Genomic DNA, 54,509 nt, shown 5'->3' on the forward strand with positions numbered 1-54,509 from the left:
CGGATACGCGGACTCGTACGCCTCGACGACTCGACGACGATTCGACGGCACGTCTCTCATTCGTCCAGCGGTGTTCGGCGGTAGCAGCGAAAACCCTCCGGTCCGGGGCTCGAAACCGGAGACCGCGGCGGCGAGTGCGACGGGGCCGACCGGACGGTCGCGGGCTACGGTCGACCGTCGGGGCGACGGTCTGTCGAGCAGTCGGCTACCGTGGGTGCCCGCTCTGCCCCCCTCGACGTGACCGGATACAGAACCGTTTTCTCTCTGGCGGCGATACGCCATGCCATGCTGCAGGCCGTCCGGGCGCGTGTCGGCCGCTGGATGGCTCGTCTCAGGCGCGCCGAGCGCCGCGAGCTACGGGACTTCCGACGGTGGGTCGAACACACGAGCAATCTGGTGCACCTCTCGGTCCTCGTGTTCGTCCCCTTGCTCATCGCACTGGTGACGTACATCTCGAACGTGAGCCCCGTCATCTCCTTCCTGCTGTTCCCACCGCTGGCGTCCGGGACGTTCACGCTGTTCGCAGACCCCGAGGGTCGATACTCGTCACCGACGAAGTTCGTCGGTGGCCTGACCGCGGGTGCGCTCTGTGGCTTTCTCGCCATCGAAGCGTCGACCTTCCTCGGGTTGGGAGCAGTCGACATCACGGCGGGGACGGTCAGCGCCGCCGGCGCCGCACTGAGCATCTTCCTGACCGGTGCGGTGACGTGGGCGCTCGACCTCGAGGAACCGACGGCGTTCTCGACGGCGCTGTTGACCCTGCTCACCGGCGGGAGCAGCGGCGAGTTCGTTCTGAGCGTCGCGGTGTCGGCGACCATCGTCGCCTCGGCGTTCTACGCCTGGCGCGAACTGTTCTACGACCGGCGGGCGAAGTACCTCTACCAGACGACGCAGGGCGACGACCACGTGCTCGTCCCCATCCGGGGCGACCGGAGCGACGAGACGGCGATGTTCGCGGCGCGACTCGCGGCGGCGCACGACGCCGGGAAGGTCGTCCTGCTCGACCTGGTGACGGAGGAGGAGATCGCCGACGCCGAGGACGCCATCGAACGAACCGAGCACGTGGTGGAAGTCGCCGGCGGGGACACGGAGGCCGAGTCGGAGACCGACGCGACGGCCGAGGCCGAACAGCAGGTGGCGGGGCAGGCCGCCATGCGACTCGAGCGACTCGCCGGCCGCATCGAGACGACGGTCGGCGTCCCCTGCGAGGTGGTCGTCGCCGCCCCGTCGGGCGACGAGGCGAGCACCGTCATCCGGACCGCCAGGGAGACGAACTGCGACCTCGTCGTGACGCCCTACGAGGAGCGATACGGGAGTCTCTCGCCGTTCGTCAAGCACCTGTTCGACGGACCACTCGACGTCGTGGCGTTCCGGTCCCAGTCGGGACAGACGCGCTGGCGCCGCGTCCTGGTCGCGGTCGCACGCGCGGGCGAGACCGCACACGCGATGCTCGACTTCGCAGAGCGCGTCTCGGGGCCCGCCGGGAAGGTGAGCCTCTGTACGTGTATCGACTCCGAGAGCCAGCGCCGGCGGGCGGAGTCGATGCTGGTGACCCTCGTCGAACCGTTCGAGGCCACCTTCGAGACGCGAGTCTCGCGGGACTCCATCCGTCGGTTCCTCACCGCGAACGCGTCGTCGCACGACCTCGTCGTCGTCGGGGCGAGCACCGACCGCACCGCCGCCTCGCGCTTCATCGCGCCGCCGACGTTCGAGCGCATCCGCGACGTCGACTGCGACGTGGCCATCGTCCACCGCGGCCACTGAGTAACTCGGCCACGACGGGCCGGGACCGGTCGCGGTGGCCCGTCACGAGCACAGACTTCATCCCTGCCTGATGCGTACATGTACCATGGACCTATCCACCACACTCGAAGAGCAACTCGTCTCGGCCTGCCGGACCGGACTCGGCGACACGCTCCGCTCAGTCATCGTGTTCGGGCCCGACGACTGGACCCTCAGCTACATCCGGTCGGACCTCCAGGAGAGCGAATCGGCGCTCCGCGATGTCAAACGGGAGATCGTCGAGAACGAACGGATGGGGTTCACCTCACAGGAGACGTACCGGTCGCTCGCGAGCGACGCTGAGGTCGGGGAGTCGCTCGGGAAGTACCATTTCACGGTTCGCGTGTTCGACCACGGCTACCTCGCCCGGGTCATCGTCGGCGAGACGGGCGTCATCGCCACGACCGACGAGATGAACATCGACGCGTTCGAGGACGTCGCGACGACCCTCCGGAAACTGCTCGGGGACTAGTCCTCCGACTCCCTCGGGTCCGTCTCGAGTATCTCGTCGGCGACGTCCTCGGTGTTGTCCCGGCCGAGCGCCGACTCGACGAGCAGGTGACCGCCGATGGCCGCCGGACTGATGACCGTGTCTGCGCCGGCACGACGGAGTTTGTCGACGTTCTCGCGGTCGGTGGCGGCCGCGACGATGCGGACGTCCGGACGCAACTGGCGGGCGGTCAGGACCGCCAGCGCGTCCTCGGCGTCGTTGTTCGTCGCCGTGACGACGGCGGTGGCGTCGGCCAACTGGGCGCGCAGGAGCGGTTCCTCGTCGCTCGGGTCGGCGGTGATGACGTTGATGCCGCGGTCGGACAGCTGGGCCGCCTTCGCCTGGTCGGGCGTGACGACGACGAAGGGGACGTCGGCCGCCGTGAGTTCGCCGAGTATCGGTTCCGTCAGGTCACCGAACCCGAGGACGATGACGTGGTCTTCTAGCAGGTCGAGTTGTGTTTCAGTCATTCTACCGAGTGCACGCTGGAATCTGGATTCGAGTATCGGACCGAGCAGCGTCCCCAGTCCGATGGTGAAGCTCGCGACACCGAGGACGACGACGGAGACGCCGAACAGTTTCGCCCGGACGGAGGTCGGTCCCGGAGTCACGTCGCCGTACCCGACGGTGCTCGCGGTGACGACGGTGTAGTAGAACGCGTCGAGCAGTCCGGGCGACCCGTCCCGTATCGACGTGAACTCGTCGCGGAGCGCGTACGCACCGACGGTCCCGTACAACTGGACGCCCGCGAGGACGAGGCCAGCAGCGATCTGGGACGGCGACAGCGTCAGCCTCCGGTCGAACTGCCGGCGGTTGAGGAACAGGCCGGGAATCGACACGAGCGACAGCGCCACGAGCGGGTACGAGAACGGACTGGACTGGATGACGCCCTGGACCGCCGTCAGCGGGAGCAACACGAGTGCGGCGTACAGCGCGCTGCGTCGTCGTCTCCGGAGTCCGTAGGCGCTCAACAGCAACAGGAAGCCCGTGACGGTGCCGGTGAAGCCGGCGGTCTGCTGGACCCCGACCGGGATGTACGGACTCAGCACCCCCGGCGAACCGCCGGCGATGGTGACGATGCCGGTCGCCACGGAGAGCAACGCGGAGACGGTGGTCAGTAGCACCGCGAGGCGTGCGCCCGTGGGCCGGTCCAGCGGTCCCATGTCCCGCCCTGCGTCGGCGGAGCGTAAAAGGATTCGCGATGTCGCGACCGGCGTCGCGACCGCGGTTCCGCGGGCGACACTGGTTTATCGCCGGCGAGCGAGTCGATGGACATGCCATCCCTGCCGGTCGAGGTTCTATACGGTATCTACCTCGGATTGCTGACGGGAATCGTCCCCGCGCTGGTGTCCGGGACCCTCGGCTTCGTCTTCAGGTACGTCACGGGGGTCACCGTCCCTGGCCTCGGCGTCGTCGTCCTCGCGGTGGCCATCGCGGGCGTCAACGGCGGCCTGATGGGCCTGCTCGATCCTGCCGTCGCCAACTCGCCGACCCTGCTCGTCGCCGTCGTCGTCATCATGATGCTGTCGCTGTGGGCACACAGCCAGGGCGACGAACTCGGCGCGAGCATGCCGAAGCGCGTCTCGCTCGCGACGCTCCGCCAGCGGACCATCTCGACCGACGTGGTCGACATCGTCGGCGGCGTCGGCAAGGTCACGCTGCGACCGACCGGCCCGGTCCGGGACATGGAGGGCTACCCGGCCCTGCCCGCCGACCTCCGTGCGACCGTCGCCGAGGGGTCGTGGTCGTTCCCGGCCGACCTCCCGCTGGCGGAACTGGAGGCGCGCCTCGTCGAGCGCCTGAAGACGGAGCACGACCTCGCGGACGCGGCCGTCACCGTCGACACGCGGGCCCGGGCCACCATCGCCGCCGCGCCGCCGGTGAGCGGACTCTCCCGGCGCATCCCGACGGGACAGCGCGCCGTCTCGGTCCAGTCGCTCCTGCCCACCGGTGCCTCACGGGGCGACGAGGTCGTCCTCGACGTCGACGCCGGTCGCATCGAGGGGTCGCTCCTGGGCGCGAAGGCGGTCGAGACTCCACCGCTGCCGACCGACGCCGGCGACGACTCGTCGGCCAGTACCGACGGCGGTTCCGACGCCCCCGCAGCGACGCCGACGGCACCGACCACGGCCGGGGGCGAGGGCCGCGCCACGGTCGCCGTCTCGCTCGAGGACGCCCGGACGCTCCTCGGCGTCGACCGCGCCCGACTCACGGTCCGGTCTCGCGGGACGCGACGCGAGTTCGAACTGGTCTCTCTCCTCCGGCGCGCCGGCAAGCGATTCCGGAAGGTGTCGGTCCGTGCCGACGGTGCGATGGACGGCGTGACCCTCGGCGAGGCGAGCGTCCGCGACAGCTACGACGTGGCGGTACTCGCGGTCCGGCACCCGACGGGCGAGACCACGGAGGGCGACCGCCGCTGGGAGTTCGCACCCCGTGGCGACACGGCACTCGCCGCCGGCGACGAACTTTTCGTCGTCGGCCAGTCGCGCGCACTGGCCGCGTTCGAGGGGGTGGTCGCGTGACGGGCGTCGACCCGTCCTCCGTCGGACTCCTCGGTGCGGCCGCCCGCGTCCTCGGACTCGCCGGCCTCGCCGCCGCCGTGGCTGGGGGCGTGGCCATCGCCTACCGGTGGTACACGCGCCAGCGTGTTCCCGAGGGCGTCTCGGTCCTGCTCGGAATCAGCGCCGTCGCGCTCGTCCTCAACACGGAGGAGACGCTCAGACTCGTCATGGACGGGAACAACGCCGTCGACCAGTCCGCTGCCGTCGTCACCGTCGTCACCGTCGTCGCCGCCGGCCTCGCGACGGGCGTCGGGCGCCGACTCGGCGACGGGTTCGCGGCCAGCGCCTTCGCCGTCACCGGGGCCGCCAAACTCGACCGCGAGGTATCCCAGTTCGTCCGTGCCGTCGGCCGCGTCGTCGTCGTCACGCTCCCCGGGGACGTCGAGGACATCGACGGCTACGACCCGGTCGACCCGGAGGTCAAGGCCGACCTCGCGGACACCACGCTGGTCTTCCCCCGACGAATCACCGTCGCCGAACTCCGCGACCGCATCGTCGCCCGTCTCAGGGACGACTACGGCGTCGGCCACGTCGACCTCGAACTCGGCGACGACGGCACAGTGGAGTACCTCGCAGTCGGGTCGCGAGCCGCCGGCCTCGGCCCGACGCTGGCTCCGGGGACCGTCGCGGTCGCCGTGCAAGCCGACCCGGCGACCAGCGCCAGCCCCGGCGACGTGGTGCAGGTCTGGGAACGCACCGACGACGGTGGCCTCACTCGCCTCGCGACCGGCGAACTCAGGGCCGTCGTCGACGACGTGGTCACGCTCGCCGTCGACGAGCGCGACGCCGACGTACTGGACGGCGAGACGCGCTATCGCCTCGTCACGCTCCCGACCGAACCCGCCGCCGACCGCGAGTTCGCCGCCCTGCTCCGTGCGGCCGACGAGACCATGGGTGCCGTCGAACTCGCGCCCGAGAGCGCCCTCGTCGGCACCACCGTCGGCGACCTGGACGTCACCGTCGCCGCACTCAGGAATCCGGACGGGTCTGTCCTCGCCACCCCGCCCCGGCGCACCGACCTCCTCGCCGGGTCGACCCTGTACGTCGTCGCCCGGCCCGACCGACTCCGTCGGTTCGAGGCCGTCGCCCGCGGGGAGGCCGAGGCGAAACCGATTTCCTGACGGCGACGCTGGACTCCTCTATGCAGTGGAAGCTCTTCGCCGACCTCTCCGAACGCGCCGGCGACGACACCGTCGACGTCAGCGTCGACGCGGCCGACCCGACCGTCGGCGACGCCCTCGACGCGCTTCTCGACTCCCGGCCCGCACTCAGAGCGCGCGTGCTGACCGAGGACGGTGCCGTCGTCCCCGACGTGAACGTCCTGCTCGACGGTACCGACGTGTTCGTCGACGGTGCGGGCCTGGAGACGCCGGTCGACGAGGGCGCCGAACTCGCGCTCTTCCCGCCGGTCACGGGTGGGTGACGGTTCTCACGGACGAACTGCGGGGACGAACCGACTAGCCGTAAAGTTCGCGGTAGGCCGCCGTCAGGTCGGCGGCCATCACGAAGTCAGGTTCGTCCGAGATGCCCGACCGCAGGAACGACCCGGCGCTGACGTACTCGACCGTCTCGGGGAGCAGCACGCGGACCCAGTCGGCGTCGAGCGAGGCGGCGTCGCGCTGGATGGCGGCGACGAGTTCGCGCGCCGCGTCGAGGTCGTCCCAGGCGGCGACGCCGTACTCTGCCCAGTGCTGGGACTCGCCGTCCTCGTCCTCGCGCTCGTAGTCGCGAACCCGGTAGGTGACCCCCCGGGTGCCGTCGCGGGCGGTGACGGCGGCGAGCATGGTCTCGTCGGCAGCGCGCTCGAAGAGGGTGGGGGTGAGTTCGGCGACGGCCCAGGACTCGTCCATGGCGAGGCCGAGGCCGCGGAGGTGGTCGCGGGCGTCGCAGTCGGTCCAGTACGTCCAGGCGGCACCCGGGTCGTCGGTGACGTCGAGAGGACCCTCGGCGTCGGGGTCCGGGTCGGGGTGGAGCCATCGGAACTCGGTGGCTGGCCCGAACCCGACGGCCCGGGAGTGGCCGAGGCCCATCGTGTTCCACGAGAAGACCATGTTCCGGGCGACGGTGGCGCCCTGCTCGCGCGCCCAGTCCCACATCTCGTGGGTGAGTTCGAGGCCGATGCCGGCGCCGCGATGCTCGGGGGCGGTGCGCATGCCCTGGCACCAGGCCTCACGCTCGGAGAGGAGGACGACCTGTGCGATGGAGACGGCGGTGCCGTCGACCTCGGCGACGCAGGTGAACTGCTCGTCGTACTCGTCCTCGGTCTCTATCCAGTCGTGGTAGATGTTGGGGATGTAGTCGCCACCGTCGCGGTCTGCCCAGGTGTCGCTGGTGAACGCGACGACGTCGTCGTAGTCGTCGGGCGTCGCTCTGCGGTAGGTCACGTCGGCCTGCATCGTCACGCGCTCCAGGGACGTGACTCCTCTGTTATCTCGCCGGCCAGGGGTTCCCGCATCGTCGCGGCAACGTCGTCGGCGTTGGCCAGCGCCCACATGAGTTTGACCTTCGCGGTGCCGGGGAGCATGTTCTCGCCCTCGACGACGCCGGCGTCGAGCAGGTCGCGGCCGGTGTCGTAGACGCGGTCGCAGACGCGCCCGTCGATGCACTGGCTGGTCATGACGACGGTGGTCCCGTCGTCGACGAGCGACGCCAGCTGGTCGATGCGGTCGGTGTGGACGTGGCCCAGTCCGGTCCCCTCGACGACCAGCCCGGACTTGCCCTCACAGGCGTCGAAGAACGCGGGGTCCATCCCGGGCGTGAACTTCACGAGTTCCACGTCGGGGTCGAGGTCCGGCAGGACGTCGAGTTCGACGGCACCGCGTTCTGCGTACTCGCCGTCGAAGCTGACCGTCTCGGTGTCGTAGTCGACGGTGCCGAGAGGCTGGGCGCCGACCGTCTCGAAGGCGTCCCGGCGGGAGGTGTGGTTCTTCCTGACGCGGGTGCCGCGGTGGAGCGCGCAGACGTCGTCGCTCTCGCTCGCGTGCATGCAGACCATGACCTCGGCGGCGTCGGACGTGGCGGCCTCGACGGCACAGACCGCGTTCATCACGTTGTCCGAGGACGGCCGGTCGGCGGACCGCTGGCTCCCCGTGAAGACGATGGGGACCGGCGTGTCGAGCATGAACGAGAGTGCCGACGCCGAGAACTGCATCGTGTCGGTGCCGTGCATGACGACGACGCCGTCGGCGCCGTCCGCTATCTCCTCGTAGACAGCGTGGGCGAGGTCCTGCCAGATGGGCACCTCCATGTTCTCCGAGAGGATGTTCGCGACGACGCGACCCCGGTAGTTCGCCCGGCCCGCGAGGTCCGGCACCGCCCGGAGCACGTCCTCTGCGTCGAACCGGGCGGTCACAGCGCCGGTCCGGTAGTCGACGGTCGACGCGATGGTGCCGCCGGTCGAGATGAGCGCGACCGTCGGCAGGTCCTCGTCGAACGTCACCGCCGAGGATTCGGTCTCGTCCTGTGCGGACTCTATCTGGTACACGTCGGACTCCAGTACGGTCGTGTCGCTCCCCTCGCGGTCGATGCCGACGTTGTAACCACCGTCCAGCTTAACGACGAGCTGTTCGGCCGTCGACGACGGGAGGAGGACGCCCTCGTACTCGCCGTCCGCGCGTTCGACGCGGATGCGGTCGCCTGGGTTCATGGCCGCAGGTTGGCCTCGCCGCGACGTAAAGCCATCCGTTCGGGTCGACGGACCCGGTCCGGACTGCCCCCGTGCAGTCCGGTCGTCGAACCGACGAAAAGGCTCTTGTCTCGACAAATCGTACACGGGACCATGCCAGACCGCTCCGAGGAGGAGACCGTCGAGAAGTCGACGGACGAACTCCTCGCCGAGACCGACGACCTGCTCTCGGACATCGAGGGGGGCGAGCGCGAGGGAGCGACGCGCACGGACGCCCAGGCCACGTCGTCGGCCGACGACGGCACGGATTTCGACCTCGGGTCCGCCAGCGACGTGACGTCCGGACCGGACCAGGCGGACACCGGCGGCGGGGGCTGGCGGCGCGTCTTCGACCCGCGGTCGTTCCTGCTGGCCGGCGCGCTCCTGCTCGTCGGGTTCGTCGCCGGGAGTTTCGTCCCGCTGGGCGTCGTCGGTCAGTTCGCCGGCGTGGTAGGCGCGGCGTTCCTCTACGGACTCGGGACGAGCGAGCGGCGGTACGTCGAGACGGGCCTGGCCGGCGCCAGCATCGCCGTCGCGTCCGCGTTCCTCGAGAACCTCCGGTTCGCCTTCCTCCCGGGTGGGAACGCGTTCTTCGCCGTCATGGCCGTCGCCGGACTGGTCGCGGGGCTCCTCGGGTTCTACTTCGGCAGCGACCTCCGGAACGGCATCACGTCGGGCCCCGACGACCTCGAAGACGGCCGCTTCCGGTAGCGGTCGGCCCGAATCCCGGCAGTATCAGTCCGCGAGGCTCCAGCCGTCGTTCGTGTAGCGGACGAGACCGTTGTCCTGCAGGTCGGCGAGCACGTCCTCGACCATCCCGGGCGGTGCGTCGACGCTGTTGGCTATCTCGACGGCCGACTTGGGTGCCGACCGGACCGCGAGCAACACGTCGGCGTAGAGGCGACTGTCGGCGCCCGCGCCGACGGACTCCGTGATGCGGTCGAGGACGTCGGTCATCCGACCCTGCACCCAGCGCTGGGCCATCGACAGTTCGTTCTCCAGTTCCTCGAGGCGCGAGAGGTCGGCGACGAGGTCGCCGGGTTCGGTGTCGTCCTCGGAGTACTGCACGTCGAGTTTGAGGTGCCGACACGCGGTCATGTCGAGGCTCTTCGACGCCGGGTACGCGCTCTTGGTGGCGAACCCGTACGGCGAGACGTTGACCTCGAGCCTGAGGTTGCGTGCGATGTGGAAGTACTTGCGACGCTGATCGTCGGTGTGGCTCTCGATGAGTCCGGCGTCTTCGAGTTTGCGGAGGTGCTCGATGACCGCCTTGGGGCTGACCCCGAGGTACTCGCTGATCTCCGTCACGTAGCACGGCTTGCGAGCGAGCAGGCGCAGGATGCGCCGTCGGTTCTCGTTCCCGAGCAGGTCGAGCAACGCCGCTGAGTCCATCTATCACCACCTTGGCGACTGGGGCGTAAAAGAGTCACCCCTCCGGCGCGGGGGCGCGGAATCGCAAGACTGGTCGCCGGGAACGGGTGAAATCGAGAGAAGACGCTCGTCGAACTGGGAGTGCGGGTGGTCTACCGGTCGAGGGTGGCGATACGCTCGCGCACGGTCAACGTCGCGTCGTCGACGGTGGGCAAGACGCCGTCGTCGCTGTCGCCGTCGTCGCCGCCGGTCAAGGGGTCGTCGCCGTCGGTCTCGTTCCCTACGTCGGTCTCGTTCCCCGGCGTCGTCACGGACACGCTCTGGTTACTCTGGTTACCCGGACCGGAACCGTCGCCCTGGGCTCCGTCCGCTCCGAGTCCGGGGACGTCCTCCGGGCCGCCCTCACCGGCGAGTTCGTGTGCCATCTCCGCCACGTCCGGCCCGGACAGTTCGCTGGCGTTCGCCCGGATGGTCTGGAGGGTCGCCGTGTCGGCGCCGACCTCCTCGGCGGCCGTCTCGGTCTGGTCCAGTGCCTCACCGAGCGCGGACAGCTGGCTGGTCAACCGTGCCAACTGCGCCCGGTAGGCGACCGGGTTCATGTCGCTCCGGCGCTCTCGCAACTGGGCCAGTTGCCGTTCGAGCTCTTCGACGCGCTGTTCGAGCACCGTGGTCCGGCTCTGGACGAGTTCGGTCCGGCTCTGGTTGTCGGCCGAACTGCGCCACGCGGCGCCCCACATCCCGTTGTCGACGGACGACTCGGCTTCGGTCGCCGAGGACTGCGCGAACGTCGAGAACGCGGCTCCCATCGACTTGTTCGACTGGTTGGCCGTCTCGTTCGGCGGTGTCGCCGCCGACGCGTCGGCCATCGAACCGGTCGGGGTCCCGGACGTGGACGCGGCCGTCGAGCCGTCGGCCACGGCGACGGGGAGTGTCCCGGCGACCACCAGCAGGCACAGGGTTACGACGAGTGTTCTCCGCATCACTCCTCGCTACGAACGACTACTGTAAAAACCTCCGCCACCGTTCGGACCGTTCGGCGCCACCGTTCAGGACCGTTTTTCGCCGTGCCGTCCGGTGGAATTGCACTCGTATATAAAAACTCCCCGACACTCTTTTGAGCGTGTCAATCCCACACACGCACGTACAGTATGTTCGAGGAGTTCTCCAGCAGCTATTACCTCGGTCGGTTGTACGTCACGCCGTCGGACGGCGACGCGACCGTGATGCAGCGTGAGCAACACGACCGCGTCGCGGAACAACTCTACCACGATGGGACCGGTATCACACAGCTCGAGGAGCCACTCGTCGTGAAACTGGACACGGCACACCTCGCCGTCCACGGAGAGGACGGCATCCCCGCGGACACGCTCGCGGTACCGGAATCGCTCCTGGACAGGATGGCCATCGACAACCCGCCGACGCTGACGGAGGTGCTCCTCGCGAAGGCCGACCGGGCGTCCCAGTTGCTCCAGTTCACCGGCTACGACCCGACCGCGACCGACCGGGACGACCCCTTCGACGTGGGGCCGAACGCCGGTACCTGACCGACGTCGGAACCTAGAAGTAGCCGGCTCTCGCCGGTCGACACGATGCTCGACGAGTTGCTTGGCCGGGCCGAACTCAAAGAGCGCATCGCGGAGCTGGAAGACCGGACCGAGCGACTGGAGGCCCAACTGGCGGCAGAATCCGAGCGACGTGCGGACGCGGTGAGTGCGAGACAGGACGCCGAGGAGGCGGTCAACCGGCTGGAGGACCGCGTCGCCGGGTTGCAGGGCGAACTCGACCGGGTCGAGGCCGGCGACGCCGAGGACCTGGCGTTCTACGGTCGTGAGACCCTCCGTGGTGACCGACTGGACGAGGTACTCTCGCGTCTCGAATCGGTCGCGACCGGGCCGGAGGGCGCGCTCTCAGCAGCGGTCACCGACGACGAGACGGCGTACGGCGGCGTGGCCGTTCCGGCCCCGGTGGCGGACCACCTCGGAGCGCGCGCGAGACTGGTCGAGCGAACGGCCCCCTGCCTCGTCTACGCCGACGACGCCGGCGTGGTGAGCGCCGTCCTCGAACCGCCGGTACAGCCGACCCCGTTCTGCGACTGGGCCGACGGGTTCCGACTCGACCGGTCGTGGTTCCAGCCGACCGGCCGGTTCGCGCTGGCGCTCGTCCGTGCCGACCTGTTCGCCATCGGCGAGTACGACGGCCGGGAACGTCGGTCGGTCAGGTCCTTCCGGAGCGACGTGAAGGGCGACCACTCGAAGGGTGGGTTCTCGCAGGCGCGCTTCGAACGCATCCGCGACGAGCAGATCGCCGCCCACGTCGACGACTGCCGCGAGGCCATCGCCGGGCGCGAGGCGGACCGCCTGTTCGTCGTCGGCGACCGGCGACTCGTCGGCGAGTTCGAGGCCGAGGCGACCGCGACGGCGGCCGTCGACGCGACGGGGGACCCGCGTCCCGCGCTCGACGACGCGCTCTACGAGTTCTTCGGGACGCGACTGTCGGTGTTCTGAGGTGGGGCCACGTCGAACCCGCGGAGACTGCCGGCCTGGGAACGTTTTTCCTCCCACCCGCCGAAGTCGGCGCCATGCGAATCGCCATCCTCGCCCACGAGAAGTTTCCCGACCGCGCCAAGACGGCGCTGGGACTGCTCCGATACAGCGACGACGAGGTCGTCGCCGTCGTCGACCGCGACAACGCTGGTAGACGGGTCAGCGACTTCGTCGCCGGCGTCCAGGACGCTCCCATCGTCGACTCGATGGCCGACGCGCCGGACTGCGACGCGCTCGTCGTCGGCATCTCGCCCATCGGTGGCGGGTTCGAGGAGTCCTGGCGCGACGACGTCCGGACCGCGCTCCGGAACGGCCGCGACGTCGTCTCCGGCCTGCACTACTTCCTCGAGGACGACGACGAGTTCCGGTCGCTCGCCGAGGAGCACGGGGGCGACATCTGGGACGTGCGTCGGCCACCGGACGACCTGACCGTCGCCCAGGGTATAGCCGGCGAGGTCGACGCCGAGGTCGTCCTCACGGTCGGCACCGACTGCTCGGTCGGGAAGATGACCGTGACGATGGAACTCTGTCGGGCCGCCCGCGACGCCGGCCACTCGGCGGCCGTCGTCCCGACGGGCCAGACCGGCATCATGATCGAGAACTGGGGAATCCCCGTCGACCGGGTCGTCAGCGACTTCACGGCCGGGGCGGTCGAGTCGATGCTACTCGACCGGGCCGAGGAGTACGACTACCTGTTCGTCGAGGGTCAGGGGTCCATCGTCCACCCGGCGTACTCGGCGGTCACCTGCGGCATCCTCCACGGGTCACAGGCCGACAGCCTCGTCCTCTGTCACGAGGCCGGGCGAGAGGTAGTCCACGGCTACGAGTCGTACGAACTGCCCGACCTCGACACGTACGTCGACCTGTACGAGTCCCTCGCGGAACCGGTCCACGAGACCAGCGTCGTCGCCGGCGCGCTCAACACCGCCAGCGTGGCCGACGACGCGGCCGCCCGGGAGGCGGTCGACGCCTACGCGGACCGCCTCGGCGTCCCGGCCACGGACCTCGTCCGCTTCGACCCCGACGAGATACTGGAGGTGGTCCTGTGAACTGCACCGTCGAACGCGTCTCGCTCGAACTCGCGGAGACGTTCACCATCTCCCGTGGGTCGACCGACCGCACCGAGAACGTCGTCGTCACACTCGACGACGGGGAGTTCGAGGGGGTCGGCGCGGCCGCCCCCTCGTCGCACTACGGCGAGACGGCCGCGACGGTCGAGGCCGCACTCGACGGGTTGCACGCCCACGTCGAGGCGGTCACGGACCCGTTCCAGGTCGAGCGCATCGAACGCGACCTCGCGGAGGAACTCGGCCGGAACCCGGCGGCCCGCTGTGCCGTCTCCATCGCCCTCCACGACCTCGTCGGGAAGCGCGTCGACCTCCCCCTGTGGCGCTACTGGGGACTGGACCCCGACGCCGCACCCGACACGTCCTACACCGTCGGAATCGGCGACCCGGAGACGATGGCCGAGCGCGCCCGCCGGTCGGCCGAGGCCGGGTACGACACGCTGAAGGTGAAGGTGGGGACGGACGACGACCGGTCGCGCGTCGAGGCCGTCGCCGAGGCCGCCCCGGACGCGACGCTCCGACTCGACGCCAACGAGGCGTGGTCGCCGAAGGAGGCCGTCGAGAACGCCCGATGGCTGGCCGACTTCGACGTCGAGTTCGTCGAACAACCGGTTCCGGCGGCCGACACCGAGGGGTTACGCTACGTCTACGAGCACTCGCCCCTGCCCGTCGCCGTCGACGAGTCCTGCGTGACGCTCCCGGACGTGCCGGCGGTCGCCGACCGGGCCGACGTCGTCGTCCTGAAACTGATGAAGTGTGGCGGCCTCGTCGAGGCCCGGCGGATGATTCACGCCGCACGCGCTCACGGCCTGTCGGTGATGCTCGGGTGTATGGTCGAGACGGACGCCGCCATCTCGGCCGGCGCACACCTCGCGCCCCTGTGCGACTACGTCGACCTCGACGGGTCGCTCCTGCTCGCCGACGGGTCGGACCCGTTCGAGGGACCGGTTCGTCCCGGCGGGACCATCGACCTCGACGACCGGCCCGGCATCGGTCTCAGGTAGCACGCGGTCGCGGTCCCCGGTCAGTCTAGGAGACTCGCCGTCACCGCGGCCACGTCGTCCGGGTCCGCCTCCTCCAGCCCTTTTCGTTCCATGACGAAGCAGTCCTCGGCGAGGATGCCCGCCTTCCCGAGTTCGTCCCGGCGCGAGGCGACCGTCTCGGGACTGGCGACGCCCGTCGACGTCGCCCACGACTCCACCGCCCCCACGTCGACGGCGGTCCGTGCGGCCGCGACGAGCGCCACGGTCACGACGTCCGGGCCGACCGCCCCTTCGCCCTCCATCGCCTCGTGGACCGCAGTGAACTCGTCGGCGGTCCGTTCGCCGACGCGCTCGGCCAGCGCGTCCGCCAGTTCGGCGACCGTGTCCGCGTCGCCGGTCGTGGTTCCGGCCGTGACCGGCAGGCCGAACTGGACGGACGCGCCGCGCCGGAGGAGGTTCGACCCGCCGCGGTCGTCCGTGGTCGTCGCCCGACCACGCCACAGTCGCCAGACGCCGACTCCCAGGAGCCCGAGTGACCCAGCCGCGATGACGTTCACCCACATCACGACCCACTTCTCACGCTACTCCCAGTATAAGATTTTGGCCGTTTCCGCCCCGTAGAAACCCTGTTTCGCTGAAATGAACCGCGCACCGGACGTCGAGGACCCGACCGTCACGCGGGTCCAGCCACCCGCTGACCGCAGTGCTCGCAACTATCTGCGGAACGCGAGATGCGAGCGCCACAGGTCGAGCAATTCGTGTTCGGAGTCCCGGAACTATCCCCGGTCGGAACGCTACTGGCTGGCAGACCTAGACCACCGAGTGCCCACGCTAGCCTCCCGACGATCGCTCCGATCACGAGGGAGACGACGACGAAGAGCAGTGACGTACTCCCTGTCGTGACCAGGAGGACGGTTGCCAGTAACCCGGCGATCAGGCTCAGGAGGAGGACGACGACGTTCAGATAACGCTGGAGTTCGGTATCCATACCAAGTTCCGACAAGGTTCGGTATCATAAAGAACGGTTCGGCAGTCCGCGTCACGCCTCCTCCCAGTCGAACGACCGGTCGGTCTCGCGGAGGATGAACGGACCGATGGACAGCGTGCGCTTTGCCACCGTCGCCACCCGGAGGACGTACGAGAGCAGGATGGCGAACGGGACGACGGCCACCGTCGCCGCGACGGAGAACGCGAGCAGGCCGTTGTCGACGCCGAACGTCGACCCTGCGAACAGCGCGGCGGTCGGGTCGAAGAACACCAGCGTCACGCTCGTGAGCAACAGCGCCGGCACCGCCGCGTATGTGATGGCCCGCGAGAGGTCGACCAGTTCCCACTGGAAGTAGAGCGTCTTCACGTGTTCGCGCGCCGGCCCGAACAGCGTCAGCAACTCGATGAGGCCGTCGAGGGCGTCCATCGCGTCGTCGGAGAGGGAGTCGCCGTGTTCGGCCTTCAGCCGTTTCGCAGCGTAGAGTTTCCAGGAGTAGTTGAACCCGAGCGCTGCAGAGACCACGTCGAAGTCGCCGAAGGTGGTGCCTTCGAGCGACTCGCTCGCCGACTCCGCGTTCGAACTGACCGCCTCGGTCAGGGTCTGGACGTGGTCGGCCACCTCCCCGTCGCCGCCGGGACCGGCCGCCGACAGGTCGCCGGCCCGTTCGTCGGCGGCCTCGAGCAGCGCCGTCAGGAACTGGGCGGGGTCGGCCGGCGCGACCGCCACCCCGACGGCGTCGGCGACGTCGTCACGGAAGGTCGTCGCGCCGTCCATCCGCTCCCGCTGGTCGCCGGCCGCACCCAGTTCCTGCGAGAGGACGAGCTGGTTCAGCGTCAGCACGAGGGTCACGCCGGTCACGATGGCGGTCACGTACGCCTGGAACAGCGTCTCGATTGGGTCGCCGTCGGTCAGCAACGCCATCCCGTCGGTCACCACCGCCGCGACGACCGTCCCGAGGAAGACGAACAGGGCGATGCCGCCCGCCACCACCCACCGGTTCGCGTCGAGCAGGATGCGGAGCTTCCAGCTCGGGGCCCTCGCCCGCCCGCGGATGCTGTCGTCGGTGTCGGCGTGGGCTTCGTCCATACGAGACGGACGGGGATTTCGGTGAAAAGCCTGTGGCCCACGAGGTTCGGTCGGGTCGAGTCACGTCGCCGAGAAGCAGCACCGTCACGTCGGGTCGTCAGCACCTGGTCGCCGGCCGACGGAGATGGGAACTGCCCCGTCGACGCCGACCGGTCAGGCTTCCGAATCTTCCTCTTCGAGGTCCGCCTCGGCCGGTTCGTCCGCCGTCTCGGCCTCGTCGCCGGACGACTCGACTTCCCGTTCGAGTTCCTCGAGGTCGGCGGAGACGTCCTCGTCGGCGGTCTCGGTCTCGGTCTCGGTCGAACTCCCGCCCTTGCCCATGTCGGCCTTGAGCGTGTCCAGTTCCGCCTCGACGTCGCTGGACGCGCCGAGTTCCTCCAGTTCGCGGTCGATGGAGTCCTTGTCCGAGAGGGCGTCTTCGAACGCACCCTCGTCGTACAGTTCGTCCATGGCGGCGGCACGGGCCTCCATGTCCTGGGTGCGCTCCTCGGCGCGTTCGATGGCCAGGCCGACGTCGTCCATCTCGTCGCCGACGCCGGTCATGGCCTCGGAGACGCGGTTGCTCGCCTCGGCCGCCTCGTAGCGGGCCTTCATGGACTCCTTCTTCGTGCGGAACTCCTCGATGCGCTGCTGGAGGGTCTCTTTCTTCTCGACCAGCTGGTCCTGCGTGCCCTGGAGCTGCTCTATCTGGCCGTCGAGCTCCTCTATCTGTTGCATCTTCGTCTTCTTCTTCTCCAGCGCCCGGCGGGCCAGGTCCTCCCGGTCCTGCCGGACGGCCTCACGGGCCTGCCGGTTGTGCTTCTCGACGTCCTCTTCGAGCCGGCGCTTTTGCATCTCGAGGCGCTTCTTCTGTGTCGTCAGGTCGGCGATACCGCGTTTGACCTTCTGGAGCTGGTCGCGCATCTGCTCGTAGGAGTAGTCGAGCGTCTCCGTCGGGTCCTCGGCCCTGTTGAGTATCGAGTTGATCTTCGACTTGATTACGTACGAGGTCCGCGACAGTATTCCCATACTGCTTTATTTCATTCCGTGAACTTAAAAACGTCACTGTGCGAATGTGTAGACGTGACGGCCGAACCAGTCCTCGTCCCGGGTGGTCGGGACGTCAGCGCCAGCCTCGACGAAGCCGCGACCGACGCCGACGCCTGCGTCGTCGCGTGCCCGCCCCATCCACAGTACCGCGGCCACCGCGGTGACGAACGCCTCGTCGCCGTCTCGGAGGCCGTGACCGACGCCGGCGTCGACTGCCTCCGCATCGACTACGGCGAGTGGGACGAGGGCTACGGCGAACTCGAGGACGTCCGGAACGCGGTCCGCTGGGCCGCCGACCGCTACGACCGGGTCGCACTGTTCGGGTTCAGTTTCGGTGCGACGCTCTCGCTCGTCGCCGCCGCGACCGTCGACGAATCGCTCGCCGCCGTGAGCGTCCTCGCACCGACCGACCGAATCGCCCCCGACCTCGACGCGGTCGCCGCACTCGACGACGTCCCGTGTCCGGTACAGATATGCTACGGCGAGCGCGACGACACCGTGAACTGGGAACCGGTCGTCGAGCACGCCCGCGAACTCGGCTTCGACGTCCACCCCGTCGGGGCGGACCACCACTTCGTCGGCCAGGCGGAGAAGGTCGCCGCGTTGGTCGGGTCGTTCCTCGAACGACACCTGTCCTGACGACTGGACGCCGTCGCCACGGCGGGTCGTTGACCCATGCGAACCGCACGTCGACGGCAGAGACGTCCGCGACGAACGGAGAGTGACAACACCTTTGACCGACGACGCGGAATCGAGAACCGATGACGACGTCGACGTTCGGCCGCTGGGTCCCCGAACTCGGTGCCTCCGTCGCACTGGTCGGCGGACTCGTGGCATTCTACGCGCTGTTCGCGCCGGGAGTCGACTGCCGGAACGAGGACCTGTCGACGTGGGCCGTCTCGCTCGCGCTCGACGGGTCGACCCTCACACTCCTCGACTGCGGTCGCTACCCGTGGACGGTCGACCTGCGACTCGTCGGCGCCGGACTGGTCTGTCTCGTGGTCGGCGTGCTTGTGGTCCGGTACAGCGAGTGACCGTCGCGGACCCCGGCGTTCACTCGTCCTCGAGAACGGAGAGCGGTCCGAGGCGGCGGGCGGCGAAGCCGACGACGTCCTCGTACCCGTCGGTCGACATGAGGACGGGGTAGAACGGGTCGGCGGCACGGCGGGCATCGTCTCCCCGGCGGGCGAACACCTCGCCGGCGGCGACCTCGACGAAGTTCTCGGCGACGAACTCGTAGCCGCTCCCGGCGACCGTGTCCGTGACCTCGAACACGGTCGGGTCAGCGAGTTCGAACGGTGCGTCGACGACGCCGGCGGCCGCGAGGTAGTTCCTGAGGACGCGCTCTGCGGTGTCGACGGCGGCGTCGGTGCCGACGAATCCACACTCGACAGCGGCACCGTCGACGAACTCGGTCAACCCACCCGGGACGGCCCCGATGTCTACGGCACGTTCGACGCCGGCGCGACGGAGTACACGCCGGGTCCCGGGGGTGAGACGCTGGTACAGGGCGAAGGGTTCGGGCGTCGACCGCGTGGCGTGGAGGTCGAGGACGTCGAGGCCCGCCAGTTCGTCCAGTAGCGCCGCGGCGAGGCGCGCCTCGTGGGAGTCGGCGTCGGGGTCCCCCGGGAACGCCCGGTTGAGGTCCTCGTCTACGAAGCGCGTACCGGCCTCGAGCGCCCGTTCGTTCGCGACGACGAACTTCACCGGTCGCTGGACGGGGACGTCGTCGGCGAGGAACCGGTCGAGCGCCCGTTCCCCACACGGTTCGTCCCCGTGGACGCAGACGACGACTCCCACGTCCGGTGCTCCCTCCCCCAGCGTGACGACGCGCATCGATTGCCTCACGTTTCGAAGATTCGTATATAAGTGTTTCTCGTGCGGGGAGCGGCCGTCGACGTCCGAGACGTGTCTAATGCGGGACGGTCGACATCAACGGGTGCGGATAGACGTCCCTGCAACTGCCGGGTTTACTGGGTGGTTTTATTAGGGTCGCTTGGATAGTAGGGTCCATGCCACGGCATACCACTGGCAGACGTGGATTCCTGAAGTACGCTGGGGGGACCGCAGTCGCAGCATCGATGGCGGGTTGTATCGGTGGGGACGGCGAGGGTACCGACCCGACCGATGGAGACGACACCGACGAGGGAACGACCCAGGGGGACGGCACCGACGACGGCGACCAGTCGGAACCGTTCGAGGTGACCATCACGCAGGGGAACATGCCTTCCGGGCTGGACCCCCACGACCACCGTGAGACGCCGACTGACGTCGTGATGCTCCACGCCTACGAGGGCCTCCTCACCCGCGACGCGAGCGGTCAGATGGTCGATGCGCTCGCGACCAACTACTCGCGGGTCGACGGCGAGAACGCCGCCGAGTTCCAGTTGCGCGAGGGCGTGACGTTCCACAACGGCGACACGTTCACGGCGGAGGACGCCGCGTTCAGCATCAACCGCATCGTCGACGAGTCGGTCAGCTTCGCGAGCCCGCAGAGCGACCAGCTCGCGGGCGTCTCGGGCGCGTCGGCGGTGGACGAGACCACGGTCCGGGTGACCCTCGACGGGTTGAACCCCATCGTGTTCTCCGAGTTCGCGACCTACTGCGACATCATGCAGAAGTCGTGGGTCGAGGAGCGCTCGAAGTCCGACATCGGACAGGAGATGAACGGCACCGGTCCGTTCCAGCTCGACTCCTACACCGAGGACGAGGAGGTCGTCCTCTCCCGCTACGACGGGTACTGGGACGACCCGGCCGAGGTCACGCAGGTCACTTTCCGGGCGGCGAGCGAGTCGAGCACGCGCGTCAACCAGCTCCTGCAGGAGGAGACCGACGTGGTCGTCAACGTCCCGCCACAGGAGGTGGCCCGCGTCGAAGATAACGACGCAACCAGCGTCCGGGCAGCACCGAGTACGCGAATCATCTACAACGCGCTCCGGTACGACGTCGAACCGTTCTCGTCCAGGCAGTTCCGGCAGGCGCTGAACTACGCCATCGACCTGGAGAGCATCGTCTCGAACGTCCTCGGCGGCTTCGGCGCCCAGACGGGTCAGCCGACGCTCGAGAACTTCGTCGGGCACAACCCGGACGTGGACCCGTACCCGTACGACGTCGAGGAGGCCGAACGGCTGGTCGAGGCGTCGGGCCACGCGGGCGCCGAGATAGAACTCCACACCCCGGTCGGCCGGTACCTGAAGGACCTCGAGATCGCACAGGCCGTCGCCGGGTACATCAACGAACTGCCGAACGTCTCCGCGACGGTCCGACAGCGCGACTTCGGGTCGCTCGTCGACGAGCTCCTCACCGGGAACATCGAGGACAAGCCGCCGTGGTTCCTCATCGGCTGGGGCGAGGCCACGTTCGAGGGCGCACTGGTCATGACGGCGCTGCTGTCGACCAACGGCGCGCTCACGACCTGGAGCAACGAGGAGTTCGACGGTCTGCTGGAGACGGCAGCCAACTCGACCGGCGACGAGCGCGTCTCCGCGCTGCAGGAGGCCAACGCGCTCGCCCACGAGGAGGCCCCGTGGATATTCCTCAACCGGCAGTACAGCGTCTACGGCGTCAACAACCGGATCGCGTGGGAGCCACGCTCCGACGAGCGCATCGACGCGTACGCGATGAGCAAGCAGTAACCCAATGGCGCTCGCCCGGTTTTTGATAAAGCGAGTTCTGCAGGGCCTGTTCGTGGTCTGGGGAGTCGTGACCATCGTCTTCGGCCTCCGGGTCATCGCGCCGGGCGACCCGGCGAACGTCCTGTTGCCGCCGGACGTGGCCCCGGAGGTAAGGGAACAGGTTGTCGCCGAGATGGGGCTGGACCAGCCACTGTACGTCCAGTACGTCGACTTCCTCGTGGGCATCCCGTTCGGCGACCTCAACACGTCGCTGACGACGCGAACGCCCGTCACCGAGCGCGTGCTCCGGACCCTGCCGGCGACGCTCGAACTGGCCGTCGCGGCCACCGTCGTCGCCGTCGTCATCGCGATTCCACTCGGCGTCCTGAGCGCGACGCGCCGGCACGAACCGCCGGACTACGCCGCGACGCTGTTCTCGCTGGCGGGCATCAGCACGCCGAACTTCTGGCTCGGCGTGATGCTCGTCATCATCTTCGCGGTGCAACTGAACCTGTTCCCCACGAGCCAGCGCGCCATCGGTATCGACGGCGTCTTCGCACTCGTCCTCGACGGCCAGTTCGACGCCGCCGTCGACGGGTTCGCCACGTGGCTGAAGTACATCACGCTCCCGGCGATAACGCTCGGAACGTACTTCACCGCGCTCATCACGCGACTGACGCGGAGCGGGATGCTCGACGAACTCGGGAAGACGTACGTCCGGGCCTCGCGAGCGAAGGGACTCCCGGAGTCGCTGGTGCGCTACAAGCACGTCCTCCGGAACACCCTCATCCCCATCATCACCGTCGTCGGCCTCCAGCTCGGCACGCTCATCGGTGGTGCCGTCATCACGGAGTTCGTCTTCGCGTGGCCGGGGCTGGGTTCGCTCCTCATCAACAGCATCGAGTCCCGCGACTGGCCCGTCGTGCAGGGGGCGCTCATCGTCATCGCTGTCGGGTTCGTCCTCGTGAACATCGTCGTCGACACGCTGTACGCCTACGTGAACCCACGGGTGGGATTCGACTGATGCTGACAGACATACTCGAACGGCTCTTCTCGGGCCGTACGATACGCGGACTCGTGACCGGTGTGGTATCGCCACGGACGCTCCGGAGTCTGAAGCGTGGCCTGCGTCGGAACTGGCTGGCGAAGGTCGGCATCGCCATCGTCGTTACCGTGCTGCTGGTGGCCGTGTTCGCGCCGTTCGTCGCGCCGTACCGGCCGGGACAGCAGAACCTCGAAGAGGTCCGGAGTCCGCCGCTCGGATTCTCCTCGGCGACGACGCAGGAGGTCCCGGTGAAGGAGAACGGGAGCGTCGTCTTCGAGGACGGCGAGATAGTCAGGGAGAACAAGACGGTGTACGAGAACGCCACGGTGGCACACCCGCTCGGGACAGACGGCAACGGCCGTGACATCCTCTCGCGGGTGATATACGGTGCCCGGGTCTCCCTGCTGGTCGGCATCCTCGGGACGTCGCTCGCCATGCTCGTGGGCGTCACCGTCGGACTCACAGCGGGGTACTTCCGCGGCCGGGTCGACGACGCGCTGATGCGGGGCGCCGACGTGATGCTCGCGTTCCCGTCCATCGTGCTGGCCATCGCGCTGGTCGGCGTCTGGGGCCAGGCAGAGCTCCCGATACCCGACCCGTTCGTCAGGCTCGGCATCGTGGACGCCTTCCGGTCGGCCGTCGGTCTCTCGACCGGGATGCCCGAGACGACGGTCCTGCCCGGGACCGTCGTCGTGGTCGTCGCGCTCGTGAACTGGGTGTGGTTCGCCCGGGTCGCCCGCGGCGAGGCACTCAGCCTGCGCGAACAGTCCTACATCAAGGCGGCACGGTCGCTGGGCGCCAGCGACCGGACCATCATCCTCCGGCACGTCCTCCCGAACGCCATCACGCCGATCCTGGTGCTCGCGACCATCCAGATCGCGGCCATCATCCTGCTGGAGAGTGCCCTGTCGTTCCTCGGGTTCTCGGCGGTCGACGTCTCCTGGGGGCTAGACATCGCGCTGGGCCGCCAGTACCAGACCACGGCGTGGTGGATCGCCGCCATGCCCGGACTGGCCATCGTCTTCACGGTCGTCGGGTTGAACCTCGTCGGTGACTGGCTCAGGGACGCCCTCGACCCCGGTATCGAGGGGGAGGGTGGCGTATGAGCCGGGACCTGCTCCGCGTCGAGGACCTCTCGACGCGGTTCTTCACGGAGGAGGGGACCGTCAACGCCGCCGAGTCGGTGTCGTTCGACGTCCGGGAGAACGAGATACTCGGCATCGTCGGCGAGTCCGGGTCGGGCAAGTCCGTGACCGCGCTGTCGGCAATCGACCTCATCGAGTCGCCGGGACGGGTGACCGACGGAGAGGTCTGGCTCAGAAAGCCCGACCTGGCCGAGGACGTCCGCGACGACCACCCCGACGCCGTCGACGGCGACTTCGTCGACCTCCGTCGGCTCCCGCCGGGCGTCCGGCGTGCGCTTCGCGGACCCACCTTCAGCATGATATTCCAGGACCCGATGAGCAGTTTCAACCCGTCGCTCACGGTCGGCGAGCAGATCGCCGAGGCCGTCGAGGTCCAGCGACGTGCGCAGGCGAACCCGCGCCGGACGCGCTCGCGGACGCAGGGCTACGGGCTCGGACGCCTGCTCGTCGACAGCCTCGCCCCCGGTCGCGACTACACCAGCGAGGCGAGCCACGAGCGCGCGGTCGAACTGCTCGAACAGGTCGGCATCCCCGACCCGGAGGCGCGGGCCGACGAGCACCCGCACCAGTTCTCGGGCGGGATGCTCCAGCGCGCGATGGTCGCCCAGGCACTCGCCGGGGAACCGGACGTGCTGTTCGCCGACGAACCGACGACGGCGCTCGACGTGACCATCCAGGCGCAGATTCTGGACCTGCTCCGCGACATCCAGCGGGACAGCGGGATGAGCGTGGTGCTCATCACGCACGACCTGGGCGTCATCGCACGGATGTGCGACCGCGTCGGCGTCATGTACGCCGGCGAGGTGGTCGAACGCGGGTCGCTGGAGGCCGTCTTCGACCAGCCGACCCACCCCTACACGCAGGGGTTGCTCGGGTCCATCCCGGACCTCGACGACCCCGAACCGCGACTCGAACCCATCGAGGGGAACGTCCCGAACCTCCTCGACAGCGAGATGCCCGACCGGTGTTACTTCGCCGACCGGTGCCCGAAGGCCATGGAGGACTGCCTGACGCATCCCGACGAGCGTCCGGTCGACGGCGACGGCGACCACACCGCACGGTGCGTGCTCGCCGACGGCGAGTACGACCCGACGAGGGCGCTCTCGGCGGAACACTTCGAGGGAGGTGACGCGGCGTGACCGACGCACCGCTCCTCGAGGTCGAGGACCTGGAGAAGTACTACTACGAGAACGACACCGTGCTCGACCGACTGCTCCACAACGAGCAACAGAGCGTCAGGGCGGTCGACGGCGTCTCTTTCGAGGTGCGGGAGGGCGAGACGCTCGGCCTCGTCGGCGAGTCCGGGTGTGGCAAGTCCACGACCAGCGAGACCGTCCTTCGGTTGCGCGAGGCCACCGGCGGGTCGGTGCGCTTCGACGGACGGGACGTGTTCGAGATGGGCCGGGAGGAACTGACCACGTTCCGCCGGGACGCACAGATAGTCTTCCAGGACCCGTTCTCCAGTCTGGACCCGCGGATGACCGTCGGCGACATCGTCACCGAGGGCCTCCGGATTCACGGACTGGCCGGACGGGAGGAGCGCATCGACCGTGCGATGGAACTGCTCGAACGGGTGGGCCTGTCGGCGAACCACGCCGAACGCTACCCACACGAGTTCTCCGGCGGACAGCGCCAGCGCATCGGCATCGCCCGCGCGCTCGCGGTCGACCCCGAGTTCGTCGTGCTCGACGAACCGGTGTCGGCCCTCGACGTGAGCGTGCAGGCGCAGGTGCTCAACCTGCTCGACGACCTGCAGGAGGAGTTCGGACTGACCTACCTGTTCGTCGCACACGACCTGAGCGTCGTCCGGCACATCTCCGACCGCGTCGCCGTGATGTACCTCGGCAAGATAGTCGAGACCGGCCCCGTCGAGCGCATCTTCGAGGACCCACAGCACCCCTACACGCAGGCGCTGCTGGACAGCGTCCCCCGCGCCTCCGTCGAGGAGTACGGGCGACGGGGCGGGACGCTGGAGGGCGACGTTCCCTCGCCGCGGAACCCGCCGAGTGGCTGTCGGTTCCACACGCGGTGTCCGCACGCCCGCGAAGCGTGTCAGGCCGAACTGCCGCCGGACTACGACGTCGGGCCGGAACACGAGACGGCGTGCTTCAGGGCCGACGAGACACACGAGTACTGGGACAGCGAACCGTTGCCACACGCACGCGAAGAACCGGACGGGTCGCCCGGCGGGACGGCCGTCGGGACCGACGACTGAGCGACCGGCCGGGACGCTCCTCTCTCACCTGCCGACCGGGGTCGAACTCGACGGGGACGAAGCCGAACTCCTCGTGGACGTACCGGCTCAGGGAAGACGCTTTGCGTACTCGTACCGGTCGACGCCGAACTGCTCGTCACGGGTCGCGTCGACGCGGTCGAAACCGACCGACTCGTAGAACTGCACGCCGACGTCGTTCTCGGCGAAGACCGAGAGGCGGAGGCGTTCGAACCCCCGCCCGGAGAACGCCGTCTCCAGTCGGTCGAGCAAGTTCCGCCCGACGCCGACCCCCCAGTGGTCCGGGTGGACGTAGATGCGATAGAGGTGTGCCAGCTCGGGGTCGTCTCCGTCCGGGACGCCCTCTACGTAGCCGACGACCTCGTCGTCGACGACGGCGACGAAGAAGGGCCGGTCGTCGGGGGCGACGTCGTCGGCGACGACCCGGTCCGGGTCGTACCAGTTCGTCACGATGTCGTCGACCGTCTCGACTCCGAGGATGGCGTCGTAGGCCGCGTGGCGGGACGCGTCGGCGACGCTCTGGACCGCCCGTGCGTCGGCGGCCGTCGTCTCGCGGATGGTCACGTGGTCGGCCATGGGTACCCCTTCGACGCCCCGTTACGAAAACGTCGGGGCCGGGGACCTCCCGTCGGTGCCGCCCAGACGCCCTCGTCGGACTCGCTTCGACGTGCTGATAGACACTCGGTCGCACGTCCGGCCTCCCTCCGAAACCGTTTTGGGTCGCTCTCGCGCACAGTCAGTATGCCGACCGATTCCGAAACTGGGTACGACCCCACACTCGGGAACAAATTCATCTTCGTCACGGGCGGCGTGATGTCCGGACTGGGCAAGGGCATCACGGCCGCGAGTACAGGCAGACTGCTCAAGAACGCCGGATTCGACGTGACGGCGGTCAAGATAGACCCGTACCTCAACGTCGACGCCGGGACGATGAACCCCTACCAGCACGGCGAGGTGTACGTCCTGAAAGACGGCGGCGAGGTCGACCTCGACCTGGGGAACTACGAGCGGTTCCTCGACGAGGACATGACCTTCGACCACAACGTCACGACCGGCAAGACCTACAAGCACGTCATCGAGAAGGAACGCGCCGGCGACTACCTGGGCAAGACCGTCCAGATAATCCCGCACATCACCGACGACATCAAGCGGCGCATCCGCGAGGCCGCCGACGGTACCGACGTCTGCATCGTCGAGGTCGGCGGCACCGTCGGGGACATCGAGGGGATGCCCTACCTCGAAGCCCTGCGCCAGTTCGCCCACGAGGAGGACGAGGAGGACTTCCTCCTGACCCACGTCACGCTCGTCCCCTACTCGAAGAACGGCGAGCAGAAGACCAAGCCCACCCAGCACTCGGTGAAGGAACTCCGGAGCATCGGCCTCCAGCCGGACGTCCTCGTCGGGCGCTGTACGGACAAACTCGACGCCGAGACCAAGCGAAAGATCGCGCTGTTCTGTGACGTCCCGACCGACGCCGTCTTCTCGAATCCCGACGTCGACGACGTCTACCAGGTCCCGCTGATGGTCGAGGAGGAGGGCCTCGACGAGTACGTGATGGACCAGCTCCACCTGACGCCGAAGGCCCTGCCGGTGGACGAGCGGGACAACTCGTGGCGACAACTGGTCACCCGGGAGCGAGAGGGGTCGGTCGACGTCGGCCTCGTCGGAAAGTACGACCTCGAGGACGCCTACATGAGCGTGAACGAGGCGCTGAAGCACGCCGGCCTCGCCGAGGGCGTCGACGTGAACGTGGTCTGGGTGGACTCCGACGACATGGACGACGCCGAGGCCGACGAGGTGCGCAACGAACACCGGGAACGACTGGAATCGGTCGACGGCATCGTCGTCCCCGGCGGCTTCGGGTCCCGTGGCACCGAGGGGAAGATAGCTGCAATCGAGTACGCCCGCGAGAACGACGTCCCGTTCCTCGGCCTCTGCCTCGGCTTCCAGATGGCCGTCGTCGAGGTGGCCCGCAACGTGCTGGGCTACGAGGACGCAAACAGCGCCGAGATGGACCCCGACACGAGCGCGCCGGTCATCGACATCCTGCCCGAGCAGTACGAGGTCTCGGACATGGGTGGGACGATGCGACTCGGCGCACACCAGACCGACATCACGCCGGGGACGCTCGCCGAATCGGTGTACGGCACGACGGCGTGCACCGAGCGCCACCGGCACCGGTACGAGGTCAACCCAGAGTACTTCGAGGACTTCGCCGAGACGAACCTCGTCTTCTCCGGCCGTGCGGGCAACCGCATGGAGATACTCGAGTACGAGGGCCACCCGTACTTCCTCGGGACGCAGTTCCACCCCGAGTTCCGGTCCCGTCCCGGCCGGGCGTCGCCGCCGTTCGTCGGCCTGCTGGAGGCCGTGATGGAGCGTGAGGGCATCCCCGGTGCCGACAACGGCGCGGACTCCGAGGAGGTGAGAGCCTGATGGTCGACGTGGACGCCTTCGTCGACGAGAAGGTCGAAGAGATACGCGAGGAGGTCGGCGACGCCCACGCCATCATCGCGCTGTCGGGTGGGGTCGACTCCTCGACGGCCGCGGCGCTCGCCTACGAGGCCATCGGTGACCAGCTCACCCCGGTCTACGTCGACACCGGCCTGATGCGGAAGGGCGAGACCGAGGAGATTCGCGAGACGTTCGACTACATGGAGTCGCTCCGCATCGTCGACGCGAAGGAGCGGTTCCTCGACGCCCTCTCCGGCGTCACCGACCCCGAGGAGAAACGTCTCGTCATCGGCGAGGGCTTCATCCGCGAGTTCGAGACCGTCGCCCGGGAGGTCGACGCGGACTACCTCGTCCAGGGGACCATCTACCCTGACCGCATCGAGAGCGAGGGGACCATCAAGTCCCACCACAACGTCGGCGGCCTCCCGGACGTCGTCGACTTCGAGGGCATCGTCGAACCGATGCGCGACCTCTACAAGGACGAGGTCCGCGAGGTCGCCCGTGCGCTCGGTCTCGACGCCATCGTCTCCGAACGGATGCCGTTCCCCGGGCCCGGCCTGGCCGTCCGCATCATCGGCGAGGTGACCGAGGAGAAACTCGACGTCGCCCGGATGGCGAACCACGTCGTCGAGGAGGAACTGGAGGAGTACGAACCGTGGCAGGCCTTGGCCGCAGTCATCGGCAAGGCGACGGGCGTCAAGGGCGACAACCGCGTCCACGGGTGGATCGTCGCGGTCCGCTCCGTCGAGTCCCGCGACGGGATGACCGCCCGGGCGCAGGAACTCGACTGGGAGACGCTCCAGCGCATCCAGTCGCGCATCACCGGTGGCCACGACAACGTCTCGCGGGTCGTCTACGACGTAACGCACAAACCCCCGGCGACCATCGAGTACGAGTGATGCGCGCAGTGTTCGCCGGTCCCGACACGGACGGTCTCGCAGCCGCACTCGACGCCGAGGGTGTCGAGGTCACCCACGTCGACGGCATCGCCAACCGTCCAGCGCTCGAAGAGTGTGGTATCGTCGACGCCGACCTGTTCGTCCTGACCGACGTCGGGCAGGCCACGGCGATTCCCGTCGCGAAGGACCTGAACCCGGACGTGAAGGTCGTCGTCTACGCCAGCGACTCGCTCCCCGAGTTCGCCAGCGGGCAGGCGGACCTTGCGATCGACCCGGAACTGCTCGGGGCCGAGGCGGTCGCCGAGGAACTCGCGGCGACGTAGTCGAGGACGACGGGTCAGGACACCGTCCCGACGTGGCCGGTCGCCGTCGTCCGTTCACGTCGCCAGACCTGCCGAGTTCGCCCGGCACGACCGTCGGCAGCCCGAACTAGCGGGAAGGACGGAGGACTGTTCAGGACTGTTTATACCCTTCAATCTACATGTACGGTCGAACCAGTTCAAGTAGGTGCCGTCCCTCCGAACCGGTAGGAGGTCACGACGGCACGCAGGTCGGTGTCCGAGGTGAGAACCTCGTTCCCCACTGGGGGGTGACCTCCACTGACCGGACGCATCCGGTCACACCAGTTGACCACTTCCCCCTTCCCACATCCTTTCCCTCGACCACCGACTCGGAAGCGTGAGGTGTCGGTACCGCACTGCCCGGTCACCACCGACGAGTTGCTGGTCCCGGCGCCAGCGGTCACTCCTCGGACTCGTCCCGCTGGACCAGTCCCGCCAGGTGCGGTGCGACCGGCAGGACGATGTCGTCGACGCCGAGTCGGACGGCCGCTTCGCTCCCCGGGAGACAGCAGACGAGGACTCCCTCGTCGAGTCCGGCGGTCGCCCGTGTGGCGACGACCCGGGCCCCGATCTCCTCGTAGGACAACCGGCGGAATAGTTCGCCGAAGCCGGGAAGTTCACGTTCGAACAGCGGTCTGACCGCCTCTACAGTCACGTCGTCCGGCGTCACGCCGGTCCCACCGGTCGTGACGACGAGGTCCACGTCGTCCCGCCGGACGAGGCGGTCGACGATGCCCTGGACGCCGTCGTAGTCGTCGCCGACGAGTTCGCGGACGACCACCTGATGTCCCGCGTCCTCGACCGCCGAGACGACGTAGTCGCCCGACGGGTCGTCGTCGACGGTCCGACTCGTCGAGACCGTGACCACCGCGACGCCGAGCGTCGACTTGTCGTGGCGGTGGTGGCCGTCGTGGTCGTGCTCGTCGTCGTGTCCGGGTCGGTCGGCTCCGTGTCCGTGGTGACCGTCGTCGTCAGCCATACCTGACGAGTTCCGCCTCGCGCGACATAGGTTTTGCCGGCAGTCTCTGCCACTCGTCGGCACGCTTTTTGTCGCGGCCAGAGTCGAGGTTCTCATGAAAGCAGTCCAGTTCCACGAGCACGGTGACACCGACGTTTTAGAGTACGACGACTACCCGGACCCCGAACCGGCGGCGGACGAGGTTCTGGTCGACGTGAAGGCAGGCGCACTGAACCACCTCGACGTGTGGACGCGCCGCGGCCTCCCGGGACTCGACCTGGAGATGCCCCACATACCCGGTAGCGACGCGGCGGGCGTCGTCGTGGAGACGGGCGAGGACGTCACCCGGTTCGAGGAGGGCGACCACGTCACCGTCCTGGCCGGCATCGCGCTGGACGAGGACGAGTTCACCCGTCACGGCGACCTGACGCTGTCGCCAAGCTTTCGCGTCATCGGCGAGCACCTCAGGGGCGTCCACTCCGAGTACACAGTCCTGCCGGAGTCGAACCTCGTCCCCGTCCCGGAGCACGTCGACTGGGAGACGGCGGCGGCCGCGCCACTGGTCTTCGGGACCGCCTGGCGGATGTTGATCCCCCGCGGCGAACTCACGGCGGGCGAGTCCGTGCTGGTGCTCGGCGCGTCCGGGGGCGTCGGTCACGCAGCGGTGCAGATAGCGGACTACGCCGGCGCGGAGGTATACGCCACCGCCAGCAGCGACGAGAAACTCGACTACGCCCGCGAGTGCGGTGCGGACCACGTGGTGAACTACGAGGAGGAGTCCTTCGCGAAGTGGATCAAGCAGGAGACGGAGGGTCGAGGGGTCGACGTCGTCGTCGACCACATCGGGGAGGAGACGTGGGACGACTCGCTGAAGTGCCTCGCGAAGGACGGCCGACTGGTCACCTGTGGGGCGACGACCGGGCCGACGCCCGAGACGAACGTCAACCGCGTGTTCTGGAACCAGCTCCGCATCGTCGGTTCGACCATGGCGACGCCGGGGGAGTCCGACGACGTGCTCGAACTGGTGTGGGACGGGACGTTCGAACCACGCATCCGCGACACGCTGCCGATGAGCGAGGCGGCCCGCGCTCACGAGATGCTGCAGAATCGTGAGGGCTTTGGCAAAGTGGTGGTAATTCCAGACAGTGAGCTCTGACGACGCCACCGGGGACGACCCCGACGGAGACAGCGCCCGGGCGGACGGCGACGGCGGCTACGTCCACCGGCCAGGGGACGGCGAGTTCGTCCATCCCGACGCGGCCGACAGGGAGTTCGACTGGCGAGGCTGGGTCGTCGTCGCCGTCGTCGCCTTCTCGTTCCTCGTCGTCCCGGTGGTCATCGTCTATCGACCGCCCGCGCTCCCGTACTGGGTCGCGTTGCTGGCGTTCCCGATGCTCCCGGCGCTGTTGCTCGGCATCGTCGCGGTCTGGGGGACGACGCGGCCGTGACCCGCCGCGTCGACGACGCTCAACTCAGCGGCGGGCGGCCGAACCGCGTCTCGAGTCGACTGACGACCGAGTGCGCCAGCGCGACGTCGGAGGTTGCGGTCGTCTCGCGCTCCGCGTAGTCGAGCAGGTCGCTGCGGAGTCGCCACGCCTCGAACGGGGTGAGGGCTGCGTCGTCGCGCTCGAGTTTGCGGGCGATGTCGAGCGCCCACCACGGCTGTGGTTCGTCGCTCGTTCCACCGGTCAACTGCTCGACCATCACGTGGTGGACCAGCCAGGCCTCGTCCATCGAGAGGTCGAGTTCGGTCGGCGTCTGCGTGTGGCGTACGGAGGACATGGTTCTGGGCCCCGCTCTCGTTTCGCGCTACGACGCAGCCTCACATAATAGTTTGCTATATGTTAACACATAATGCCCGCTAGGTTCGTCCTACCGGAGGCCGGGTCAGTCGAAGTCGCGCCGCATCGCGATCTCGAACCAGGGGCAGAGACGGAGCTGGCGGTACCACTCGGGGTTGTCGTGGAGGCGCTCGTACGGCACCCACATGAGCCCGGCGACCTCCTCGGGGTCCGGGTCGAGCGTGGTGTCGGTGAGGGTGAGCTTGAGGACCGCACAGACCTCGTGTTCGACGCCAGCGTTCTCGAAGTACCGTTTGTACTCGAAGCGGTCGGTGACCCGGAGGTTCTCGTACTGGTCGGGTTCGATGCCGAGTTCGTCCTGCAGGCGCTCGCGGGTCGCCTCCTCCTGGCTCTGGTTCTCGACCGGATGGGAGGCGACCGTGCCGTCCCACCAGGTGCCCCAGAGTCGCTTGTCGGGAGCGCGCTGGGCGAGCAGGATGTTCTCGTCCTCGTCGAAGACGAGCGACGTGAACGCGCGATGCCTGATGCCGTCACCTGTGTGGGCTTCCAGCCGGTTGACGAGCCCCTGTGCGTCGTCGTCCGAGTCGACCGCGACGACCTCCTGCCGTGCGTTCTTGTGCGGGAGGTCCTCGGTCGCGTCGTCGGACTGGTCGTGCGTACTCATGGGTGTACAATCGACCACCCAGTTAAAAGGGACTTCGACTCGCCACGACGCGGTCCGAACGACCAGGCTACCCGCCGAACTGCCGACTCGCCGTCGCTCGTCTCACCCGAGGCGCTCGTCGAGGATGAGACGGGTCTTCGTCGAGACGACCTCCTCCATCTCGCGGGCCTGCGTGATGAGTTCGTTCACGCCCTGCGTGTCGGCGCAGTCGACGACGAGCACCACGTCCTCCTCGCCGGAGACCTGCCAGACGAAGTCGACCTCGGTCCAGTCGGCCATCCGTTTGGATATCCGGGTCGTCTCGACGTCCATCGCCACGCCGATCTCTATCATCGCCTTGACGTTCCCCGTGCGCGTGGCGACGGTGAACCGTTCGATGACGTCGTCCTCGGTCATCCGTTCGACACGGTTCCTGACCGTCCCTTCGCTCGTCCCCACCTCGGAGGCGATCTCCGTGTAGGGCGTTCGAGCGTCGCGGCGGAGGATGTTCAGAATCTCCCGGTCGAGTTCGTCCATGTAGGTTACCAACTATCCCCGGCGCCCACTTGACGATTACGAAATTCGTAACGAAGCTTCGAAAGCAAGGTTTATTGACCTGGCTACATACGTACTTCGTAATGACGGACGCCTACGTAGCGCTGGAGGGTGGCCACGTGGTCGAGGCGCGTGGTCGCGCTCCAGGCACAGCACGCGGCGAACTGGTTTTCACGACAGCGTACACGGGATACGAGGAGAGTCTCACCGACCCCTCCTACGAGGAACAGGTTCTCACCTTCGCGTACCCGCTCATCGGGAACTACGGCGTCCGACCGGAGCGGTTCGAGTCCGACCGCGTCCACCCCCGCGCGGCCATCGCACGCGAACTGACCGACGACGTCGCGGCGTGGCTGACCGAGGAGGGCGTTCCGGCCGTCGACCACCTCGACACCCGCGACCTCGTGACCGACGTCCGCGAGCAGGGGGCGATGAAGTGCGGCGTCGCAGTCGGCGACGACGTCACGCCCGAGGACGCACTGGCGGAACTCGACGCCTGCGAACCGATGGGAGCACACACCGACATCGGTGCCCAGGTCTCGGTCCCGGACCCCGTCGTCCACAACGAGGGCGGCGACGGCGAGACCGTGGCACTCGTCGACTGTGGTGCGAAGCAGTCCATCGTCGATTCCCTGGTCGCACGCGACGCCACCGTCCACGTCCTGCCCTACGACGCGACGGCCTCGATGGTCGACGCCGTCGACCCGGACATCCTGTTCGTCTCGAACGGACCTGGCGACCCTGCGAACTTCGAAGCGGCGGCGGAACTGGTCGACACGTTCGTCGGCGAACTGCCCATCGCGGGCATCTGCCTCGGCCAGCAGATCGTCGCCCGCGCACTCGGGGGCACCACCGAGAAGATGGACTTCGGTCACCGCGGCGTCAACCAGCCGGTCCTCGACGAGGCGTCAGGCCGGGTCGTCATGACCACCCAGAACCACGGCTACACCGTCGAAGACCCCGGTGACGTCCTCGACGTCACCCAGCGCAACGTCAACGACGACACGCCGGAGGGCCTCGACAGCGACGAACTCGACATCATCACCCGCCAGTACCACCCAGAGGCGAACCCCGGCCCGCACGACTCGCTGGACTTCTTCGACGACGTGCTCGGACTGGCTGACGGCCGTCGAGCGCCGATGGTCGCCGACGACTGAGCCAGGGCAGGACAGCACCGTTCTCTTCTGCGCTCCTGTACGAGACTGGGCCGAGAAGCACGCCCCGCCGTCAGGACGGGATGGAGTAGTCCGACCGCGTGGCGACCAGCCCCGTCTCGGGGCCGCGCCACTCGAAGTCTACCGTCGTCTCCTCGTCGGCCGTGGTGCTCGCCCCGGAGACCACCTCGAACGTCCGGTTGCGGGCCTCGGGCGTCGTCAACGACGCCACCATCAGCCACGCCTGGTCCGCGTACCGGATGCGTCCGGAGACGGTATCGCCGCCCTCGGCGGCGACCACCTCGCGTGTCTGTTCGCCCCGGACCAGTCGACCCGACCGGAGGATCGTGAACGGGAGCCCCGAGTCGCGGAGGTAGCGCTCGGTGGCGTCGTAGGTGGAGAGGAGTCGCCGGTAGAGGAGGCGCTCGGGCACAGACCGACTCTCCTTCGAATCGCCCACGCCGATGGTCGACAGCAGCACGAAGTAGGAGACGCCCGCCCCGTCGGCCGCGTCGACGAGGTTCCTGACGCCAGCACCGACGACGAGTCGACCGAGGAACTGCGACCGGAACCGCGACCGGACGGCACACAGGACTCCGTCGACCCCGTCGACGGCGGCGGCCGCGTCCCTGGGACTGAAGAGGTCGCCGACGACCACCTCGTCGGCTCCTCGATGACGGAGGAGCGACTCGTTCTCGCTGCTCCCCGTCAGCGCACGCACCGAGTAGTCGGTGTCGGCGAGGTACTCGACGAGCGCGGTTCCGACGACCCCGCCCGCACCCGCGACGAGGAGCCGGTAGCTGTCGTGGGTCACAGTACCAGACTACGGACCGGGCCGGGTTAATCGTTCCGTGCAGGGTGGTTTACTCGTCAGTAACTGTCGGTGAATGGAACGGCCTGGTCGGCCGGGCGGTCAGGTGAGCGAACCGGGCCGCGGTGGGTTCACGAACAGTGCGTCGATCAGCGCGAGCGCGGACGCGAGACCCGCACCGGCGACGAACGTTCGCGTCGGCACCGGGAGGAGCCAGCCGGCGAGTGCGGCCGTGAGGAACGAGAGCGGGACGAACGCGAGCACGAGGTCGTAGCGCGAGAGTCCGCCGACTCGATATCCGGGACGTATCGAGCGTGACGGAGAACGGCTACGGCGGCCAGAGGAACGGTCTGTGGCTCACCGTCCCCAGTCGGCGGTCGTCCGGGGCCGGTCCTCGACGGGCAGTACGTCCAGGTCGTCGTCCGACCGGACGAGGGCGTCGAGGTAGGCCTCGGCGCTGGCGACGGTCGTCAGGTAGGGGACGTCCTCCTCGACGGCCGTCTGGAGCGCGTCGAGGTCGTCGCTCACCACGAGGTCGACGCTCCCGTCGCGGATGGCGGCGGGGACGTCGTCCGGGGTGACGACGTCGAAGTGCGCCTCGAAGCCGTCGACGGCGAGGTCGACGACGGCCGTACCGTCGCTGACCGCGTTGTCGGCGGCCTGCTGGGCCTTCCAGTAGGCCATGCCCGGGGTGGACGCGGTGCCCATGACCTCGCCGGTGGACTTCATCTCCGGACCCAGTCGCGGGTCGCTGTTCGGGAGGCGGTCGAACGGGAGGACGACCTCCTTGACGCTCGCGTGCTCCGGAATCTGCTCGTCGACGTCGAGGTCGGCGAGGGTGTCGCCGGCCATCACCTTCGCGGCGAGTTTGGCGATGGGGACGCCCGTCGCCTTCGAGACGAACGGGACGGTCCGGGAGGAGCGCGGGTTCGCTTCGAGGACGTACACCTCGTTCGTGGGCTCGCCGCTGTCAGTCTCCTCCTCGCGGACCGCGAGCTGGACGTTCAGCAGGCCGACGGTGTTCAGGGCGGCTGCGATGTCCTCGGTGACCTCGCGGACCCGGGCCATCGTCTCGTCGTCGAGCGAGCGCGGGGGGATGACGCAGGCCGAGTCGCCCGAGTGGACGCCGGCCGTCTCGTAGTGCTCCATGATGCCGCCGACGACGACCTCCTCGCCGTCGGAGACCGCGTCGACGTCGAGTTCCACCGCGTCGGCGAGGAACTCGTCGACGAGGATGGGCTTGTCGGGGGAGACGCGCACCGCCTCCTCGATGTACTGCCGCAGTTCGTCGTCGTCGTGGACGACCTCCATCGCCCGGCCGCCGAGGACGTAGCTCGGACGGACGAGGACCGGGTAGCCGATGTCGTGGGCGAGGTCGAGCGCCTCGGCCTCGCTGGTCGCGGAGCCACCCTCGGGTTGTGCGATGCCGAGGTCGTCCATCAGGCGGTTGAAGCGGTCGCGGTCCTCGGCGAGGTCCATCGCCTCGACGCTCGTCCCGAGGATGGCGCAGTCGAGTCCACGCCGGTCGAGTTCGGCCTCGAGGGGTTCGCCGACGTCGACGCTCGTCTGGCCGCCGAACTGGACCATCACGCCGTCGGCGCCGGTGGCCTCGACCACGTCGGCGACCTCCTCGGCGGTTATCGGTTCGAAGAACAGGCCGTCGGAGGTGTCGTAGTCCGTCGACACCGTCTCGGGGTTGTTGTTCACGACGTGTGCGTCGATGTCAGCCTCACGCAGGGCGCGGACGGCGTGGACCGAGCAGTAGTCGAACTCGACGCCCTGGCCGATGCGGATGGGGCCACCGCCGACGACCACGACGCTCTCGACGTCGCGGTCGACCTGTACCTCGTCGCGGGCCTCGCCGTAGCGGTCCGTCGGTTCGCGGGCGGAGTAGTAGTACGGCGTCGATGCGGCGAACTCGCCGGCGCAGGTGTCGACCTGCTTGAACGAGCGCGTCGGGGCCTCGGCCTCGACGTCCTCGACGGAGGCGCTGCCGCCGTCGGTGGCGGCCATGCTCGCGACCTCCTGGTTCGTGAAGCCGGTCTCGGTCGCCTGCTCGAACTCGCCGCGCTGGGCGGCCTCGACGGCTTCGGCGACGTTCTGGAACCGCTCGACGTACCAGTCGTAGATGCCCGTCAGGTCACAGACGGCCTCGACGGTGTAGCCGCGCTCGAACGCCTCGAAGATGGCGTAGGGGCGGTCCGGCGTCGGCGTCTCGAGGTAGTCGGTCTCGAGTTCGTCGTCCGGAACCTCGGCCCAGTCGACGTCGGGGTCGTACTCCGAGGAGCGAAGCGCCTTCAGCAGCGACTCCTCGAAGGTGCGCCCGATGGCCATCGCCTCGCCCGTCGACTTCATCGCCGTCCCGAGCGTGAAGTCCGTCTCCGGGAACTTGTCCTTCGGCCAGCGTGGCACCTTCGTCACCACGTAGTCGATGGCGGGTTCGAAGGCGGCGGTCGTCTCTCCGGTTATCTCGTTGTCTATCTCGTGGAGGCGCTTGCCCAGCGCGACCTTCGCGGTCACGCGGGCGATGGGGTATCCGGTCGCCTTCGACGCGAGCGCGGAGGAGCGAGAGACGCGGGGGTTGACCTCGACGACGCGGTACTCGCCGCCGGGCGTGCCGTCGTCGCGCCACGCGAACTGGATGTTACAGCCGCCCTGGATTCCGAGTTCGCGGATGACGCCGAGTGCGGCGTCGCGCATCTCCTGGTGGCCGTCGTCGGGGATGACCTGCGAGGGGGTGACGACGGTGGACTCGCCGGTGTGGATGCCCATCGGGTCGATGTTCTCCATGTTGCAGATGATGATACAGGAGTCGTCGGCGTCGCGCATCACCTCGTACTCGAGTTCGACCCAGCCGGCGATGGACTCCGTTATGAGGACTTCGCTGTTACGCGAGAGGCGCAGCCCCTTGCGGACGCGTTCGACGAGTTCGTCCATGTCGTGGACGACGCCCGACCCCGACCCGCCGAGCGTGTAGGTCGTCCGGGAGATGACCGGGAGGCCGCCGACGGCTTCGACGGCGTCCTCGACGCGTTCGACGAGGTCCGCCTCGGTGAGTTCGGCCACGGACTCGCCCTCGGTCAGCGAGATGGTCGTCGACTTCGGGACCGGTTGCCCGATCTTCTCCATGCGCTTGCGGAAGAGGTCGCGGTCCTCGGTCGCGTAGATGGTCGAGAGCGGCGTGCCCATGATGTCGACGTCGTACTCGTCGAGGATGCCCGCCTCGGAGAGTTCCGCGGTGACGTTCAGTCCGGTCTGGCCGCCGAGGCCGGCGATGACGCCGTCCGGATTCTCCTCGCGGATGATCTCGGCGATGGCCTCGGTCGTGATGGGTTCGATGTAGACCCGGTCGGCCATGTTCGGGTCCGTCATGATGGTCGCGGGATTCGAGTTGACGAGCACGACGCGCGCGCCCTCCTCCTGCAACGCTCGGCAGGCCTGGGCGCCGGAGTAGTCGAACTCGGCCGCCTGCCCGATCTGTATCGGACCGCTGCCGATGAGGAGTATAGTGCGTCCGTCCGCCGTGTCGTCCGGTGTCCCGCCGGTCATGGTTGTCTGTCGGGATGAAGTTCGCACATCGTAATAAACGCCACGATAGCCTACGAGAAACGTAACTCGGTTTCGAAATTCGAATCTGTGGCGTGGTGCCGAACGACACACTGGCGAGTCGGTCCGAGATACCGGCAGGTTCCCGGTCGCTGTCGCTCTCCGGAACGTGAGCGTGTGAGGAACTGGTTCGGGACGCGGTCCGGCTAGCTGGACGCGCCCGACCGGTTGATTCGGTACCGGTACGGTTGTGACCTGATCACCTCGACGTCACCGCCGTCGGCGTGACGCCCGAGTACCGTCGCGACCCTGTGTGGACTGTCGATATCGACGCCGTGTTCTTCGAGGAGGGCGACAATCTCGCGCGCCGACAACGGCTCGTCCATATCCGCCTCCACGAGAACGGTCCGAATCCTGTCGAACTCGCTCTGGCGGGTGCGCATGCACGAGGAAAGACGACCCGGAACTGCATAAAACGGCGTCAGACATATGTAAGCCAAGCAGATACGTCTGTTGGCGGGGACGAGGGCTACAGCGCTCGGTCGTGTTCGCTCTCGAAGTCGCGCTGGGCGCGATAGGCGTCGACGAACTCGCTCACGTCGAACTGGAGCATCTGCTCCTCGAACTCGGACATGGCGTCGTCGTCGTCGCTGTGGCTGATTGCGTGTTCCATCAGTTCGACGACGAGTTCGACGAGTATCTCGTGGAGTCGTCGGGCGTCGAACGCGGTGAGCCAGATCATCGAACAGCCGAGGGTACCGTCGTCCGACACGTCGGCGCTCACCACCTCGTCGGGGAACTCCTCCATCACGATGCCCATGAGGTGTGGCGTCCCGAACTCCTCGAACTCGTCGGCCGTGTCGACGGTCTCCCTGAGGACCGCGACAAGCGACTCGGGGAAGAACCGCGACGGCGGGTGGACGTCCATCACGACCGCGTACCGTTCGCCGTCGACCGTGTACTCACGCATCCCGAGGTTCAACTCCCGAACGTCGACCGTCGGTCCGTCGGGTAACGACAGCGTGGTCCCCGACTCACCGGGAACGCGTGGCTCGCTCATACCCGCTCGTGGGTGTTCCGGGAGGAAAAGTGCCGCGCTCTGGCGTCACTCCTCGTCGTCCTCGTCGTCGGCTTCGTCTGCCTCTTCTTCGGCTTCTTCTTCGTCGGTTTCGGCGTCTTCGCCGTCCTCGCTGCCCTCGTCTTCGTCTTCATCGGCTGCTTCTTCGTCCTCCCCCGCCTCCTCGACCTCCACTTCGACCTCCACCTCGATCTCGAGTCCGTCCATCTCGAGTTCGGCCTCGGCGGTCTTGACGTCGCCGACTTCGACCTCGAGTTCGTTCTCGTCGACCTCGACCTCTACCTCCACGTCGACGGTGATGTCGTCACCCATGCACGAACAGTCAGGCTACGTGGACAAAAACCCGAGCGTCGCGGTAGTCACGGGAGGAGATCCTCGTCGATGCCGTCGAAGTCGTCGTCCGTGGCGACCTGCAGGTCGCGGAACTGGTCGAAGACGACGGCCGTGAGCGCCAGAACGAACAGGGCTCCGAGACTGTGGATGCCGATTGAGAGCAGTCGGGCAACCGGCGAGGCGGTGCCACCGAGCTGGAACGCGCCCGTGCCACCGGTGGTGGCCAGCCCGTCGAAGACGATGGTGACGACCGTCGTCAGGGCCGACGCGACGATGTTGACCACGTAGACGAGGACGAGGAAGACGAACGCGGCGAGCCGTCGACCCTTCGTCAGCGCCCAGCTCGACCGGAACGCCTCGACGAAGTTCTGGTCCTCTATGGCGATGAACGCCGTGTAGAAGTAGAGGCTCACCAGCAGGAAGATGCCGGGCAGGAGCAGGAGGAACAGCCCCGTGCCGACGGCGAACGTGAACACGATCGACCCGACGAGGGCGTTCAGCGTGGCGACTCCCAGCCGTCGGAACGCCGACCTGTCGACGGTCGTCTTGCGGTCACCGGTGAACGTCCGGAGCGCGACGAGGGAGGCGACGATGCCGAGGATGGAACCGAGGAACAGGAGCAGGGAGCCGTACCAGTGCGGGACGGACCCCGGCAGTGCGAGCGGACCGCGAGCGAACTCGACGTTCGTCTCTGCGACGAGTTCCGAGACGCTCGTGTCGAAGAGGAGCGCCAGTTGCTCGAACAGTCGGCGCTGGAGGAACGCCTGTTCCGTGTCGATGCCGACAGCGCTGACGAGTTGCGTGAGGGCCACCAGGGCGGCGACCGTGGCGCCGGCACGCGTCGTGGCGCGGGCGAACGCGTCGTCGAGCGCCCGCTCGATGTCGATGTCCATACGCTGGCATCTCCCAGCGAGCTATAATAAGCTGTCCGTCACGGCCAGTCGTCGCGGACCGGTTCCTCGGTCTGGCTCTCGTTGTCGGGGTCGGCGAGTTCCCAGCCGGCGGCCGTGGCGGCGTCCTCGACGGGGAGGTACTCCCAGCCGACCTCGTCGGCGAGGGCTGCGTCGTCGTCGGTCGTGCTGACGAAGACGTGGCGGTCGGTGTCGAACTGCTCGCCGACGCTCTCCAGGCTCTCGGCTTTCCCCCGGGGGCCGGAGAAGAAGTCCTGCCGGATGCGGTTCTTCCGGGTGAAGTTCGTCACGACGTACGTCGGCTTGTCGGAGACGACGCCGACGTACTTGCTCCAGCGCCTGGCGTCGTCGAAGACCGCCTCCGGGTCGTCGAGACGCTTGAGCGCAGAGAGCTCGAACGCGAGTGTCATCGTGCCGCTGTTCCCGCCGTTCATGCGAGAAGGTCACCTCGGCGCGCTGAAAACGGTATCGATTGGACGAAGTCTCGGGTAGGGGTGTGTCGAGTCGGTGCGCTCCGGGGCTACCTCACGACGACCCTGAAGTAGTCAGTGTAGACGATTATCTCACCGTCTTCGAGGTCCGACTCCGGCGCTAGCGGGAGCGCTGTGGCCGCGACGTCGTCGTCGACCAGCCTGATGACCTGGTCGTACGCCGCGTCGGTTAGCTGGTCGACGTGTCGAAGCGTCGCGTCCGATGCGACCGACTCGACCCGCCGGAGCCGTACCTGTCGTCCCGTAACGCCACTGACTGACATGGGCCATGATAACGTATGACACATTGGGAGATAAAGATTCGCATCGCGGTCAGGTGTAACCGAGGGCAAGTGTCGGAGACGATCGGCCGTCGTTACTGTTCCTGGGCCGGTGCGTCGAGAGTCCCTCGTGATTCGAGGGCCGGTAGCTGTTACCGTAGTATATGGGAGAGCACTGCCGCGACCAGTACACCGAGAGTGAGGGCGAATATTATCACACTTCCGTGTTCATCCATCACCCGTGGATACTCCCTATCGAGAGCGAACCCGATTCCGACTCCGATGAGCGAGAACACAACCGAGGCGACGATTGCTCTGGTATCCATGAGTTCTTCTACGTCACACAGTCGTAACAATCCGGACATTTGACCGCTGTGATAATGCCGCCAGCAACGAGCCCCGATGCACAGAGAATCCAGTTTCCGACGAAACACCCAGCTATACCTGCAGTGCTGACAGTAAGTCCCAGGATGCATTGCATGCAGGACAGGTCGCAGGATTGCTGGACCGTCGGGACGCGGTGCCACTCGGACGCCTCCTCGTTCGGTGGAGAGACAGCGTACTTTTCAATACCTGTGATCGCCTTGCCCCGACCCTGCCCCTGCGTCGTTCGAGTGGACCGAGTATCGGTGTAGGTGAACACATGGAATGTCTCAGAGTCACCTGTCGTGAATGCCTCTAGTTCGTCGCGGCCGGCATCGATCGCACGTCGAATGTGCCGTTCTTCGCGCTCGGTTGGACCACGAATCAGTGTTGTCTCACCAGCCTGTGACGCGAGGTACACCTCCGAATGTAGCACCGCGCGACCATATCGGCGTGCCAGCTCGGCCTGTACGCGACCAGATTCGAGGACGAGATTGGCTGCCGATTCGCGCGTTCCGTCTCGTTCCCCCTCGGCGTATACGAGGTCCCCGGCACTGGTCGGAATCGTCATCGAATCGATTCGGTCCCCACGAACCTCGTAGACGGACGCCGAGACCGAACTGCGTTCGATGCTGATATTGGGGAGTTCGTCCACGATTCCTTGGACGGTTTGTGATCGGAGCACTTGGGTGACGTCGAGTGAAGGCTCCGAGCCGGGCCTTGCAGACACGATGTTCGTCGCTGATACCGACCCCAGACCCGCTGCCACGCGTTTCAGGATGCTCCTTCGTCGACGAGAATCGGTCTCTCGACTCATCGTTAGATCCACCCCGCAAGTCCTTTACAATCGATACAGGAGGTACAAGCGTATCCGCTGACCAATCCAGACCCCTGAGCACAGACGAAGCAGGATACCCAACCCAGGAACGCGGTTGCGGCTGTGACGCCTGCACAGGCCCCGAGGCATGCTCCAGCAGCCGAGATACCACTGGCACAGGTAAGGCACCAGGTATCACATTCCCCCATGGTGGTGAATTCGTCGTCCGTCAGCGTCGTTGCTGTCGTCGAAACGTTCTCTCGTCCATCCATCACAGCTGCTGTATCCGTCTCGACGATCACCGTCGGGGTGTCTGCGTGGTTCAGGGGCACCTCCGACCCGTCGGTCGTGCGAACGACGTATCCATCCAGTGCGTCGTTCGTCCCGATGACGATGTGGTCGGGTGCGACGTCCAGTGCGTTCGCCACTTGTTCCCGTTCTTCTGTGGTACCTGACCGGAACATGACGACATCGTCACCGTTCGAGACGAGGCGAGCGTCGGTCTGGGAAGACCGACGACGATACGTTCCCGGAAGTGCCTCAACGTCGCTGATGTCCAGGAACGCTTCGGCCTTGCCAGATGACTCACCGTCGTGAATCATCGCGTACTGGAGAGCGACGGAACTCCCACCGATTCTACCGGGGACGACTACAAGTGTGAGGTACGCTGCAGAATCGAGTACGAGTGACGTATCCTCGCTCAGATCGACGGTCTCGCCCTTCGCTCTGGATTCTATCACTTTCAACATCGGGAGCGCCGAGGTCAACGACCGAACTGCGTCAGAACGAAGCGCGTCTTCGACTGTCGGACGATATATGTCTTCTGAGGCGGAGACAATCGGGAACCCACCGAAGCCGACAGCACCGAAGGTACCGATTCCGCTCAACAACCGTCGACGGCTCGTACCGTCATCGCTGTTTGGTTTCACAACTGAACGTGATAATACCAATAGCTTAATAGTATCGGGTTTTACATATTTGAATATTTTACACAGGGTTTAATTCGCGAAAATCCACCACCGCATCTCCCTGTTCGCCACAGGCATTTCCCCTGATGAATCTGGGCAGAACAAAAAACGGGATTACGAGGCTGCGAACTCGACCGGTCGCACGGACAGTGAGAAACGGCTGGAACCGACCCTGCCGACCGGTTACTGCTCCTGTGCCGGGGCGTCGAGCATCTCCAGGTCGAAGTCATCCTCGAGCAGGAGGTCCTTCTGGCCCGTCAGGTCGTGTTCCTCGCGGATGATGCGCTTGAACGCGGACTGGAGTTTGAGGTCGCCGATGAGGACGCCACCGATGAGTTTGCCGTCCTTGAAGGTGAGTCGTCGCCACTCCGTGTCGGAGTACTTGCGCTCGGCGTCGTCGTCGCCGATGGTGGGGTGGCCGAAGGAGACGAACGGGAGGTCCTTGAAGTGCGAGATGGAGTACGAGGAGACGTGGCGGAACTCCTCGGCCTCGGAGTCGTCAGCGACCATGTTCTTCGCGGCCACCGCGCCCTGCTTCTTCGCGGAGTCCCAGGAGCCGTTCTGGGCGTGTTCCTCGAGGATGACGTCGTAGAAGCGGGTGATGTCGCCGGCGGCGAACACGCCGTCGACGTTCGTGCGCATGTACTCGTCCACGACGATGCCGTTGTCGGTCTCGATGCCGCTCCCGCGCAGGAACTCGGTGTTGAAGTTCAGGCCGATGGAGACGCCGACGAACTCGCCCTCGAACTCCTCGCCGTTGGGGTCGACGGCGCCCGTGACGTGCCCGTCGTCGTCGACGGTGAAGTGGTCGACGCCAGACTGGAACACCGGTTCGACGTCCAGTTCGCGCAGGGCGTCGTGGATGATGCTCGCGCCGTCCTCGCTGAGGGCGTAGCGCCACCAGCAGTCGCCACGCATCAGGTAGTTGGCCTCGATGCCCCGGGCGCCACAGATGGCGGCGAAGTCGATGCCGAGCAGCCCTGCCCCCACGACGATGCCCGTCTCGGACGCCTCGGCGTGGTCGGCGATGGACCGTGCGTCCTGGAAGGTCCAGAAGTGGTGGATGCCGTCGGCGTCGGAGTTGTCGACCGGGAGCTGGTTCGGCGTCCCGCCGGTCGCGACGAGCAGTCCGTCGTACTCGTACTCGTCGCCCTGGTGGGTCCGGACGACCTGGTCCTCGGTGTCGACGTGCGTGACGTGCGTGTTGAGTTCGAGGGCGATGTCGCGCTCCTCGTACCACTCCTCGTCGTGCAGGAACAGCGGGTCCTCCATGGGGATCTTCCCCTTGGCGAACTCCTTGATGAGAATGCGGTTGTAGAGGGGCTCACCTTCGTCCGTCAGGACGCTGATGTCGGCGTCCGGTGACTCCTCGCGAAGTGTTTTGGCCGCGGACCCACCGGCGATGCCGTCGCCGATGATGACGTACGACTCGGTCATGTCCCGAGGGTTTGGTGCGGGGGTTAAAGTGGGTTGCTATCTCCGCGTGTCAAATCCCAATAACGTAGGCGAGAGCGTCGAGGGCGGGACGTTCTTGGTGGTCCACTCCCAAGCCACACCTACCGATGAAGATTCGCCAGAACGTCAAACACTTCGCCTACAAGACGGCACTGACGGCCCCCGTCGTCGGCGACGTGGCCACGGAGCGACTCGTCGACATGCACACCGACATCTTCCTCGAACGGGCCGACGACGCCCACCGCGAGGAGCGGCGTACCCACCTCGACGACTTCTTCGAGGCGACGATGGACACCTACGTCGCCGCCCTCGACCACATTCCGGAGGCGGAGGCCCGCGAGATAACCCACGTCCAGGCGAACTTCGACTTCTACAACCACGGCTGGACCGAGATGATGGAGTTCCCCTCGGACGAACTGGAGACTCACTACGAGCGCTACGAGGACTTCTTCGAGCGCCACGGCATCACCATCGACGACCCGCTCGGCGAGTTCGAACCAGCCGAGGGCGTCGCCGAGGCCCCGTCGACGCCGGAGCGACTCGACGACCCGGTCCACGTCCACGCCGAGGGTGGCTTCGCCGACGACGTGTACGTCGAGACGGCCGACGGCGAGATCGTCGTCGGCGGTACCGAGGAACCCGAGGACGTCTCCGTCGAGGACGCCGGCATCGACCCGGAGGACATCGACGGGAACTGACTGATCTCTTACAGCGGTCTGTTGTGTCGCGTCGGGTCGCCGAGCTGCGCGAACCAGCCGCCCGCCACGCCGGTCACCGTTCTCCCCGACTCTGGTCGACGGCCTGGCGCCTGTCCGCGATGCGGTCGGCGCACTCGAAGCCGGCGACGATGCCGCCGTTGAGCGAGCGCTCGGGGTACTGGGCGCGGGAGGCCATCCCGGCGTAGTAGACGCCGTCGGCCACCTCGTCGCCGAGGTCGTAGGGCACGACCATGTCGAGGTAGCCGCGCTCGTAGACGGGTGCGGTCCGGGGGTTCCGGGCGGTCTCGACCCAGTTCACCAGCTCCGGGTCGAACTCCGGGTAGAGGTCCTGGATGCCCTCGGCCCAGTACGACTCCACCTCCTCGTCGGTCATGTTCCAGAGGTCCTCCTCGGGGTCCTGAACGTAGCTCGCGGTGTAGTAGAGGTGCTCGCCGCCGTAGCGCTCTTCGGGCACGAAGTTGGTGTGCTCGATGAGGACGCCGAAGCGAGCGTCGTCCTTCAGGTTGAGCCAGTAGGTGTCGGTCAGGGAGGCGTCCAGGGACCAGACCGTACAGACCGTTCCCTGGAAGTCGATGTCGCAGGCGTAGCCGGTCAGGTCCTCGAGCACGTTCGGCATCGCAGCGACGACCACGGCGTCGACGTCGTGCGTCTCGACGCCGCCGTCCGTCTCGGCGGTGAGCGACGTGACCGCCCCGCCGGTCGTGTCGACCTCGCTCACCCGTGCGCCGGTCTTGATGTGCTCCCGCCCGACGGCGTCCAGGAGCGCGTCGACGAGCACCGAGAAACTGCCCTCGAAGTAGCCCAGTTGCTCGCCCCGGAGCAGGTCGCGCTCGCCCCGGAACTTGATGCGCCCGAGCAACCACGCTGCCGACACGTCGTCGACGCGGGACCCGAACTTGGCGTCGAGCAACGGTTCGAAGAACGACTCGTAGACGTTCTCCGTCGTGTGCTCGACGACGAACTCCCGTATCGGCACGTCCTCGAAGTCCTCCAGGTTCTCGTAGGTGTCGAACGAGGGGACGCCGCCCCGGAGGTCGACCTCCATCGTGAGCAGCCCGAGCCTGAACTTGTCGTACAGCGAGAGGTAGGGGTAGGCGGCAATCTCCCACGCCTTGTCCATCGGGTGGGCGACGCCGTCGACGTAGTAGGAGTCGGACTTGTAGCGCCACTCGACGCGGTCACCCAGTCCGAGGTCATCGGCCAGGTCGACGATGGTCTCCTCGGACCTCGAGAGGTGGTGGTAGAACTTCTCGATGGGGTCGCCGGCGGTCTCGTACACCGCGGCCAGTCCCCCGAGGTCGTCGCTCGCCTCGAAGACGCGAACGTCGTGACCGTTGCGCTGGAGGCGGTAGGCGGCGGCGAGTCCGGCGATTCCCCCGCCGACGATGCCGACTGTCATACCACGTCGTCCGGCATCAGGGGCGATGTGTCTTTTGGATGTGAGACGGCGCGGTCGCATCTCTCTCCGCTAGATTTTTAGCCACACTGCGGGAAGGCACGGGCATGCTCACCGTCCGCGCTCCTGCGACCAGCGCCAACCTCGGTAGCGGCTTCGACGTCTTTGGGCTGGCGCTCGACGCACCCGCGGACGTGGTCCGGGTCGAACGCGCCGCGGAGACGACCATCGAGTTGACGGGCGCAGGGAGCCAGTACATCCCGGAGGACCCGGCCAAGAACACGGCCGGCGTCGTCGCACAGGAACTCGACGCTCCGGCACGGATTCTCATCGACAAGGGCGTTCGGCCGGCTTCAGGGCTCGGGTCGTCGGCGGCGAGTGCGGCCGGTGCGGCCGTCGCGCTGAACGCGCTCTACGACCGCGGCCTCTCCGACGAGGAACTGGTCCGCGTCGCCGCCGAGGGCGAGGCCGTCGTCTCGGGGGCGGCCCACGCGGACAACGTCGCGCCGGCCATCTTCGGCGGGTTCACCGTCGCCCGCGGCGACGGCGTCACGCACGTCGACGCGTCGCTCCCGCTGGTGGTCTGTCTCCCCGACATCGTCGTCTCGACGAGGGACGCACGCCGGGTCGTTCCCGACTCCGTCGCGATGGACGACGTGGTCGAGACGGTCGGGAGCGCCGCCACGCTCGCGATCGGGATGGCCCGTGACGACCCCTCGCTCGTGGGCCGTGGCCTCCACGAGTCCGTCGTCACCCCGAGACGGGCGGAACTGGTCACGGGGTACGACGCTGCTCGGGCGGCGGCACTCGACGCGGGTGCGACCGGGGTCACGATAAGCGGTGCTGGCCCGGGCGTGCTGGCTGTCTGTCGGACCCACGAGGGCCGTCGGCACGTCGCGGGTGCGATGGTCGAGGCGTTCGACGCCGCCGGGGTCGACGCCCGTGCCTACCAGACGGCCGTCGGTGACGGCGCGCGACTGTTCCGCTGACACCGTGGATTTATAGTGCCAACACGTGACATGGGTACGTATGGCAACCCGGAGTCCGGCGTCCCCACTCCTCGACGACGACCGGTCCATCTGGTGGTACGGCGTTCTCGCAGAGCGCGTGGGAGCCGCCGTGGCGAGCGTCGCGCTGGCCGTGGCCGCCGTAACCGCGGTTCCCCTCGCGAGCGACGCGGCTACCGCGAGCGCCGCCGTCGCGCAGGTGGCCCACGTCGCAGCGGCCGACCCCGGGTCGCTGTCGCTCGTCGCCGCTACCTGTCACTACGCGCTGATGGGCGTGGCCGTGGGGACCTGGTTCCTGGGACTCGGATTTATCCTCACGGGGGTCTTCGAACGAGACGATGCGCTGTGACGGACCGATCGACGTCGACGTACCGGTGGACGACGAAGTGACAGAGACGACCCTCGCCGAGGACGCGACCGTGGCCGCGGTCTCGCTGGCTATCGTCGTCGCCATCGGGTTCGCCGCCCAGGTCGACGTGTACACCCCGCTCGTCGTCGTGTCGTTCCTCGGGTCCATCCTGCTCGAGGTAGCGCTCACGAGGTGGGAGACCACGGTCAGGGACGTCTGGGGTCGCCAGTGGGTGCGGCCCCTCGCCGTCACCCTCCTCGTCGCCGTTGCCCTGGTGGGCGCGTTCGTCGCGCCGTCGCTGGTCTTCGCCGTGCTCTGGGGCGGACTGGCAGGCTACCTCCTGCTTGCGGCGCTGGTGCTCGGTGGCGTCCTCTCGGTGTCCTCGGAGTAGTTCGCTCCGACCGGTCACCGGGCTTCGCTGGCGAACTGGCGACGCGGCGTCGAGACTCGTGGCCGGTGCGTCGCACTCCGCGTCCCGGACCACGGCGACGGTCAGGTCACGCCGGTCGTGGCCTCGTCATCGGATAAAAAGGCTCGTCGAGTCCCGTCCCGTCCGTTCAGACGCCGCGGCCCTGCATCTTCTCCTCGTCGGGCAGGTCGACGTTGGCGTCGCCCTTCATGCTCTTGCCGAGGTTGGAGGCGATGTCGGCGAGCGTCTCGGGGTCGTCCCAGTTGTTGACCGCCTGGACGATGGCCGTGCCCATCTCCTCGGGGTTCTCGGCGCCGAAGATGCCGGACCCGACGAAGATGCCGTCGCACTCGTGGTACATCATCAGAGCGGCGTCGGCGGGCGTCGCGATGCCGCCGGCGGCGAAGTTGACGACCGGGAGGCGACCCATCTCTGCCGTCTCGTGTACGAGTTCGGCCGGCGCCTCGTGCTCGCGGGCCCACTTCTCGCGCTCCTCCCAGTGCATCCCCTCGAGCTTGCGAATCGCGCCCTTGATGGTGCGCTGGTGGTGGACGGCCTGGTTCACGTCGCCGGTTCCGGCCTCGCCCTTCGTGCGAATCATCGCCGCGCCCTCGTCGATGCGTCGGAGCGCCTCGCCGAGGTTGCGGGCGCCACAGACGAACGGCGCGGTGAACTCGCGCTTGTCGATGTGGTAGGCGTCGTCGGCGGGCGTCAGCACCTCCGACTCGTCTATCATGTCCACGCCGACGGCCTCGAGAATCTCGGCCTCCTTCCGGTGGCCGATCCGTGACTTGCCCATCACGGGGATGGAGACGCTCTCGACGATGTCCTTCACGTCGGCGGGGTCGGCCATCCGTGCGACGCCGCCCCGCTTTCGGATGTCGGCCGGGACGGCCTCGAGCGCCATCACGGCGACCGCACCGCACTCCTCGGCGATCTTCGCCTGCTCGACGTTCACCACGTCCATGATGACGCCGCCTTTCTGCATCCGGGCGAACCCGCGCTTGACGAGTTCGGTCCCGCGCTTGAGTTCCTCGAGGTCTGTCTCCTCGGTCATATCTCGGTGATTGGGTCCGACTACACTTAACCGGTGTCGTTCCGCCGCGACGCCGGTCGCACCGGTCGACGGGCGGAACCGTCACGGCTTTCAGATGGCCATCCGTTACCGGTGACGATGCAGTGGCCATTCGCCGACCCGCCGGAACGTGAGGACCTGCCGCGGTACGTCGCGCCCGTCCCGGCGGTCATCGAAGACTTCGGCCTCCGGTTCGCCTGGGTGGTCGTCGCCGTCAACCTGCTCGGGACCGCCTTCGGCTTCTACTACTACGGTTTGAACCCGACCGTGCCGGGCTTCGTCGAGGGGCAGTTCGCCGTCGAACCCCTCGTGATGTGGCCGTTCGTCCCCGACAGTCCGGTCGCGACGCTGTTCATCGCGCTCGCGTTCGGGGCGTGGTTACTCGACCGCCAGAACGACTACCTGAGCGCCCTGGCGTTCTTCGGCTGTCTCAAACTCGGCGCGTGGACGCCGTTCGTCCTGCTGGCGTTCATGGAAGGGTTCAGCAAGACCCACGTGGCGATGTACAACTTCCTCTTCTGGAGTCACCTCGCGATGGTGCTGCAGGGGTTCGTCCTCCACAGGATAACGGACTTCCCGGTCAGGGCGGTCGCCGTCGCCCTGCTCTGGTACGGACTCAACGACGTGGTGGACTACTTCGTCCCAATCGTCGGCACGCCCCACCACACGGTCATCCCGGGCGAGCCACTCGTCGGCGGCGCCATAGTCCACACCCCCGGGCCGCACCGCATCGCGGCCGCCGGTGCCGTCGTCCTGACGATGCTGGCGACGTTCCTCGCGCTGTCGACGCGCGTGGAGAAACTGGAACTCGAACTGGAGAGCCGGTGACGGTGCCCGTCGACCGGTCGACCGGACCGGTCGCATCGAACCCGGTGTGATTGCTCCTGGCGCTACCTCGCATCGATACTGATGCGATGGCCGGTAGGGACGCACCCGAATCGGACCGTCCAGTCGGCCGACGTCGAGGCGGTCGTCGAGGACGCCCACGAAGTGGCCAGTCCGGTCTGCCTTCCGCCGGTCGCCCGTCGGACAGGCGAGCGTCGGGGCCAGAACGATGTCGTCTCACCCCGTAGTGACGGCCATGGCTGCGACGCCGAAGACGGGGTGGCGGAGTCCCGGGGACCTGGTTCGACGCTGGCTCTCGCCGTCCCGGGCCGTCGTCCTCGCCGCCGGGACGTACCTCCTCTGGACGGCGGTCACGTACCTGCTCGAAGGGCGGATTCGGACGCTCCTCCGCCCGGAGGCGGCCACCGACCGACTGGTGTACGCCGTCGTCGCGAACGTTCTCGTGGGGACGGTCCTTGCCCTCTGGGTCGTTCGCCAGTTCGTCGCGTCGGGGCTCGTGACCCGCGACCGCCTCGGGTTCGGCCCGCCCGTGCGGACGGCCGTCACTGTACTCGTCGCCGGCGTCGTCGGACTCGGGTCGTTCCTCCTCCAGGACCCGCCGTCGACCGACCCGGTCGTCGTCGGCAACGCGTTCGCGCAGGTCCTCAGCGTCTCCATCGCGGAACTGGTGGTCTGCTGGGTCGTCCTCGGCGGGACACTGGAGGCGGCCCTCCGGCATCGCGGCCTGTCCGGCCCCCTCGCGACGGCGCTCGCTCTCGTCACGGCGAGCGTGGCGTTCGGCCTCTACCACGTCGCCCACAGCCCCCCGTTCGACCAGCCTGCGACGATGGCCCTCCTCACGGTCGTCGGGGTCGGGACGGGGCTGTTCTTCTTCGTCGGTCGGTCGACGTACGGGGCGCTGGTCTTCCACAACTTCATGGCGCTCTTCGGGGTCACCCGGGCGCTCGCGGCGGCGGGCCGGCTGGACGCCTACCGGTCACAACAGGTCCCGATACTGGCGATGGCGCTCGTCTCGACGGTCGTCCTCGTCGTGTCCGAGCGCGTCCTCGTACGGGGAGTGGGAGAAGAGGATACGTCGTAACCGCCCCTGCGGACTTCGCCGGTCCGTCCTCAGCGGACGACGACCACGGCGTCGCCGGCTTCGAGCATCGTGCCCTCGCCGGAGTAGGTGCGTTCCTCGCGGACCTCGAACTCGTCGGCCGCGAGTTCCTCGCCGGCGAGTCGGAGCGTCTCGCCGTCGAGTTCGTAGTCGCCGGCCTCGATGGCGGCGTCGAACTCGCCGACCTTGCCGCCGTACTTCGGGCCGAGCGTCGCGTAGTCGAGACTGATGTCGGCGATCTCCGTCGTTATCTCCGGCGCGCTGTCGAGCAGTTCGAACTCCTCGACGTGCATGACGCCGGCGATGGCGTCGGTGAAGCCGTCGACGTCGCCGTACACCGCGACGTGGTCCAGGGGTTCGTTCAGCGGGAGCTGGTTCTCGGACTTGTACCGCCGGAGCGCGCCGATGACGGCCATCGCGGCCTCGCCGCCGGACAGGTCGGCCTCGTAGCCGCGGGGTTCGAGCCACGACTGGCGGTGGATGCTCGTCCCGGGTTCGCCGACGACGCCGTCGTACATGTCGTGCCACAGCTCCTCCGTGATGTGCGGAATCAGCGGTGCGAACAGCTTCAGGAACGTCCGGTGGGCCGTCCTGAGCGCGTACCCCGTGGACTGGCTCTCCGCCTCGTCGATGCGCTGTTTGGCGATCTCGAGGTAGTCGTCGCAGAACGTGTTCCAGAAGAACGTCCGCAGGCTGTCTCGTGCCTTGGCGAACTCGTACTCCCGGAACTGCTCGGTGGTCTCGGCGACGATGGCGTCGAGTTCGGCCAGCAGCCACTCGTCGAGCGCGTCGAGTTCCTCCGGTTCCGCGACCGGTTCGGGCGCGAGGTGGTGGACCAGTTTCGAGGCGTTCCAGAGCTTGCGTAGCAGTTTCTCGCCCGCGACGATGTCCTTCTCCTTGAACGGGAAGTCGTCGCCGACCGCAGTGCTCGCGGCCCAGTACCGGACCGCGTCGATGGGGAACTCGGCGACGACGCGGGCCGGTTCGACGACGTTGCCCCGGGACTTGGACATCTTCTCGCGGTTCTCGTCGAGGACGTGGCCGTTGATGAGGACCGAGTCGAACGGCACCTCGCCGGTGTGCTCGTAGCACTTGACGACGGTGTGGAACAGCCAGAACGAGATGATGTCGTGGCCCTGCGGCCGCAGGTCGGCCGGGTAGAGTTCGGGTTCGGCCATCGTGAACTCCCCGGCGTCCTCGTCCCAGTCCCACCCGGCGTTGACGAGGGGCGTCAGGCTGGAGGTCGCCCACGTGTCGAAGACGTCGTCCTCCGGTTCGAACTCGTCGTGGCCACACTCCGGACAGGCGTCGACCGGCGGGTCGTCGGAGAGCGGGTCGACCGGCAGGGACTCGCGCTCGGCGAGGACCTCGTGACCGCAGTCGGTGCAGTACCAGACGGGGAACGGGATGCCCGAGTCGCGCTGGCGGGAGATGAGCCAGTCCCACTCCAGCCCCTCGATCCAGTGTTCGTACCGCGTGAACATCTTCTCGGGGTACCAGTCCATCTCGCGGCCGGCCTCCAGGTACTCCTCCTTGTGGTCGAGTATCTCGACGTACCACTGCTTGGAGACGCGGAACTCGACGTCGGTCTCGCAGCGCTCGTGGACCTGGACCGTGTGGGTGAGTTCCTCGCGCCCCTCGAGGTAGCCGGCCTCGTCGAGTTCCTCGACGATGGCCTCGCGGGCCTCGTGGGTGCTCAAGCCCTCGTACTCGCCGGCGAGGTCGGTCATCGTCGCGGACTCGTCGATGGCGACGCGCAGTGGCAGGTCGTGGGCCTGGTACCACTCGATGTCCTTCTGGTCGCCGAAGGTACAGCACATGACGACGCCGGTCCCCTTCTCCAGGTCGACGCGGTCGTCCTCGATGATGGGGACCTCGTGGCCGAAGATGGGGACCGCCGCCGTCTTGCCGACGAGGTCCTGGTTCTCCTCGTCGTCGGGGTGGACGAACACCGAGACGCAGGCCGGGAGCAGTTCCGGGCGCGTCGTCCCGATGACGAACGAGTCGCGTCCGTCCTCGGTGGGTTCGGTCAGGTCGAACCGGACGTCGTTGAAGTACGTGTGTCGTTCGGCGTCCTCCTGTTCGACCTGCGAGATGGCGGTCTCGCACTCGGGACACCAGATGGCGGGCGCCTTCTTCCGGTACTCGCGGCCCTGCTCGTAGAGGTCG

General features: G+C 67.7%; 61 protein-coding genes (2 of these 61 only partly in view). 29 read left to right on the top strand and 32 right to left on the bottom strand.

Going from position 1 to position 54,509, the window contains the following annotated elements:
- Window positions 1–60: the start of an SH3 domain-containing protein gene (locus tag ACSC1W_RS06870; RefSeq protein WP_435346191.1), read on the bottom strand. It extends 309 nt beyond the left edge of the window; 60 of the gene's 369 nt are visible here — the first part of the coding sequence; its start codon is at window positions 58–60; the stop codon falls past the left edge of the window.
- A 225-nt stretch (window positions 61–285) separates the two neighbouring features.
- On the opposite strand from ACSC1W_RS06870, the gene ACSC1W_RS06875 reads away from it, so the two are divergent.
- Window positions 286–1,764 (top strand): HPP family protein, encoded by a 1,479-nt coding sequence (locus tag ACSC1W_RS06875; protein WP_435346192.1) that lies wholly within the window; start codon window positions 286–288, stop codon window positions 1,762–1,764.
- Between the two features lie 85 nt (window positions 1,765–1,849).
- Window positions 1,850–2,254, top strand: a complete 405-nt coding sequence (locus tag ACSC1W_RS06880) for a DUF7522 family protein (protein ID WP_435346193.1) — start codon at window positions 1,850–1,852, stop codon at window positions 2,252–2,254.
- Here the strand turns inward: ACSC1W_RS06880 and ACSC1W_RS06885 are convergent.
- Entirely contained in the window at window positions 2,251–3,435 is a 1,185-nt protein-coding gene (locus ACSC1W_RS06885) for an NAD-binding protein (RefSeq protein WP_435346194.1), read from the bottom strand. The genes ACSC1W_RS06880 and ACSC1W_RS06885 overlap by 4 nt on opposite strands.
- A gap of 111 nt (window positions 3,436–3,546) precedes the next feature.
- On the opposite strand from ACSC1W_RS06885, the gene ACSC1W_RS06890 reads away from it, so the two are divergent.
- Genes ACSC1W_RS06890 through ACSC1W_RS06900 form a run of 3 tightly spaced genes read left to right on the top strand, consistent with a single transcriptional unit; the run spans window position 3,547 to window position 6,256 of the window.
- The gene (locus ACSC1W_RS06890) at window positions 3,547–4,794 is read left to right on the top strand and encodes a potassium channel family protein (RefSeq protein WP_435346195.1); all 1,248 of its coding nucleotides are present in this window, start codon (window positions 3,547–3,549) and stop codon (window positions 4,792–4,794) included.
- On the top strand, window positions 4,791–5,954 hold the full coding sequence (locus tag ACSC1W_RS06895) for a DUF8167 domain-containing protein (RefSeq protein WP_435346196.1): 1,164 nt from the start codon (window positions 4,791–4,793) through the stop codon (window positions 5,952–5,954). Before ACSC1W_RS06890 ends, ACSC1W_RS06895 begins: the two co-directional genes overlap by 4 nt.
- A gap of 20 nt (window positions 5,955–5,974) precedes the next feature.
- Window positions 5,975–6,256: a ubiquitin-like small modifier protein 1 gene (locus ACSC1W_RS06900; RefSeq protein ID WP_435346197.1), complete on the top strand. Its 282-nt coding sequence runs from the start codon at window positions 5,975–5,977 to the stop codon at window positions 6,254–6,256.
- 34 nt (window positions 6,257–6,290) lie between these two features.
- On the opposite strand, the gene ACSC1W_RS06905 is transcribed toward ACSC1W_RS06900, so the two are convergent.
- Window positions 6,291–7,229 carry a GNAT family N-acetyltransferase gene (locus ACSC1W_RS06905; protein ID WP_435347668.1) on the bottom strand — a complete coding sequence of 313 codons (939 nt, stop codon included), beginning with the start codon at window positions 7,227–7,229 and terminating at the stop codon, window positions 6,291–6,293.
- A gap of 2 nt (window positions 7,230–7,231) precedes the next feature.
- A complete protein-coding gene (gatD, locus tag ACSC1W_RS06910) occupies window positions 7,232–8,479 on the bottom strand; it encodes a Glu-tRNA(Gln) amidotransferase subunit GatD (protein ID WP_435346198.1) in 1,248 nt (415 codons plus the stop codon).
- Between the two features lie 132 nt (window positions 8,480–8,611).
- On the opposite strand from gatD, the gene ACSC1W_RS06915 reads away from it, so the two are divergent.
- Complete coding sequence (locus ACSC1W_RS06915; RefSeq protein WP_435346199.1) at window positions 8,612–9,208, top strand: DUF8526 domain-containing protein; 597 nt, start codon at window positions 8,612–8,614, stop codon at window positions 9,206–9,208.
- 24 nt (window positions 9,209–9,232) lie between these two features.
- On the opposite strand, the gene ACSC1W_RS06920 is transcribed toward ACSC1W_RS06915, so the two are convergent.
- Complete coding sequence (locus ACSC1W_RS06920; RefSeq protein ID WP_435346200.1) at window positions 9,233–9,889, bottom strand: metalloregulator ArsR/SmtB family transcription factor; 657 nt, start codon at window positions 9,887–9,889, stop codon at window positions 9,233–9,235.
- Between the two features lie 131 nt (window positions 9,890–10,020).
- A complete protein-coding gene (locus tag ACSC1W_RS06925) occupies window positions 10,021–10,848 on the bottom strand; it encodes a hypothetical protein (protein ID WP_435346201.1) in 828 nt (275 codons plus the stop codon).
- Between the two features lie 168 nt (window positions 10,849–11,016).
- On the opposite strand from ACSC1W_RS06925, the gene ACSC1W_RS06930 reads away from it, so the two are divergent.
- The 4 genes from ACSC1W_RS06930 (at window position 11,017) to ACSC1W_RS06945 (ending at window position 14,482) form a co-directional block, all read left to right on the top strand.
- Window positions 11,017–11,412 (top strand): DUF5802 family protein, encoded by a 396-nt coding sequence (locus tag ACSC1W_RS06930; RefSeq protein ID WP_435346202.1) that lies wholly within the window; start codon window positions 11,017–11,019, stop codon window positions 11,410–11,412.
- 45 nt (window positions 11,413–11,457) lie between these two features.
- On the top strand, window positions 11,458–12,372 hold the full coding sequence (locus ACSC1W_RS06935) for a Vms1/Ankzf1 family peptidyl-tRNA hydrolase (RefSeq protein ID WP_435346203.1): 915 nt from the start codon (window positions 11,458–11,460) through the stop codon (window positions 12,370–12,372).
- A 74-nt stretch (window positions 12,373–12,446) separates the two neighbouring features.
- Entirely contained in the window at window positions 12,447–13,460 is a 1,014-nt protein-coding gene (locus tag ACSC1W_RS06940) for an N-acetyltransferase DgcN family protein (protein ID WP_435346204.1), read from the top strand.
- Window positions 13,457–14,482 carry a dipeptide epimerase gene (locus ACSC1W_RS06945; protein WP_435346205.1) on the top strand — a complete coding sequence of 342 codons (1,026 nt, stop codon included), beginning with the start codon at window positions 13,457–13,459 and terminating at the stop codon, window positions 14,480–14,482. Before ACSC1W_RS06940 ends, ACSC1W_RS06945 begins: the two co-directional genes overlap by 4 nt.
- Before the next feature lie 20 nt (window positions 14,483–14,502).
- Here ACSC1W_RS06945 and ACSC1W_RS06950 read toward each other — a convergent pair whose 3' ends face one another.
- From ACSC1W_RS06950 to ACSC1W_RS06965, 4 genes are all read right to left on the bottom strand, one after another.
- The gene (locus ACSC1W_RS06950) at window positions 14,503–15,024 is read right to left on the bottom strand and encodes a hypothetical protein (protein ID WP_435346206.1); all 522 of its coding nucleotides are present in this window, start codon (window positions 15,022–15,024) and stop codon (window positions 14,503–14,505) included.
- Between the two features lie 110 nt (window positions 15,025–15,134).
- On the bottom strand, window positions 15,135–15,449 hold the full coding sequence (locus tag ACSC1W_RS06955; protein ID WP_435346207.1) for a hypothetical protein: 315 nt from the start codon (window positions 15,447–15,449) through the stop codon (window positions 15,135–15,137).
- Window positions 15,450–15,500: 51 nt separating this feature from the next.
- Complete coding sequence (locus tag ACSC1W_RS06960; protein ID WP_435346208.1) at window positions 15,501–16,535, bottom strand: DUF7972 family membrane protein; 1,035 nt, start codon at window positions 16,533–16,535, stop codon at window positions 15,501–15,503.
- A gap of 153 nt (window positions 16,536–16,688) precedes the next feature.
- On the bottom strand, window positions 16,689–17,543 hold the full coding sequence (locus ACSC1W_RS06965) for a PspA/IM30 family protein (protein ID WP_435346209.1): 855 nt from the start codon (window positions 17,541–17,543) through the stop codon (window positions 16,689–16,691).
- Window positions 17,544–17,597: 54 nt separating this feature from the next.
- Between ACSC1W_RS06965 and ACSC1W_RS06970 the strand changes: the two genes are divergently transcribed.
- Both ACSC1W_RS06970 and ACSC1W_RS06975 read left to right on the top strand, forming a co-directional pair.
- Complete coding sequence (locus ACSC1W_RS06970) at window positions 17,598–18,203, top strand: alpha/beta hydrolase (RefSeq protein ID WP_435346210.1); 606 nt, start codon at window positions 17,598–17,600, stop codon at window positions 18,201–18,203.
- A 122-nt stretch (window positions 18,204–18,325) separates the two neighbouring features.
- The gene (locus ACSC1W_RS06975; RefSeq protein ID WP_435346211.1) at window positions 18,326–18,598 is read left to right on the top strand and encodes a hypothetical protein; all 273 of its coding nucleotides are present in this window, start codon (window positions 18,326–18,328) and stop codon (window positions 18,596–18,598) included.
- Window positions 18,599–18,617: 19 nt separating this feature from the next.
- Here ACSC1W_RS06975 and ACSC1W_RS06980 read toward each other — a convergent pair whose 3' ends face one another.
- Complete coding sequence (locus ACSC1W_RS06980) at window positions 18,618–19,400, bottom strand: M14 family metallopeptidase (protein WP_435346212.1); 783 nt, start codon at window positions 19,398–19,400, stop codon at window positions 18,618–18,620.
- A gap of 176 nt (window positions 19,401–19,576) precedes the next feature.
- Between ACSC1W_RS06980 and ACSC1W_RS06985 the strand changes: the two genes are divergently transcribed.
- From ACSC1W_RS06985 to ACSC1W_RS07005, 5 genes are all read left to right on the top strand, one after another.
- Window positions 19,577–21,199 (top strand): ABC transporter substrate-binding protein, encoded by a 1,623-nt coding sequence (locus ACSC1W_RS06985; protein ID WP_435346213.1) that lies wholly within the window; start codon window positions 19,577–19,579, stop codon window positions 21,197–21,199.
- A 4-nt stretch (window positions 21,200–21,203) separates the two neighbouring features.
- Window positions 21,204–22,202 (top strand): ABC transporter permease, encoded by a 999-nt coding sequence (locus ACSC1W_RS06990; protein ID WP_435346214.1) that lies wholly within the window; start codon window positions 21,204–21,206, stop codon window positions 22,200–22,202.
- Window positions 22,203–22,264: 62 nt separating this feature from the next.
- Window positions 22,265–23,329 carry an ABC transporter permease gene (locus ACSC1W_RS06995; protein WP_435347669.1) on the top strand — a complete coding sequence of 355 codons (1,065 nt, stop codon included), beginning with the start codon at window positions 22,265–22,267 and terminating at the stop codon, window positions 23,327–23,329.
- Window positions 23,326–24,507, top strand: coding sequence for an ABC transporter ATP-binding protein (locus ACSC1W_RS07000; protein ID WP_435346215.1), 1,182 nt, complete (start codon window positions 23,326–23,328; stop codon window positions 24,505–24,507). Before ACSC1W_RS06995 ends, ACSC1W_RS07000 begins: the two co-directional genes overlap by 4 nt.
- Window positions 24,504–25,583, top strand: coding sequence for an ABC transporter ATP-binding protein (locus tag ACSC1W_RS07005; protein WP_435346216.1), 1,080 nt, complete (start codon window positions 24,504–24,506; stop codon window positions 25,581–25,583). Before ACSC1W_RS07000 ends, ACSC1W_RS07005 begins: the two co-directional genes overlap by 4 nt.
- An 87-nt stretch (window positions 25,584–25,670) precedes the next feature.
- Here ACSC1W_RS07005 and ACSC1W_RS07010 read toward each other — a convergent pair whose 3' ends face one another.
- Window positions 25,671–26,177, bottom strand: a complete 507-nt coding sequence (locus ACSC1W_RS07010; RefSeq protein WP_435346217.1) for a GNAT family N-acetyltransferase — start codon at window positions 26,175–26,177, stop codon at window positions 25,671–25,673.
- A gap of 165 nt (window positions 26,178–26,342) precedes the next feature.
- Here ACSC1W_RS07010 and pyrG point away from each other — a divergent pair, with 165 nt between their 5' ends.
- The 3 genes from pyrG to ACSC1W_RS07025 are packed head-to-tail and all read left to right on the top strand — an operon-like array spanning window position 26,343 to window position 29,277.
- Window positions 26,343–28,037, top strand: coding sequence for a CTP synthase (gene pyrG, locus ACSC1W_RS07015; protein ID WP_435346218.1), 1,695 nt, complete (start codon window positions 26,343–26,345; stop codon window positions 28,035–28,037).
- On the top strand, window positions 28,037–28,954 hold the full coding sequence (gene guaA / locus ACSC1W_RS07020) for a glutamine-hydrolyzing GMP synthase (protein WP_435346219.1): 918 nt from the start codon (window positions 28,037–28,039) through the stop codon (window positions 28,952–28,954). The genes pyrG and guaA overlap by 1 nt, the downstream gene beginning before the upstream one ends.
- Window positions 28,954–29,277, top strand: coding sequence for a DUF7126 family protein (locus ACSC1W_RS07025; protein ID WP_435346220.1), 324 nt, complete (start codon window positions 28,954–28,956; stop codon window positions 29,275–29,277). Before guaA ends, ACSC1W_RS07025 begins: the two co-directional genes overlap by 1 nt.
- A gap of 418 nt (window positions 29,278–29,695) precedes the next feature.
- Here ACSC1W_RS07025 and ACSC1W_RS07030 read toward each other — a convergent pair whose 3' ends face one another.
- Complete coding sequence (locus tag ACSC1W_RS07030; protein WP_435346221.1) at window positions 29,696–30,274, bottom strand: MogA/MoaB family molybdenum cofactor biosynthesis protein; 579 nt, start codon at window positions 30,272–30,274, stop codon at window positions 29,696–29,698.
- A 94-nt stretch (window positions 30,275–30,368) separates the two neighbouring features.
- Here ACSC1W_RS07030 and ACSC1W_RS07035 point away from each other — a divergent pair, with 94 nt between their 5' ends.
- Entirely contained in the window at window positions 30,369–31,409 is a 1,041-nt protein-coding gene (locus ACSC1W_RS07035) for a zinc-binding dehydrogenase (protein ID WP_435346222.1), read from the top strand.
- Window positions 31,399–31,701 (top strand): DUF7977 family protein, encoded by a 303-nt coding sequence (locus tag ACSC1W_RS07040; protein WP_435346223.1) that lies wholly within the window; start codon window positions 31,399–31,401, stop codon window positions 31,699–31,701. The genes ACSC1W_RS07035 and ACSC1W_RS07040 overlap by 11 nt, the downstream gene beginning before the upstream one ends.
- 19 nt (window positions 31,702–31,720) lie before the next feature.
- On the opposite strand, the gene ACSC1W_RS07045 is transcribed toward ACSC1W_RS07040, so the two are convergent.
- The 3 genes from ACSC1W_RS07045 to ACSC1W_RS07055 form a co-directional block, all read right to left on the bottom strand.
- The gene (locus tag ACSC1W_RS07045) at window positions 31,721–32,035 is read right to left on the bottom strand and encodes a DUF7853 family protein (protein WP_435346224.1); all 315 of its coding nucleotides are present in this window, start codon (window positions 32,033–32,035) and stop codon (window positions 31,721–31,723) included.
- A 105-nt stretch (window positions 32,036–32,140) separates the two neighbouring features.
- Complete coding sequence (locus ACSC1W_RS07050; protein WP_435346225.1) at window positions 32,141–32,719, bottom strand: NUDIX hydrolase; 579 nt, start codon at window positions 32,717–32,719, stop codon at window positions 32,141–32,143.
- Window positions 32,720–32,821: 102 nt separating this feature from the next.
- A complete protein-coding gene (locus ACSC1W_RS07055) occupies window positions 32,822–33,235 on the bottom strand; it encodes an Lrp/AsnC family transcriptional regulator (protein WP_435346226.1) in 414 nt (137 codons plus the stop codon).
- 101 nt (window positions 33,236–33,336) lie between these two features.
- On the opposite strand from ACSC1W_RS07055, the gene carA reads away from it, so the two are divergent.
- On the top strand, window positions 33,337–34,410 hold the full coding sequence (carA, locus tag ACSC1W_RS07060) for a glutamine-hydrolyzing carbamoyl-phosphate synthase small subunit (RefSeq protein WP_435346227.1): 1,074 nt from the start codon (window positions 33,337–33,339) through the stop codon (window positions 34,408–34,410).
- A 70-nt stretch (window positions 34,411–34,480) separates the two neighbouring features.
- Here carA and ACSC1W_RS07065 read toward each other — a convergent pair whose 3' ends face one another.
- From ACSC1W_RS07065 to ACSC1W_RS07125, 13 genes are all read right to left on the bottom strand, one after another.
- A complete protein-coding gene (locus ACSC1W_RS07065) occupies window positions 34,481–35,221 on the bottom strand; it encodes an NAD(P)H-binding protein (protein WP_435346228.1) in 741 nt (246 codons plus the stop codon).
- Between the two features lie 99 nt (window positions 35,222–35,320).
- Window positions 35,321–35,527 (bottom strand): DUF8015 family protein, encoded by a 207-nt coding sequence (locus ACSC1W_RS07070; RefSeq protein ID WP_492764721.1) that lies wholly within the window; start codon window positions 35,525–35,527, stop codon window positions 35,321–35,323.
- Between the two features lie 48 nt (window positions 35,528–35,575).
- The gene (gene carB / locus ACSC1W_RS07075; protein WP_435346230.1) at window positions 35,576–38,767 is read right to left on the bottom strand and encodes a carbamoyl-phosphate synthase large subunit; all 3,192 of its coding nucleotides are present in this window, start codon (window positions 38,765–38,767) and stop codon (window positions 35,576–35,578) included.
- Window positions 38,768–38,970: 203 nt separating this feature from the next.
- The gene (locus ACSC1W_RS07080; protein ID WP_435346231.1) at window positions 38,971–39,207 is read right to left on the bottom strand and encodes a hypothetical protein; all 237 of its coding nucleotides are present in this window, start codon (window positions 39,205–39,207) and stop codon (window positions 38,971–38,973) included.
- Window positions 39,208–39,293: 86 nt separating this feature from the next.
- Entirely contained in the window at window positions 39,294–39,824 is a 531-nt protein-coding gene (locus ACSC1W_RS07085) for a DUF5815 family protein (protein ID WP_435346232.1), read from the bottom strand.
- Window positions 39,825–39,869: 45 nt separating this feature from the next.
- Window positions 39,870–40,154, bottom strand: a complete 285-nt coding sequence (locus tag ACSC1W_RS07090; protein WP_435346233.1) for a hypothetical protein — start codon at window positions 40,152–40,154, stop codon at window positions 39,870–39,872.
- Between the two features lie 47 nt (window positions 40,155–40,201).
- Window positions 40,202–41,068, bottom strand: a complete 867-nt coding sequence (locus ACSC1W_RS07095; protein ID WP_435346234.1) for a DUF7847 domain-containing protein — start codon at window positions 41,066–41,068, stop codon at window positions 40,202–40,204.
- A 38-nt stretch (window positions 41,069–41,106) separates the two neighbouring features.
- Window positions 41,107–41,520, bottom strand: coding sequence for a DUF7124 domain-containing protein (locus tag ACSC1W_RS07100; protein WP_435346235.1), 414 nt, complete (start codon window positions 41,518–41,520; stop codon window positions 41,107–41,109).
- A gap of 86 nt (window positions 41,521–41,606) precedes the next feature.
- On the bottom strand, window positions 41,607–41,840 hold the full coding sequence (locus tag ACSC1W_RS07105; protein ID WP_435346236.1) for a DUF7979 domain-containing protein: 234 nt from the start codon (window positions 41,838–41,840) through the stop codon (window positions 41,607–41,609).
- Between the two features lie 149 nt (window positions 41,841–41,989).
- On the bottom strand, window positions 41,990–42,163 hold the full coding sequence (locus ACSC1W_RS07110) for a hypothetical protein (protein ID WP_435346237.1): 174 nt from the start codon (window positions 42,161–42,163) through the stop codon (window positions 41,990–41,992).
- 8 nt (window positions 42,164–42,171) lie between these two features.
- Window positions 42,172–43,017, bottom strand: coding sequence for a hypothetical protein (locus ACSC1W_RS07115; RefSeq protein WP_435346238.1), 846 nt, complete (start codon window positions 43,015–43,017; stop codon window positions 42,172–42,174).
- 2 nt (window positions 43,018–43,019) lie between these two features.
- Window positions 43,020–43,946, bottom strand: a complete 927-nt coding sequence (locus tag ACSC1W_RS07120; RefSeq protein WP_435346239.1) for a hypothetical protein — start codon at window positions 43,944–43,946, stop codon at window positions 43,020–43,022.
- A gap of 222 nt (window positions 43,947–44,168) precedes the next feature.
- Window positions 44,169–45,422: an NAD(P)/FAD-dependent oxidoreductase gene (locus ACSC1W_RS07125; protein WP_435346240.1), complete on the bottom strand. Its 1,254-nt coding sequence runs from the start codon at window positions 45,420–45,422 to the stop codon at window positions 44,169–44,171.
- A 125-nt stretch (window positions 45,423–45,547) separates the two neighbouring features.
- Here ACSC1W_RS07125 and ACSC1W_RS07130 point away from each other — a divergent pair, with 125 nt between their 5' ends.
- Window positions 45,548–46,138: a DUF6149 family protein gene (locus tag ACSC1W_RS07130; RefSeq protein ID WP_435346241.1), complete on the top strand. Its 591-nt coding sequence runs from the start codon at window positions 45,548–45,550 to the stop codon at window positions 46,136–46,138.
- A 73-nt stretch (window positions 46,139–46,211) separates the two neighbouring features.
- Here the strand turns inward: ACSC1W_RS07130 and ACSC1W_RS07135 are convergent, their stop codons facing one another.
- Complete coding sequence (locus tag ACSC1W_RS07135; RefSeq protein ID WP_435346242.1) at window positions 46,212–47,558, bottom strand: NAD(P)/FAD-dependent oxidoreductase; 1,347 nt, start codon at window positions 47,556–47,558, stop codon at window positions 46,212–46,214.
- A gap of 104 nt (window positions 47,559–47,662) precedes the next feature.
- Between ACSC1W_RS07135 and ACSC1W_RS07140 the strand changes: the two genes are divergently transcribed.
- The 3 genes from ACSC1W_RS07140 to ACSC1W_RS07150 are packed head-to-tail and all read left to right on the top strand — an operon-like array spanning window position 47,663 to window position 49,302.
- The gene (locus tag ACSC1W_RS07140; protein WP_435346243.1) at window positions 47,663–48,544 is read left to right on the top strand and encodes a homoserine kinase; all 882 of its coding nucleotides are present in this window, start codon (window positions 47,663–47,665) and stop codon (window positions 48,542–48,544) included.
- 40 nt (window positions 48,545–48,584) lie between these two features.
- A complete protein-coding gene (locus ACSC1W_RS07145) occupies window positions 48,585–48,911 on the top strand; it encodes a hypothetical protein (RefSeq protein ID WP_435346244.1) in 327 nt (108 codons plus the stop codon).
- Window positions 48,901–49,302: a hypothetical protein gene (locus ACSC1W_RS07150; protein WP_435346245.1), complete on the top strand. Its 402-nt coding sequence runs from the start codon at window positions 48,901–48,903 to the stop codon at window positions 49,300–49,302. The genes ACSC1W_RS07145 and ACSC1W_RS07150 overlap by 11 nt, the downstream gene beginning before the upstream one ends.
- A 166-nt stretch (window positions 49,303–49,468) precedes the next feature.
- Here the strand turns inward: ACSC1W_RS07150 and pdxS are convergent, their stop codons facing one another.
- Window positions 49,469–50,377 carry a pyridoxal 5'-phosphate synthase lyase subunit PdxS gene (gene pdxS, locus ACSC1W_RS07155; protein WP_435346246.1) on the bottom strand — a complete coding sequence of 303 codons (909 nt, stop codon included), beginning with the start codon at window positions 50,375–50,377 and terminating at the stop codon, window positions 49,469–49,471.
- A gap of 117 nt (window positions 50,378–50,494) precedes the next feature.
- Between pdxS and ACSC1W_RS07160 the strand changes: the two genes are divergently transcribed.
- Both ACSC1W_RS07160 and ACSC1W_RS07165 read left to right on the top strand, forming a co-directional pair.
- A complete protein-coding gene (locus ACSC1W_RS07160; protein ID WP_435346247.1) occupies window positions 50,495–51,223 on the top strand; it encodes a DUF1405 domain-containing protein in 729 nt (242 codons plus the stop codon).
- 253 nt (window positions 51,224–51,476) lie between these two features.
- Window positions 51,477–52,322 (top strand): hypothetical protein, encoded by an 846-nt coding sequence (locus tag ACSC1W_RS07165; protein WP_435346248.1) that lies wholly within the window; start codon window positions 51,477–51,479, stop codon window positions 52,320–52,322.
- Window positions 52,323–52,351: 29 nt separating this feature from the next.
- On the opposite strand, the gene ACSC1W_RS07170 is transcribed toward ACSC1W_RS07165, so the two are convergent.
- A protein-coding gene (locus ACSC1W_RS07170; protein WP_435346249.1) for a valine--tRNA ligase crosses the window boundary here: on the bottom strand, window positions 52,352–54,509 show its 3' portion. 476 nt of this gene lie beyond the right edge of the window; only the last 2,158 of its 2,634 coding nucleotides appear in the window; its start codon lies beyond the right edge, outside the window — the gene reads right to left on this strand; the stop codon is at window positions 52,352–52,354.

It is taken from the genome of Haloarchaeobius marinus (genome assembly GCF_051207415.1).
GTDB lineage: Archaea > Halobacteriota > Halobacteria > Halobacteriales > Natrialbaceae > Haloarchaeobius.

Coding starts and splice junctions, on each gene's coding strand:
- ACSC1W_RS06875 (WP_435346192.1), top strand. CDS start 286: ATGCTGCAGGCCGTCCGGGCGCGTGTCGGCCGCTGGATGGCTCGTCTC.
- ACSC1W_RS06880 (WP_435346193.1), top strand. CDS start 1,850: ATGGACCTATCCACCACACTCGAAGAGCAACTCGTCTCGGCCTGCCGG.
- ACSC1W_RS06885 (WP_435346194.1), bottom strand. CDS start 3,435: ATGGGACCGCTGGACCGGCCCACGGGCGCACGCCTCGCGGTGCTACTG.
- ACSC1W_RS06890 (WP_435346195.1), top strand. CDS start 3,547: ATGCCATCCCTGCCGGTCGAGGTTCTATACGGTATCTACCTCGGATTG.
- ACSC1W_RS06900 (WP_435346197.1), top strand. CDS start 5,975: ATGCAGTGGAAGCTCTTCGCCGACCTCTCCGAACGCGCCGGCGACGAC.
- ACSC1W_RS06905 (WP_435347668.1), bottom strand. CDS start 7,229: ATGCAGGCCGACGTGACCTACCGCAGAGCGACGCCCGACGACTACGAC.
- gatD (WP_435346198.1), bottom strand. CDS start 8,479: ATGAACCCAGGCGACCGCATCCGCGTCGAACGCGCGGACGGCGAGTAC.
- ACSC1W_RS06915 (WP_435346199.1), top strand. CDS start 8,612: ATGCCAGACCGCTCCGAGGAGGAGACCGTCGAGAAGTCGACGGACGAA.
- ACSC1W_RS06920 (WP_435346200.1), bottom strand. CDS start 9,889: ATGGACTCAGCGGCGTTGCTCGACCTGCTCGGGAACGAGAACCGACGG.
- ACSC1W_RS06925 (WP_435346201.1), bottom strand. CDS start 10,848: ATGCGGAGAACACTCGTCGTAACCCTGTGCCTGCTGGTGGTCGCCGGG.
- ACSC1W_RS06930 (WP_435346202.1), top strand. CDS start 11,017: ATGTTCGAGGAGTTCTCCAGCAGCTATTACCTCGGTCGGTTGTACGTC.
- ACSC1W_RS06935 (WP_435346203.1), top strand. CDS start 11,458: ATGCTCGACGAGTTGCTTGGCCGGGCCGAACTCAAAGAGCGCATCGCG.
- ACSC1W_RS06940 (WP_435346204.1), top strand. CDS start 12,447: ATGCGAATCGCCATCCTCGCCCACGAGAAGTTTCCCGACCGCGCCAAG.
- ACSC1W_RS06950 (WP_435346206.1), bottom strand. CDS start 15,024: ATGTGGGTGAACGTCATCGCGGCTGGGTCACTCGGGCTCCTGGGAGTC.
- ACSC1W_RS06955 (WP_435346207.1), bottom strand. CDS start 15,449: ATGGATACCGAACTCCAGCGTTATCTGAACGTCGTCGTCCTCCTCCTG.
- ACSC1W_RS06960 (WP_435346208.1), bottom strand. CDS start 16,535: ATGGACGAAGCCCACGCCGACACCGACGACAGCATCCGCGGGCGGGCG.
- ACSC1W_RS06965 (WP_435346209.1), bottom strand. CDS start 17,543: ATGGGAATACTGTCGCGGACCTCGTACGTAATCAAGTCGAAGATCAAC.
- ACSC1W_RS06975 (WP_435346211.1), top strand. CDS start 18,326: ATGACGACGTCGACGTTCGGCCGCTGGGTCCCCGAACTCGGTGCCTCC.
- ACSC1W_RS06980 (WP_435346212.1), bottom strand. CDS start 19,400: ATGCGCGTCGTCACGCTGGGGGAGGGAGCACCGGACGTGGGAGTCGTC.
- ACSC1W_RS06985 (WP_435346213.1), top strand. CDS start 19,577: ATGCCACGGCATACCACTGGCAGACGTGGATTCCTGAAGTACGCTGGG.
- ACSC1W_RS06990 (WP_435346214.1), top strand. CDS start 21,204: ATGGCGCTCGCCCGGTTTTTGATAAAGCGAGTTCTGCAGGGCCTGTTC.
- ACSC1W_RS07000 (WP_435346215.1), top strand. CDS start 23,326: ATGAGCCGGGACCTGCTCCGCGTCGAGGACCTCTCGACGCGGTTCTTC.
- ACSC1W_RS07010 (WP_435346217.1), bottom strand. CDS start 26,177: ATGGCCGACCACGTGACCATCCGCGAGACGACGGCCGCCGACGCACGG.
- pyrG (WP_435346218.1), top strand. CDS start 26,343: ATGCCGACCGATTCCGAAACTGGGTACGACCCCACACTCGGGAACAAA.
- guaA (WP_435346219.1), top strand. CDS start 28,037: ATGGTCGACGTGGACGCCTTCGTCGACGAGAAGGTCGAAGAGATACGC.
- ACSC1W_RS07025 (WP_435346220.1), top strand. CDS start 28,954: ATGCGCGCAGTGTTCGCCGGTCCCGACACGGACGGTCTCGCAGCCGCA.
- ACSC1W_RS07030 (WP_435346221.1), bottom strand. CDS start 30,274: ATGGCTGACGACGACGGTCACCACGGACACGGAGCCGACCGACCCGGA.
- ACSC1W_RS07035 (WP_435346222.1), top strand. CDS start 30,369: ATGAAAGCAGTCCAGTTCCACGAGCACGGTGACACCGACGTTTTAGAG.
- ACSC1W_RS07045 (WP_435346224.1), bottom strand. CDS start 32,035: ATGTCCTCCGTACGCCACACGCAGACGCCGACCGAACTCGACCTCTCG.
- ACSC1W_RS07050 (WP_435346225.1), bottom strand. CDS start 32,719: ATGAGTACGCACGACCAGTCCGACGACGCGACCGAGGACCTCCCGCAC.
- ACSC1W_RS07055 (WP_435346226.1), bottom strand. CDS start 33,235: ATGGACGAACTCGACCGGGAGATTCTGAACATCCTCCGCCGCGACGCT.
- carA (WP_435346227.1), top strand. CDS start 33,337: ATGACGGACGCCTACGTAGCGCTGGAGGGTGGCCACGTGGTCGAGGCG.
- carB (WP_435346230.1), bottom strand. CDS start 38,767: ATGACCGGCGGGACACCGGACGACACGGCGGACGGACGCACTATACTC.
- ACSC1W_RS07080 (WP_435346231.1), bottom strand. CDS start 39,207: ATGCGCACCCGCCAGAGCGAGTTCGACAGGATTCGGACCGTTCTCGTG.
- ACSC1W_RS07085 (WP_435346232.1), bottom strand. CDS start 39,824: ATGAGCGAGCCACGCGTTCCCGGTGAGTCGGGGACCACGCTGTCGTTA.
- ACSC1W_RS07090 (WP_435346233.1), bottom strand. CDS start 40,154: ATGGGTGACGACATCACCGTCGACGTGGAGGTAGAGGTCGAGGTCGAC.
- ACSC1W_RS07095 (WP_435346234.1), bottom strand. CDS start 41,068: ATGGACATCGACATCGAGCGGGCGCTCGACGACGCGTTCGCCCGCGCC.
- ACSC1W_RS07100 (WP_435346235.1), bottom strand. CDS start 41,520: ATGAACGGCGGGAACAGCGGCACGATGACACTCGCGTTCGAGCTCTCT.
- ACSC1W_RS07105 (WP_435346236.1), bottom strand. CDS start 41,840: ATGTCAGTCAGTGGCGTTACGGGACGACAGGTACGGCTCCGGCGGGTC.
- ACSC1W_RS07110 (WP_435346237.1), bottom strand. CDS start 42,163: ATGGATACCAGAGCAATCGTCGCCTCGGTTGTGTTCTCGCTCATCGGA.
- ACSC1W_RS07115 (WP_435346238.1), bottom strand. CDS start 43,017: ATGAGTCGAGAGACCGATTCTCGTCGACGAAGGAGCATCCTGAAACGC.
- ACSC1W_RS07125 (WP_435346240.1), bottom strand. CDS start 45,422: ATGACCGAGTCGTACGTCATCATCGGCGACGGCATCGCCGGTGGGTCC.
- ACSC1W_RS07130 (WP_435346241.1), top strand. CDS start 45,548: ATGAAGATTCGCCAGAACGTCAAACACTTCGCCTACAAGACGGCACTG.
- ACSC1W_RS07135 (WP_435346242.1), bottom strand. CDS start 47,558: ATGACAGTCGGCATCGTCGGCGGGGGAATCGCCGGACTCGCCGCCGCC.
- ACSC1W_RS07140 (WP_435346243.1), top strand. CDS start 47,663: ATGCTCACCGTCCGCGCTCCTGCGACCAGCGCCAACCTCGGTAGCGGC.
- ACSC1W_RS07145 (WP_435346244.1), top strand. CDS start 48,585: ATGGCAACCCGGAGTCCGGCGTCCCCACTCCTCGACGACGACCGGTCC.
- ACSC1W_RS07150 (WP_435346245.1), top strand. CDS start 48,901: ATGCGCTGTGACGGACCGATCGACGTCGACGTACCGGTGGACGACGAA.
- pdxS (WP_435346246.1), bottom strand. CDS start 50,377: ATGACCGAGGAGACAGACCTCGAGGAACTCAAGCGCGGGACCGAACTC.
- ACSC1W_RS07160 (WP_435346247.1), top strand. CDS start 50,495: ATGCAGTGGCCATTCGCCGACCCGCCGGAACGTGAGGACCTGCCGCGG.
- ACSC1W_RS07165 (WP_435346248.1), top strand. CDS start 51,477: ATGGCTGCGACGCCGAAGACGGGGTGGCGGAGTCCCGGGGACCTGGTT.